The sequence below is a fragment of the Chryseobacterium formosense genome (assembly GCF_900116415.1).
Lineage (GTDB): Bacteria > Bacteroidota > Bacteroidia > Flavobacteriales > Weeksellaceae > Chryseobacterium > Chryseobacterium formosense.
Genome location: NZ_FPAP01000008.1, coordinates 1 through 57671 on the forward strand (window position 1 = coordinate 1; position 57671 = coordinate 57671).

60 protein-coding genes (1 of these 60 running past the window's edge) are annotated in these 57671 nt (G+C 33.6%); 22 read left to right on the forward strand and 38 right to left on the reverse strand.

Features of this window, described 5'->3' with window-relative positions:
- Positions 1-723: 723 nt before the first annotated feature.
- The 3 genes from asnS to BM371_RS19540 all read right to left on the reverse strand — a co-directional run bounded on the left by asnS (position 724) and on the right by BM371_RS19540 (position 3383).
- Positions 724-2172, reverse strand: a complete 1449-nt coding sequence (gene asnS / locus BM371_RS19530) for an asparagine--tRNA ligase (RefSeq protein ID WP_034679638.1) — start codon at positions 2170-2172, stop codon at positions 724-726.
- A gap of 122 nt (positions 2173-2294) precedes the next feature.
- Complete coding sequence (locus BM371_RS19535; protein WP_034679641.1) at positions 2295-2894, reverse strand: CDP-alcohol phosphatidyltransferase family protein; 600 nt, start codon at positions 2892-2894, stop codon at positions 2295-2297.
- Positions 2895-2909: 15 nt separating this feature from the next.
- Positions 2910-3383, reverse strand: coding sequence for a hypothetical protein (locus BM371_RS19540; RefSeq protein WP_131431026.1), 474 nt, complete (start codon positions 3381-3383; stop codon positions 2910-2912).
- 105 nt (positions 3384-3488) lie between these two features.
- On the opposite strand from BM371_RS19540, the gene BM371_RS19545 reads away from it, so the two are divergent.
- Complete coding sequence (locus BM371_RS19545; RefSeq protein ID WP_034679646.1) at positions 3489-4415, forward strand: hypothetical protein; 927 nt, start codon at positions 3489-3491, stop codon at positions 4413-4415.
- 76 nt (positions 4416-4491) lie between these two features.
- Here the strand turns inward: BM371_RS19545 and rimM are convergent, their stop codons facing one another.
- The 5 genes from rimM to BM371_RS19570 form a co-directional block, all read right to left on the reverse strand.
- Entirely contained in the window at positions 4492-5034 is a 543-nt protein-coding gene (gene rimM / locus BM371_RS19550) for a ribosome maturation factor RimM (RefSeq protein WP_034679650.1), read from the reverse strand.
- A gap of 98 nt (positions 5035-5132) precedes the next feature.
- Entirely contained in the window at positions 5133-5696 is a 564-nt protein-coding gene (locus BM371_RS19555; protein WP_034679652.1) for a 30S ribosomal protein S16, read from the reverse strand.
- Positions 5697-5964: 268 nt separating this feature from the next.
- On the reverse strand, positions 5965-6489 hold the full coding sequence (locus BM371_RS19560) for a nitroreductase family protein (RefSeq protein ID WP_034679655.1): 525 nt from the start codon (positions 6487-6489) through the stop codon (positions 5965-5967).
- A 246-nt stretch (positions 6490-6735) separates the two neighbouring features.
- Positions 6736-7188, reverse strand: a complete 453-nt coding sequence (locus BM371_RS19565; protein WP_034679658.1) for a hypothetical protein — start codon at positions 7186-7188, stop codon at positions 6736-6738.
- Between the two features lie 96 nt (positions 7189-7284).
- Entirely contained in the window at positions 7285-7818 is a 534-nt protein-coding gene (locus BM371_RS19570; protein ID WP_034679660.1) for an SRPBCC family protein, read from the reverse strand.
- A gap of 228 nt (positions 7819-8046) precedes the next feature.
- Here BM371_RS19570 and BM371_RS19575 point away from each other — a divergent pair, with 228 nt between their 5' ends.
- The 5 genes from BM371_RS19575 to BM371_RS19595 all read left to right on the forward strand — a co-directional run bounded on the left by BM371_RS19575 (position 8047) and on the right by BM371_RS19595 (position 12323).
- Positions 8047-10104, forward strand: a complete 2058-nt coding sequence (locus BM371_RS19575; RefSeq protein WP_034679663.1) for a M3 family metallopeptidase — start codon at positions 8047-8049, stop codon at positions 10102-10104.
- A gap of 44 nt (positions 10105-10148) precedes the next feature.
- Complete coding sequence (locus BM371_RS19580; protein WP_034679665.1) at positions 10149-10790, forward strand: hypothetical protein; 642 nt, start codon at positions 10149-10151, stop codon at positions 10788-10790.
- A 144-nt stretch (positions 10791-10934) separates the two neighbouring features.
- Complete coding sequence (locus BM371_RS19585) at positions 10935-11285, forward strand: hypothetical protein (protein ID WP_228376816.1); 351 nt, start codon at positions 10935-10937, stop codon at positions 11283-11285.
- Between the two features lies 1 nt (position 11286).
- Positions 11287-11580, forward strand: coding sequence for a hypothetical protein (locus BM371_RS19590; RefSeq protein WP_034679666.1), 294 nt, complete (start codon positions 11287-11289; stop codon positions 11578-11580).
- A gap of 68 nt (positions 11581-11648) precedes the next feature.
- Positions 11649-12323, forward strand: a complete 675-nt coding sequence (locus BM371_RS19595; protein ID WP_034679668.1) for a DUF4919 domain-containing protein — start codon at positions 11649-11651, stop codon at positions 12321-12323.
- Positions 12324-12397: 74 nt separating this feature from the next.
- Here the strand turns inward: BM371_RS19595 and BM371_RS19600 are convergent, their stop codons facing one another.
- From BM371_RS19600 to tssD (BM371_RS19645), 10 genes are all read right to left on the reverse strand, one after another.
- Positions 12398-13765 carry a hypothetical protein gene (locus BM371_RS19600; RefSeq protein WP_034679670.1) on the reverse strand — a complete coding sequence of 456 codons (1368 nt, stop codon included), beginning with the start codon at positions 13763-13765 and terminating at the stop codon, positions 12398-12400.
- Between the two features lie 110 nt (positions 13766-13875).
- The gene (locus BM371_RS20460; RefSeq protein WP_131431027.1) at positions 13876-14301 is read right to left on the reverse strand and encodes a hypothetical protein; all 426 of its coding nucleotides are present in this window, start codon (positions 14299-14301) and stop codon (positions 13876-13878) included.
- 72 nt (positions 14302-14373) lie between these two features.
- Positions 14374-14964, reverse strand: coding sequence for a hypothetical protein (locus tag BM371_RS19610; RefSeq protein ID WP_034679675.1), 591 nt, complete (start codon positions 14962-14964; stop codon positions 14374-14376).
- An 8-nt stretch (positions 14965-14972) separates the two neighbouring features.
- The gene (locus BM371_RS19615; protein WP_034679678.1) at positions 14973-16034 is read right to left on the reverse strand and encodes a LysM peptidoglycan-binding domain-containing protein; all 1062 of its coding nucleotides are present in this window, start codon (positions 16032-16034) and stop codon (positions 14973-14975) included.
- 3 nt (positions 16035-16037) lie between these two features.
- Positions 16038-18206, reverse strand: a complete 2169-nt coding sequence (locus BM371_RS19620; RefSeq protein ID WP_034679681.1) for a type VI secretion system Vgr family protein — start codon at positions 18204-18206, stop codon at positions 16038-16040.
- Between the two features lie 212 nt (positions 18207-18418).
- Entirely contained in the window at positions 18419-19330 is a 912-nt protein-coding gene (locus BM371_RS19625) for an ankyrin repeat domain-containing protein (protein ID WP_228376817.1), read from the reverse strand.
- Between the two features lie 3 nt (positions 19331-19333).
- Entirely contained in the window at positions 19334-20587 is a 1254-nt protein-coding gene (locus BM371_RS19630) for a PAAR-like protein (RefSeq protein WP_034679684.1), read from the reverse strand.
- A 2-nt stretch (positions 20588-20589) separates the two neighbouring features.
- Positions 20590-21441 (reverse strand): hypothetical protein, encoded by an 852-nt coding sequence (locus tag BM371_RS19635; RefSeq protein WP_051883078.1) that lies wholly within the window; start codon positions 21439-21441, stop codon positions 20590-20592.
- Between the two features lie 111 nt (positions 21442-21552).
- Positions 21553-21957 (reverse strand): type VI secretion system tube protein TssD, encoded by a 405-nt coding sequence (gene tssD / locus BM371_RS19640; protein ID WP_034679686.1) that lies wholly within the window; start codon positions 21955-21957, stop codon positions 21553-21555.
- 414 nt (positions 21958-22371) lie between these two features.
- Complete coding sequence (gene tssD / locus BM371_RS19645; protein ID WP_034674687.1) at positions 22372-22776, reverse strand: type VI secretion system tube protein TssD; 405 nt, start codon at positions 22774-22776, stop codon at positions 22372-22374.
- A gap of 255 nt (positions 22777-23031) precedes the next feature.
- Here tssD (BM371_RS19645) and BM371_RS20465 point away from each other — a divergent pair, with 255 nt between their 5' ends.
- From BM371_RS20465 to BM371_RS19660, 3 genes are all read left to right on the forward strand, one after another.
- Positions 23032-23232: a cytochrome C551 gene (locus BM371_RS20465; RefSeq protein ID WP_117601850.1), complete on the forward strand. Its 201-nt coding sequence runs from the start codon at positions 23032-23034 to the stop codon at positions 23230-23232.
- An 84-nt stretch (positions 23233-23316) separates the two neighbouring features.
- Positions 23317-23580, forward strand: coding sequence for a hypothetical protein (locus BM371_RS19655; RefSeq protein WP_034679689.1), 264 nt, complete (start codon positions 23317-23319; stop codon positions 23578-23580).
- A gap of 130 nt (positions 23581-23710) precedes the next feature.
- Entirely contained in the window at positions 23711-24874 is a 1164-nt protein-coding gene (locus tag BM371_RS19660) for a thioredoxin family protein (protein WP_034679690.1), read from the forward strand.
- A 199-nt stretch (positions 24875-25073) separates the two neighbouring features.
- On the opposite strand, the gene BM371_RS19665 is transcribed toward BM371_RS19660, so the two are convergent.
- The gene (locus tag BM371_RS19665; protein ID WP_034679693.1) at positions 25074-26096 is read right to left on the reverse strand and encodes a 3-oxoacyl-ACP synthase III family protein; all 1023 of its coding nucleotides are present in this window, start codon (positions 26094-26096) and stop codon (positions 25074-25076) included.
- A 75-nt stretch (positions 26097-26171) separates the two neighbouring features.
- Here BM371_RS19665 and BM371_RS19670 point away from each other — a divergent pair, with 75 nt between their 5' ends.
- The 6 genes from BM371_RS19670 (at position 26172) to BM371_RS19695 (ending at position 31404) form a co-directional block, all read left to right on the forward strand.
- Positions 26172-27071, forward strand: coding sequence for a magnesium transporter CorA family protein (locus BM371_RS19670; protein ID WP_034679695.1), 900 nt, complete (start codon positions 26172-26174; stop codon positions 27069-27071).
- 273 nt (positions 27072-27344) lie between these two features.
- Entirely contained in the window at positions 27345-28931 is a 1587-nt protein-coding gene (locus BM371_RS19675) for a patatin-like phospholipase family protein (RefSeq protein WP_034679698.1), read from the forward strand.
- Positions 28932-29043: 112 nt separating this feature from the next.
- Positions 29044-29709: a DUF4919 domain-containing protein gene (locus BM371_RS19680; protein ID WP_034679701.1), complete on the forward strand. Its 666-nt coding sequence runs from the start codon at positions 29044-29046 to the stop codon at positions 29707-29709.
- Positions 29710-29802: 93 nt separating this feature from the next.
- Positions 29803-30177 (forward strand): hypothetical protein, encoded by a 375-nt coding sequence (locus tag BM371_RS19685; RefSeq protein ID WP_034679704.1) that lies wholly within the window; start codon positions 29803-29805, stop codon positions 30175-30177.
- Positions 30178-30180: 3 nt separating this feature from the next.
- Positions 30181-30675 (forward strand): DUF2199 domain-containing protein, encoded by a 495-nt coding sequence (locus BM371_RS19690; protein ID WP_034679706.1) that lies wholly within the window; start codon positions 30181-30183, stop codon positions 30673-30675.
- Between the two features lie 219 nt (positions 30676-30894).
- Positions 30895-31404 carry a hypothetical protein gene (locus BM371_RS19695; protein ID WP_034679708.1) on the forward strand — a complete coding sequence of 170 codons (510 nt, stop codon included), beginning with the start codon at positions 30895-30897 and terminating at the stop codon, positions 31402-31404.
- A gap of 104 nt (positions 31405-31508) precedes the next feature.
- Here the strand turns inward: BM371_RS19695 and BM371_RS19700 are convergent, their stop codons facing one another.
- From BM371_RS19700 to BM371_RS19710, 4 genes are all read right to left on the reverse strand, one after another.
- Positions 31509-32063, reverse strand: a complete 555-nt coding sequence (locus BM371_RS19700) for a DNA-3-methyladenine glycosylase I (protein WP_034679710.1) — start codon at positions 32061-32063, stop codon at positions 31509-31511.
- 76 nt (positions 32064-32139) lie between these two features.
- Positions 32140-32745 (reverse strand): EamA family transporter, encoded by a 606-nt coding sequence (locus BM371_RS19705; RefSeq protein ID WP_449384788.1) that lies wholly within the window; start codon positions 32743-32745, stop codon positions 32140-32142.
- 62 nt (positions 32746-32807) lie between these two features.
- Positions 32808-33038: a hypothetical protein gene (locus tag BM371_RS20845; RefSeq protein ID WP_228376818.1), complete on the reverse strand. Its 231-nt coding sequence runs from the start codon at positions 33036-33038 to the stop codon at positions 32808-32810.
- 90 nt (positions 33039-33128) lie between these two features.
- Positions 33129-33659 (reverse strand): NAD(P)H-dependent oxidoreductase, encoded by a 531-nt coding sequence (locus BM371_RS19710; protein ID WP_034679714.1) that lies wholly within the window; start codon positions 33657-33659, stop codon positions 33129-33131.
- Between the two features lie 89 nt (positions 33660-33748).
- On the opposite strand from BM371_RS19710, the gene BM371_RS19715 reads away from it, so the two are divergent.
- Positions 33749-34105 (forward strand): winged helix-turn-helix transcriptional regulator, encoded by a 357-nt coding sequence (locus BM371_RS19715; RefSeq protein WP_034679716.1) that lies wholly within the window; start codon positions 33749-33751, stop codon positions 34103-34105.
- Positions 34106-34157: 52 nt separating this feature from the next.
- On the opposite strand, the gene BM371_RS19720 is transcribed toward BM371_RS19715, so the two are convergent.
- Positions 34158-34601, reverse strand: coding sequence for a hypothetical protein (locus tag BM371_RS19720; protein WP_034679792.1), 444 nt, complete (start codon positions 34599-34601; stop codon positions 34158-34160).
- A 203-nt stretch (positions 34602-34804) separates the two neighbouring features.
- Here BM371_RS19720 and BM371_RS19725 point away from each other — a divergent pair, with 203 nt between their 5' ends.
- The 3 genes from BM371_RS19725 to BM371_RS19735 all read left to right on the forward strand — a co-directional run bounded on the left by BM371_RS19725 (position 34805) and on the right by BM371_RS19735 (position 37384).
- On the forward strand, positions 34805-35443 hold the full coding sequence (locus BM371_RS19725; RefSeq protein ID WP_034679719.1) for an alpha/beta hydrolase: 639 nt from the start codon (positions 34805-34807) through the stop codon (positions 35441-35443).
- A gap of 87 nt (positions 35444-35530) precedes the next feature.
- Positions 35531-36856, forward strand: a complete 1326-nt coding sequence (locus BM371_RS19730; RefSeq protein WP_034679722.1) for a retropepsin-like aspartic protease — start codon at positions 35531-35533, stop codon at positions 36854-36856.
- A gap of 3 nt (positions 36857-36859) precedes the next feature.
- Complete coding sequence (locus tag BM371_RS19735) at positions 36860-37384, forward strand: hypothetical protein (protein ID WP_034679725.1); 525 nt, start codon at positions 36860-36862, stop codon at positions 37382-37384.
- On the opposite strand, the gene BM371_RS19740 is transcribed toward BM371_RS19735, so the two are convergent.
- Positions 37381-38397 (reverse strand): L,D-transpeptidase, encoded by a 1017-nt coding sequence (locus BM371_RS19740; protein WP_228376820.1) that lies wholly within the window; start codon positions 38395-38397, stop codon positions 37381-37383. The two genes, BM371_RS19735 and BM371_RS19740, sit on opposite strands and share 4 nt — an antisense overlap.
- 201 nt (positions 38398-38598) lie before the next feature.
- Here BM371_RS19740 and BM371_RS19745 point away from each other — a divergent pair, with 201 nt between their 5' ends.
- Positions 38599-38982, forward strand: a complete 384-nt coding sequence (locus tag BM371_RS19745) for a hypothetical protein (protein ID WP_034679727.1) — start codon at positions 38599-38601, stop codon at positions 38980-38982.
- Between the two features lie 55 nt (positions 38983-39037).
- Here BM371_RS19745 and BM371_RS19750 read toward each other — a convergent pair whose 3' ends face one another.
- The 8 genes from BM371_RS19750 to BM371_RS19785 all read right to left on the reverse strand — a co-directional run bounded on the left by BM371_RS19750 (position 39038) and on the right by BM371_RS19785 (position 49318).
- Positions 39038-39877 carry an XAC2610-related protein gene (locus tag BM371_RS19750; protein WP_051883082.1) on the reverse strand — a complete coding sequence of 280 codons (840 nt, stop codon included), beginning with the start codon at positions 39875-39877 and terminating at the stop codon, positions 39038-39040.
- On the reverse strand, positions 39864-40286 hold the full coding sequence (locus BM371_RS19755) for a hypothetical protein (RefSeq protein ID WP_034679729.1): 423 nt from the start codon (positions 40284-40286) through the stop codon (positions 39864-39866). Before BM371_RS19755 ends, BM371_RS19750 begins: the two co-directional genes overlap by 14 nt.
- Positions 40287-40418: 132 nt before the next feature.
- Entirely contained in the window at positions 40419-41954 is a 1536-nt protein-coding gene (locus tag BM371_RS19760; RefSeq protein WP_034679731.1) for a RagB/SusD family nutrient uptake outer membrane protein, read from the reverse strand.
- A 10-nt stretch (positions 41955-41964) separates the two neighbouring features.
- Positions 41965-44868 carry a SusC/RagA family TonB-linked outer membrane protein gene (locus BM371_RS19765; protein ID WP_051883084.1) on the reverse strand — a complete coding sequence of 968 codons (2904 nt, stop codon included), beginning with the start codon at positions 44866-44868 and terminating at the stop codon, positions 41965-41967.
- Positions 44869-46295: 1427 nt separating this feature from the next.
- Positions 46296-46946, reverse strand: a complete 651-nt coding sequence (locus BM371_RS19770; RefSeq protein ID WP_034679734.1) for an Nmad2 family putative nucleotide modification protein — start codon at positions 46944-46946, stop codon at positions 46296-46298.
- Between the two features lie 8 nt (positions 46947-46954).
- Complete coding sequence (locus BM371_RS19775; RefSeq protein ID WP_034679737.1) at positions 46955-47449, reverse strand: TIR domain-containing protein; 495 nt, start codon at positions 47447-47449, stop codon at positions 46955-46957.
- A complete protein-coding gene (locus BM371_RS19780; RefSeq protein WP_051883086.1) occupies positions 47413-48423 on the reverse strand; it encodes a nucleotide kinase domain-containing protein in 1011 nt (336 codons plus the stop codon). Before BM371_RS19780 ends, BM371_RS19775 begins: the two co-directional genes overlap by 37 nt.
- Positions 48374-49318: a nucleoside triphosphate pyrophosphohydrolase family protein gene (locus BM371_RS19785; RefSeq protein ID WP_051883088.1), complete on the reverse strand. Its 945-nt coding sequence runs from the start codon at positions 49316-49318 to the stop codon at positions 48374-48376. Before BM371_RS19785 ends, BM371_RS19780 begins: the two co-directional genes overlap by 50 nt.
- Positions 49319-49532: 214 nt before the next feature.
- Here BM371_RS19785 and BM371_RS19790 point away from each other — a divergent pair, with 214 nt between their 5' ends.
- Both BM371_RS19790 and BM371_RS19795 read left to right on the forward strand, forming a co-directional pair.
- Positions 49533-50486 (forward strand): lipase family protein, encoded by a 954-nt coding sequence (locus tag BM371_RS19790; protein WP_034679739.1) that lies wholly within the window; start codon positions 49533-49535, stop codon positions 50484-50486.
- 2 nt (positions 50487-50488) lie between these two features.
- Positions 50489-52201 carry a serine protease gene (locus BM371_RS19795; protein ID WP_034679743.1) on the forward strand — a complete coding sequence of 571 codons (1713 nt, stop codon included), beginning with the start codon at positions 50489-50491 and terminating at the stop codon, positions 52199-52201.
- A gap of 625 nt (positions 52202-52826) precedes the next feature.
- On the opposite strand, the gene BM371_RS19805 is transcribed toward BM371_RS19795, so the two are convergent.
- The 5 genes in view from BM371_RS19805 to BM371_RS19825 are tightly spaced (at most 2 nt apart) and all read right to left on the reverse strand, a layout consistent with a single transcriptional unit that may run on beyond the window.
- Complete coding sequence (locus BM371_RS19805; protein ID WP_034679750.1) at positions 52827-53711, reverse strand: DUF4231 domain-containing protein; 885 nt, start codon at positions 53709-53711, stop codon at positions 52827-52829.
- Positions 53711-54295 (reverse strand): TIR domain-containing protein, encoded by a 585-nt coding sequence (locus BM371_RS19810; protein WP_034679754.1) that lies wholly within the window; start codon positions 54293-54295, stop codon positions 53711-53713. The genes BM371_RS19805 and BM371_RS19810 overlap by 1 nt, the downstream gene beginning before the upstream one ends.
- 2 nt (positions 54296-54297) lie before the next feature.
- The gene (locus tag BM371_RS19815; RefSeq protein WP_034679757.1) at positions 54298-55527 is read right to left on the reverse strand and encodes a TRAFs-binding domain-containing protein; all 1230 of its coding nucleotides are present in this window, start codon (positions 55525-55527) and stop codon (positions 54298-54300) included.
- Positions 55493-57052, reverse strand: coding sequence for a toll/interleukin-1 receptor domain-containing protein (locus tag BM371_RS19820; protein ID WP_034679760.1), 1560 nt, complete (start codon positions 57050-57052; stop codon positions 55493-55495). The genes BM371_RS19815 and BM371_RS19820 overlap by 35 nt, the downstream gene beginning before the upstream one ends.
- Positions 57053-57671 carry the 3' portion of a patatin-like phospholipase family protein gene (locus tag BM371_RS19825; protein WP_051883091.1) on the reverse strand. Its footprint extends 506 nt past the window's final position, so only the last 619 of its 1125 coding nucleotides appear in the window; its start codon lies beyond the right edge, outside the window — the gene reads right to left on this strand; the stop codon is at positions 57053-57055.

Below are 57671 nucleotides of genomic sequence, written 5' to 3' on the forward strand. Positions count from 1 at the left end.
TTTTTTATATATAATAAAAGTAGTTCTTTCTAATTATGCTTACCCAAAAGCTCTTCTGCGCTTACCAAACAACTCTCGTTTTTCAGTGGGGCAAAGATAAGACGACTTTACAATACAAAACAAATAGGAATAGAAATAAATATAGCATTGTGGGGAATTATTAATTATATAATTCTGATTTTCAAATTTTTAAATACCAAATTATAGTTATCCACATCAACAGGAATGATTATTGCAATACGTATTGATTTTAATTATTTTTGCATTATAAGAAGGTTTCGCTCCTACGGAGCTCATTAATGAATTTGTCATTGATGATAATTCTACAAAGCTTTCGCTCTTCCAGAGCTTATTGTACAAGATTAAGTCTATTTGATATATTTCATTATACAATACTCAACTGAAAAATTTAAAATATTTTAAACTGTTTTATTTAAAATATATTAATGACAAAAAATTCTATCAAAGGTCTGATTCCTAGCCCTGATCGAAGCATTTGTCTGAGCTCATTTTTCGGGTTTGGGGTTCGGCGGCAAAGCCGCCGAACCCCAAACCCGAAAAATAGCGAGTGCGGAGAGCAGGAAATAGCTTCTAAAAATTGATTAAAATTAAGCTGGAGGTTTTTGTGTAAATGAGTTTTAGAGGAAAAAAACTGTTTCAATAATAATGCAAAAAAATGTCCTTGAAAAATTTCAAGGACACTATTATATATTATGTTGAGAATTAAAACTCTGCATTCTTCGGAGTTCTTGGGAAAGGAATCACATCTCTGATGTTTGTCATTCCTGTCACGAAAAGCACAAGTCTTTCTAAACCAAGTCCAAAACCTGCGTGAGGAACCGAGCCGAACTTTCTTGTATCAAGATACCACCACAATTCGTGCTCGTCAACATGCATTTCTGCCATTTTAGTTTTCAGAACATCTAATCTTGCTTCTCTTTCTGAACCACCGATGATTTCTCCGATCCCAGGGAAAAGTACATCCATTGCAGCAACGGTTTTATTATCATCGTTTAGCTTCATGTAGAATGCTTTGATTTCTTTCGGATAATCAAATAAAACTACTGGACATTCAAAGTGCTTCTCAACCAAGAATCTTTCGTGCTCAGACTGAAGATCTGCGCCCCATTCTTCGATCGGGTAAGCAAATTTTCCTTTTTTATTTTCTTTTGAGTTTAATAAAATCTCAATAGCTTCGGTATAAGAAACTCTCTTAAAACGTTTAGCAATAACATTTTCCAGCTTTTCAATCAGGCCTTCTTTTGCTCTTTCTTTTTCAGGTTTTGATTTTTGTTCTTCTGCAAAACGCTTGTCTAAGAAATCCAAATCATCTTTACAGTTATCTAAAACATACTGAATCACATATTTTAAGAAATCTTCTGCCAAATCGATGTTGTCTTCAAGGTTGTTGAAGGCCACTTCTGGCTCAATCATCCAAAATTCAGCTAGGTGACGTGTTGTATTTGAATTTTCAGCACGGAAAGTTGGTCCGAAAGTATATATTCTTCCCAATCCCATTGCCGCAGTTTCGCCTTCAAGCTGTCCGGAAACCGTTAAGTTGGTTTTCTTTCCGAAGAAATCATGAGCGAAATCGATTTCTCCCTGCTCATCTCTCGGAATATTATTTAAATCAAAATTGGTTACTCCAAACATTTCGCCCGCTCCTTCTGCATCAGCTCCGGTAATTACTGGCGTGTTGATATAAAAGAACTGGTTTTGGTTAAAGAATGAATGAATCGCAAAACTCACTGCGTGACGTACTCTGAAAACTGCACCAAATAAATTGGTTCTGAATCTTAAATGCGCCTGCTCTCTCAAAACCTCCAATGAGTGTTTTTTAGGCTGAAGAATGGTTTTGTCTCTTTCTTCTGTAAAGTTATCTCCTAAAACAATAATTTTTTTAGCGATAATCTCTACGGTTTGTCCGGCTCCTTGACTTTCCACTACCTCTCCTACTACTTTTAAAGAAGAAGCTGTACTAATTTTAGAAATAATTTCTTCGTCAAAATTTTCAAAATCAACTACAATCTGCAAATTATTAATCGTAGAACCATCATTTAACGCAATAAAGCGATTAGAACGGAAAGCTCTTACCCAACCGTAAACTGTAATGTCATGATGTAATACTTTTTTGTAGTCCTGAAGGACTTCTTTAATCGTCTGCTTTTTCATTTGTTGATGATAAAATTTTGTCTAAAAAATTAATGTCCGCAAAGTTACAAAAAACAGCGTAACTTTTAGATATTACGCTGTTCGATTTAAAAATCACGTTTAATTCTGAAAAAAATCAATTATTAATTAAAAAAGGTCGTCTTTTTTCTTTGTACTCCATTTCTGATTTTCCAAGCATGAAACGCACTCGGAACATCATAATGCCATTTTGGAAGAATCAAAATAATAAGAATAACATCGATGTGGGATATTAACCCTAAAATTACCATCAGGTAAAACGACCAACCCGTTTGCTGAAATCCAATTAAATAAGTAAAGGCAATAATCAGACTTATTCCCCACAGTTTTGAGAGCCATGCATGAGTACAGGTTTCTTTGCCAAATTTTATCCAACTGATGATATAACAAAGAGCTTCCATGATAAAAATTAATGAAATTCCCTTCCATTCAATTTTTATAAGTTCCGGATTGATAAAATAAACAGCAAAGCCAAGAGATAGCCAAAATATAAGATCAGTCTGACTATCCAGTCTTCTGAGTTTTTCTGAAGAAACTCCAACTTTTCTGGCAATTATTCCGTCGAATATGTCTGTAAGCAAGCCGATGTACATTAAAATAAGAATAATCGTTTTTGATTCTGCACCACTTAAGTAAGCCAAAAGAAAAATAATGGGCCCAAAAATGAAGCGTATTGCTATTAATAAATAAGGTATTGTTTTCATAATTATTTTTTAGATTTAATAAACCAGATTTATCCCGAAAGAGAATCTAAATCCTTCTGTAGGAAAATGTTTATACGTTGTATACTCGAAATTATATCCTAATTCTGCGGTAAAAAAATAATAGAAATTAACCCCAAGTTTTGGAGAAATGGCATTAGGTGTGATTCCTGCTCCCGCATACAAATGTTTTATCATGTTTTTATCACCTTCGAATGTTGCTATTTTCCGAAAATAATCCAATTCGGGAATTACAATAAATTTTCTATCCGGAAGATCCCACCAATTGAAATGCCCACGCAAACTCACAAAATTGTTTTCATTGATCGGGATTTTCGGTCCAAAAGAAAAGAAAACTTTGTCATCGATTGAGGTCACCTCAATTCTAGTACTTATTATTACTCCTATAACTTTCCAGTCTTTTTCATTTCCTATCTGCGATTTGAATGAAGAAGAAAAAATCATCACCACAACTACTATCAGATTTTTCATAACCATTGTTTTTAAATTATATATCAAAGCTAATTGTGAAAATCAATTTTCTGAATGCGAAAAAAAATTAAAATAAATTTCTAAATTTGTGAAAATCACAAAAACATGCATCAGGGAGTTTTATTGAAACTTATCAGAAAAAAAATCGGTGATAAATCTCTGAATGACGAGATTGCAAATATTCTCAACATCAGCTACGACGCAGCCCACAGAAGAACTTCTTTAAAAGCGAAATTCAGTTTTGAGGAAGCAATGGAATTGGCAAAAAATTACCAGATTTCACTTAATGAGTTTTTGACTTCGGAGAACCAGCTTATTGTACAGAAAACTTCTTCCGTAACAACTACTGAAGATCTGCAGTCTTTTTTCCAAAACAACCTGAATGTATTTGAAAAACTTCCGCTCTCAGATGAAATGACAGTTTATTATTCGGCAAAAGACATCCCTTTTTTCTATACACTTTCAGATACGATGCTTTCTCGATTTAAAATTTATGTCTGGATGAATTTATTGAATGGGAAACAGGTTTTTATTCCTTTTAAACAGTTTTCACCACCTAATTTCAACTTAAATACGAAAGAACTCCGAAGAAAATATGAAGAGCAGAATGTGATCGAACTTTGGAACGAAACTACAATTACAAGCGTTGTACAACAAATTTCGTTTTACTATGATACAAGACTTTTGCAAAAAGAAGAAGCCCTGATTATACTGAACGAGGTGAAAGAATTGATCAGGTATATTGAGCAAAAGACAGAAAGCAATTCAAAATATCAGATTTATGAAAATGAACTGATGCAGCTTTCGAACGATATATTTTTCAGTCATCCTAAAAATTCACTTTTAGCCATGCCTTTAAATACTTTTGGCTATATTTTGATCAATGACGAAAAAACGTGCAAGGATACTTACAATTATTTTGAGCATCAGATTAAAAATTCAAAATCATTAAATGCATCCGGAAACAGAGACCGAAAAATATTTTTCAATAAAATGTATGAGCAGATTGATGGGTTACAAAAAAAATTATAGCGGTATTTTTTCATAAAAAAACCTCTTTATCTCAAAATAAAGAGGTTATATATATTTAATCTGAAAGATTCAATTTCTACTCATCCTTTTTCGAAGGCACCAAAAACACATCTATCAAACCTTCCGGAAGCTGCATTTTGATGAATCTCTCATCGCGGTTTATTTCAAGAATCCAGTCTTTAATAATAGGAATTACCACTTCTTTCCCGTCTAAATTGGTCACAAAATAATTTTGTGCAGTCTGATCATTCACCGATCTGATGACACCGCAATTGTTTCCTTCCTCATCAAAAATTTCAAATCCGATGATCTCATGGTAATAAAATTGTTTTCCGGTAAGTTTTGGCAAAGAAGTCAAAGGCAAATAAACATTTTTCCCTAAAGACTGATCTACTAAAGCTTCCGAAGAATTTTTAAAAGCAATATTCAGCGCATCCAATTTACTCCATGAAGATTTTTCAATAAAAAAGGGAACTAATAAACCGTTGATTTCTAAAAAAATAGAATCCAATTTCTTGTAAAGTTCGGGCTGATCTGTATCCAGCTTAAGAATAACGTTCCCTGCAAGACCATGTCTGCGGGTAATTTTTCCCAACAAATAGCAATCTTCCTTTTTCATAATAAAAATCTAAAAATATGTGAACTTGAAATTAATTAATTTAAACAACAAAGACACGAAAAATTCCGTGCCTTTGCCTTATATTTTCTTGTAAAGAATTAAGCCTGAGTTTCTTCAGTTCCTTCTGCTTCAGCAGTAGGCTCTTCAGTCGTTTCAGCAACTTCTTCAGCAGGAGCGTTTGCAGCCTCTTCAGCAGCTTTAGCATCAGCTTCAGCCTGTGCAGCAGCAGCGATTCTAGCTTCGTTTACTTTAGTTTCAGCATCGAAAGCAGCTTTCTTAGCATCAGCTTTAGCAGTAGCCAAACCTTCTACTTTACCTTGTACTTTAGAATCTTTAGCTTCTAACCAAGCGTTGAATCTCTTCTCAGCTTCAGCCTCATCAAAAGCACCTTTAGCAACACCACCTTGTAAGTGTTTTTTGTAAAGAGCACCTTTATAAGAAAGAATAGCTCTAGCCGTATCAGTTGGCTGAGCACCGTTGTTTAACCACTTTACAGCAGAATCAACGTTCAAATCAATTGTAGCAGGGTTAGTAATTGGGTTGTAAGTTCCGATTTTTTCGATGAATCTACCATCTCTTCTAGATCTAGAATCTGCAACCACGATATGGAAAAAAGGTCTTCCTTTTGATCCGTGTCTTTGTAATCTGATTTTTACTGACATAATGTTTGAATTTTATGGGAACTCGTCCCGATTAAATATTTAAGTGTGCAAAGATAGTAAAAAAGTTCAATATTCAAGATTTATTATTCAAATTTCTCAAATAAAATATAGAATCTTGAATATGAAATTTTAAATCTTCAGGAGCCGGGAACCTGCTTTCCGCTGTATCTTTTGCTTCGCAAAAGGATGTCGCTGCAATCAGGGCTATGATTTTTGTTTACAAATCACAATTTCTCTTTACTCCAAAAATTGGCAAACTGTTACATTGTTAAATTGCTACATTATCCAAGTTTCCCATATAAAACAGTCCAAGACATTTTTGATTTTCTTCAATCGTCAGAGAATCTTTCAAATGATCTACCAGCTTAGGGGAACTCCAGTAACAGCCGATATTATTGGCAGTACACGAAAGATACATATTCTGAACCGCCATTGAAACCGCTGCAATTTCTTCCCATTCAGGAACCATTCCGCTAAAATTAACAATAAGGGAAACTACAGTATCAGCTTTATTGATTTTAAAGCCAATATCATTATATTTTTTCTCCAAAAAAACTTGTGGAGCAGTAACCAATTTGTAAATCTCCTGCATTTCTGAAGCTAATTGTGCCTTTTCCTCCCCTTTGAAAATTTTGAAACGCCAAGGTTTTGTACGTTTATGATTCGGAGCCAATGTTGCCGAATGAAGAATTTCATTGATAATTTCCTGTGGAATTTGGGTTTCAGAATAATCTTTCGGAAAGATACTTCTTCTCTGCTCTATAATTTCTTTTAAAACTTCTGCTTTATTCATGCAGACAAAATTACGGAAAATGTGGAGATTTGAAATTTGAAATTTGAGATGCGAGATGCGGGATGCGGGATGCGGGATGCATAGCAAAATTAAACGGGAAGGCTTTCTACGAAAAACCTTGATGCGATATTTTTCTTAAATACCACGAATGCACGAATTTTTAAGGCTTTGAGTAAAGCATTCATTGTATTCCACTTGGTTCTTTTACTTTTTACCTTTTACTTGGCTCTTTATTATTTGGCTCTTTTATATAACTTCCACAATTTTCTGATGAATTTTATTGAGTGTAAATTCTTCACCGGATTTCATGCCTATCATTTTTTTTGCCATCGGACTTTCGGGGGAAATGGCGTAAAAACGGTCGCCTTCAAAAAAGAATTCTCCCAAAGAAACAGAAATATAAAACCTTGCCTTATTGGTAATCACCAACGATCCGAGCTGAATTCTTTCGGGAGTAGCTGCTGGTAAAACTTTCAGCAAATTTCTTCTCAAATCGTTCAAAGCGCCGAGTTGTTTCTGCATCTGATAAATTTCTTCCTGCATTTCCTCTCTCATGCTGTCGTATTTCGGTGTTTTTTTTATATCACGGCTTGCTTCCAGGGTAAATTCGATGAAATTCTTCAGCTTTTCGATCTTTTCGGCAATCACGTTTTTTACATAATTTCTTATGTTGCTTTTCTCAAATACTATCTTCTCCATGAATCTATTCTTTAGATAAAGATAATATTTTAATTTAAAAACAAAAAACTGCTTCCAGAATTTGAAAGCAGTTTTTTATGTATTTAGAAATATTTCTTATTTTTCTACCAAAGCTTTTAGATTATTCAAACCTTCTTCATAGGATTTCCCCATCTGATAATCCATCATCGGTCGCATAATTTTCATCCAGGTTTCCTGTTTTGTATCCATACTCCAGGTAACTTTCGTAGAATTTCCTTCTGAAGTCAATACAATATCAGAAATTGCCTGTCCCTCAAAAGGTCTTTTGAAAATCATCTCAGTTTTTTGCCTTTCATTTGTCACCAGTTCTTTAATTTCCTGGCAACCGGCTCCAGCATCATCATTTTTACTGTCCCAACAATATTTATCTCCTACTTCACCGGGATTTCCGGTGTAGGTAACCGTCATGTTTTTGTCTAATTTCATCCATGGATTCCATTCATTGAAAGCTTTCATAGTACTGATCTGTTGCCAGACTTTTTCCTTTGGAGCATTCATCACGACAGATTTTTCATAATGATAATTTTCACCGAAAGCCAGCATTGCAATAATGGCATAGATAAGGAATAGAAGGATGATTCCCCCAATAATTTTTAAAATTGTTTTCATAGTTTAGATACGTTTAAGTTTATAATTTCATTGTGTTTGTTATGCTAAATATAATGTCAAAAACTGTTACCAAAAATAATATTTCTCTTCTTGTTTCATCTTTTCATATGACAAGAATAATTTCCGGATGGTGCATTTTTGTCACAATTGGTAACAGAGGCATTCTTTTTGTGCAATCAGAATCTGTATTATTCAAATAACTAAATTTACATCAATAAAAAATACCACATGAATATTTTAACAGAAAAATTCAGCACTCCATATCATTCTGCACCGTTTAACGAAATTAAAAATGAAGATTATCTTCCTTCTTTTAAGGAATTAATTCAAAAATCTGAAAAGGAAATTGATGCTATTGTCAATAATCCTGAAGAACCAACATTTGAAAATGTGATTGAAGCTTTAGCTTATTCGGGTGAACAACTGGATGTGGTTTCGAATATATTTTTCAATTTAAACTCTGCTGAAACGAGTGATGAATTACAACAAATCGCTCAGGAAGTTTCCCCGATTTTAACGGAATATTCTTCAAAAATTTCTCAAAACGAAGCACTTTTCAACAAAATAAAAAAAGTCTACGACGAAAAAGAGAAATACAACCTCAACGAAGAACAGCAAATGCTTTTGAATGAAACGTATAAAGGTTTTGTGAGAAGTGGTGCACTATTAAATGAAGAAGACAAGGAAAAATTAAAGAAAATCAGCATGGATTTGTCTGTGAAGTCTCTTCAGTTCGGACAAAATGTATTGGCTTCAACGAATAATTATTTTAAACATATCACCAATAAAGAAGATTTAGCAGGAATTCCGGATGCGATTTTGGAGCAATATGCCGAAGAAGCAAAAGAAAGAAATCTGGAAGGCTGGGTCGTGACTTTGCAGTATCCAAGCTATATTCCGTTTATGACGTATGCAGAAAACCGTAATTTGAGAAAAGAATTAGCTTTAGCAAACGGTAAAAAATCTTTCGACGGAGGAGAATTTGATAATCAGAATTTAATTAAAGAGCTTTTACATTTAAAACAGCAAAAAGCAGAATTATTAGGTTACAAAGATTACGCAGACTATGTTCTTGAGGAAAGAATGGCAAAATCTCCCACAAAAGTAATCGACTTTCTGAATGAACTTTTAGTAAAAGCAAAACCTTACGCAGACAAAGAGATCGAAGAATTAAAATCTTTAGCAAAAGCTGACGGAATCGATGAAATGCAAGCTTACGATCATACTTTTTATGCAGAAAAACTCCGTAAAGCAAAATATGATTTGAATGATGAGGAATTAAAACCTTATTTCCCATTAGAACAGGTTCAGGAAGCTGTTTTCGGTCTTGCCAATAAACTTTTTGATTTGACTTTTGAAGAAAGAAATGATATTCCTAAATATCACGAAGATGTAAAAGTATATGAAGTTTTTGAGGCGGAAAGCGGGAAGTCGGAAGATGGAAGTCACAATTCTGAAAAAACTTTCAAAGCCTTACTTTACGTAGATTATTTCCCAAGAAAAGGTAAAAGAGCCGGAGCGTGGATGACGAGCTACAAAAATCAGTATCAAAAAGATGGAGAAAATTCACGTCCACATATTTCGATTGTTTGTAATTTCAGCAAACCGACGAAAGAAACCCCTAGTTTACTGACATTTCAGGAAGTGACGACTTTATTCCATGAATTTGGTCATGCCCTTCACGGAATGTTGGCGAACACACAATATCCTACACTTTCAGGAACTTCTGTAAAATGGGATTTTGTGGAATTACCGTCTCAATTCTTAGAAAATTTCTGCTACGAACCGGAATTCTTAAAAACTTTTGCCAAACATTACAAAACGGGTGAAGTTCTTCCCGACGAAAAAATAGAAAAAATAGAACAGTCGAAAAACTTTATGGAAGGTTATCAGACGTTGAGACAAATCGGTTTTGGATTGCTGGACATGAATTACCACACACAAGTCGGAGAGTTGGAGGGTTTGAGTGTGAAAGAGTGTGAGGATAAGTACACGAAAGCAACTCAGCTTTACCCAGTAAATCCTGAAACAGCGATGAGCCCGAGTTTTTCGCATATTTTCCAGGGTGGATATTCTGCGGGATATTATTCTTATAAATGGGCAGAAGTTTTGGATGCTGATGCGTTCCAGTATTTTAAAGAAAACGGAATTTTCAATCCTGAAATTGCCGCAAAATATAAGGTTCTTCTTTCTTCAGGAGGTACAAAAGATCCGATGGAATTATACAAAAGCTTTAGAGGAAGCGAGCCTAAAGTGGAGAGTTTGCTGAAGAGGGCGTTTGGATAGAATATTATATAAATTTTATATTGACTCATTAGAAAATTTCAAAAATGAAACTTAAATTAAGTTTATTTCTCTTTTTATTTTTATTGAATATATCATTTTTCTATTCTCAAAAAGTAGGAATAATCTCTGATATTAATTCAAAAATGGGATATGTTGTTTTTAAAGGCGAATTATTTACCGAAAAGCCCATTTTTGAAAAAGATATAAATTACGATTTGATTGATTTTCTTCACCAATATTATACAGACAAAAACATTTCGTCAAAAAACATTAATCCGACAGGAGTATCATTTAATGGCGTTTTTTCAAAAGAAATTGAACGTTTTCGTAATGTATGTAAAGAAAATAACCTTGATCAACTCCTAATTATTTCTAAAAATAAGTCTTATACTTCAAATGATCCGATGCTAATATATAGCTCATTAAATCACGAACTTGGTATTGAGGCTTATGTAAAGACAAAAACCCGAGCTATCATGTATGGTAATTTCCGAATATATTTATACAATTTAGCAGATCATACCATCAAAGATGTAGTGAGTAATGTGTACATTCCACACCGGTTTAAAAGTCCTGTATTTGATGACAAGAATTACGATCTTATTAATGATGAAGTTAAAAAACTATTTGCAGATGATTTAGAAAAATTGGTAACAAGAAAAATGGACAAATTTTACAGCAAATAAGATTTCATTTGATAATGAATAAATAATATAGTATCAAGAAAACTCCAAAAGATGAAAGCTTTTGGAGTTTTTGTTTTATAGATGTTCAATGAAGAAAAAATTATTAACATTTAAATAATAATTTATAAATTTATTCATTATTAAATGAATTACTTATCACAGCGTATGCAAAACAACTATCCTGAAAAAATCACTACTGAAAATTCTCAGAATATAAATCCTGAAGTACAGACCATGGTTATCAGACAAGATGAAAACAGATCCAACGGAATCGGGACTGCCGGATTTGTATTGTCATTGATGGCCATTTTTGTAAGCTGGATTCCTATTTTCGGATGGTTCGTCTGGTTTATAGGATTGGTTCTTTCCTTTATCGGCTTGTTTAAAGCTCCGAGAGGTCTCGCTATTGCAGGTCTGGTCATTTCCTTAATTGGAGTAATCATTTTAATTGTTTTTGTGGGTGCCATTCTTGTCGCCGCAGGAATGAGCCAATAAGATGTTGAAATTTAACAAAAACATACTGCTGTTCATTTTTATAATTCTTATTTCCTGTAAGAAAGAAAACAATGATTATTTAAAAGGACATTGGAAAAATTGCGGAGAAAATCCCGGATTTTCTGATATTTTGGTATTTGATGAGAAGTATAATTCTGTTCGAAACGACACGATTTTCTCGCATAAAGATTCAGCAATTGCAATCGTGGAAAAGATCAGTCATGAATACGGTGAGCCAAAGCTGTATCTGAAAAGCATTAAAGATCAAAAAATCTATAGATTCTGTAAAAAATAAGTTTTATAGTAAAAATTAATTCTGATCTGCCTTATTTTTACTTAAGTTAGCCCTACAAGAAACTTTATATGCTTAGACAAATTCTTTTATTTTCGATACTAATAATTTCAAGTATTGCGTATTCCCAGACTAAACAATATGAAGCTCCGGATTACAAAATGATCAGGAAGAATATTGAGAATAAAGATTCTGAATTTTATTATCCGAAATTAATAGCTAAGCTAAAAGCCCGGGATACACTAATTACGGAGGAGCAATACAATCATTTATATTTTGGCTACACTTTTCAGAAAGAATATCAACCGTACAGCAAATCTGATCAGGAACTGAAACTGACAAAGTATTTCCAGAGCGATGAATTAAAAAAATCTGATTTTGCTGAAATCATTAAGATTTCACACGAAGCCCTGAAAGAATTTCCTTTGAATCTGCGGGTGATGAATTTCCTTGCTTATGTTTATCATCTCGACGGTAATGAGGAAATGGCAAAAAAAGTTTCTCAGAATTTTTATGGTTTGTTTGGTGCAATTTTCAGATCTGGAGACGGAAAAAATTGCAGTTCAGGTTTTCATGTAATTTCGGTAAGTCACGAATATGCAGTGATGAATGTTCTCCAATTAGAAACGGTTTCTCAGAGTTTAGAAGACAATTGCGATTATTTAAGTTTAGAAGAAGGCAAATATAAGCTACCCGGAGTTTATTTTAATATTACAAAACTTAAAGAAAAAGGATTTGGATTCTGATTGTAAAAATTCTTTTTAGAAGAACAATCTGGTTATTTTATTTCTAATTTGACCGTAATTTTATTTTATTGAATTTAATCAACAGGAGTTGTAGCAACTAATTTACTTCCACCCGGTTCAGCGGCAAGATCTGCTGCCATTCCCTGGGCAAGATCTACTCTCGCTTCTTCAGAGAAAATAGTTCCTATAAACGGAATTAAAAAAAGAGCGCCCTGAACGGAGTTTGAAGCAAGGCTTTTTAAACTATTCTTAGAATTGGCTGCAGCCACTGCTTGTCCGTCATCTACCATACTCGGATTCATTCTTCCGCTGTTGTAAAATCTTGCTGCATTCCGCCACTCAGGATATTTCCCATTATTTAAATCAGTAAGTAACTGTCTTGCTAACGGATTTGTTCGTAACTGTTGACGAGAAAGACCTTCTAAGTTTGCCAATTGCCGCTGAAGATTTACATTACTGGCATGCACTCTTCTTGATTCTGCAATATTGGTGATTTTACCGGCGACAGTTCCTCTTTTATAGGAGGTAATTTTATACCATGCGCCGCTTTCCTTTTTTATCTCAATAATATCTTCTGAATCCTGTACAAAATCATCCGGTTTTGATGGTGCTCCCCACAAGCTATTTTGATCAATATCCTGTTCTTCGATCTTTCCAGTCTCGCGATTGACAACATTTTCGGAATGATTATTCATACGATCATACGTAGTATTATCACTTACATCACCTACGTTTTCGTGTCCCCATCTTATTCCGCCTCGGAAAGCGTAATTGATTCCGCTAAAAACGGCGAACCCTGCAATAAACCTTCCGCCTGCTAACCAAATCTTTCCTGCAACTGATGCTGCACCGAAGCCGGTAAATGCACCTGGTAGAAAAAAACCTGCTCCAAAAGATGCGACAACATTAATTCCCAGTTCCCATTTGTTCTTAGAAGCAATAGAGCTTGCAGCAGCATTTGCAGACGCTTCATCGAAGAATGGAGTAAGTACACCACTGTTTCCACATTTCAAAATAGAAGAACGGGTAATTGCGGAAGCTCCGTTGATTTTCACACTATTGTGAGCGAGAAACCATTGTCCACCATTTAAAGGATCTGTGCACTTATGATTTACCGCTTTAATTGTTGCTACAGCTCCACCAACAAAAATAGCAGCTCCGACTCCAAAGGCTATCCAACCAACAGGGCCTGAAAGAAAAACAAGTGCACCCACTGCAAGACCAGCACCAAAAGCAAGCAATGTACCTGCCAAATTTGCAGGCGATTTACAGGTAAATTCAACCTTAACATTTCTATCATCTACGGTAAGAATGGGTTGTTTTGTATTCTCATAATAAACATTAAAAGTACTTCTACTATGAGAAAATTTTTGTGGTGCTGAACTTAATTGGTACGTACATACAGCAAACACTTTATTTTCCGGAATATATGAAACTGCCATAGTTTAAAATTTAGGGATAAATAATACAAATATTATACTAAGAAAAAAATATGCAAAACTCATAATTATCGGAAATGCTAATGCTACAAAATCTTTCTTATTTTTCTTTTTTATACAATCCTTAAAAAAAATTCAATTTCAGGTTTTATACTCATATCCGGAGATAACAAAAATTTTGTTAGTTTTTCATCTGAAATTCTTAGCATAAAAGCTTTTCTGGAATAGTAATCATAAATATTATAGACCATTTGATCTGATAATAAAAATGTTTTGCCATTGTGATATTTTATAAAATAATTAGTATCAGTTTTATAAATATCTACTTTTTGCATTGTACTTTTCATTACGACAATTAAAAATCCAAATATTAAGCAAAGACATAATATAATTAGATGAGTTTGATTGCTAGTATATCTAATATTTAGATATTTTATTAATAATATAACTGATGGCAATAAAAAGAGAATAGTAAATATTGTTGCCCAAAAACTATATTTTGTATTAAAAACAGATATGGTAATAGTATCGTTGTTCATTGTATTTTTTAATAATTTTTCATAAAGAAAATTATTTTTCTAATTAAAAAATGATAATTTTTATCTCATTGATTACAAGTTAATTATATAAAAAAATCCACAAATCAATATTACTAATGCTACAAACAGCACGATAAATGGAAATTTATTAGCAAAAAACAAGATCATATTATCCATAGAAGTTTTCACATTCTTACTAGGTAATAGTATTTTGAGTTGATGCTGTAGATTTTCTTTATTGGAAGCATCACTTCTATTTTCCTGATTAAGACTAACGTCTCCTAACCAAAAATACAGGTTTTTATCAGCTAGTTTGATCCTCAATATATCTAACATCCCTTTTCGGGTGATATTTAAGTTGTAATTAATAATACTATTCTTTGATAATATTATATTTGTATTTGCTTTGGTATTGCTAACTACAATCGAATCTTCTTTTACCGAGATTGAAATTATTTTAGAAAAATAAAGATTAATCCCTACAATTATAAATAACGCAATAGATAAAGCAAAAATTAAGATATAGGTTTGCTGTGTTGTACTACTAAAAATCCTATAAATAAAATCTGTGCTTATGAAAGCGATTAGTCCAATAAAAAACACCAGCAAAGTAATAGCCCAGACTAAAATACTAAATTGCCTAAATTCATATTTTTTTTCCATCGTTTTCTTTAAAGTTCAACTTTTTTAATGTTATACTCGGTAATTACTTCAAAATTATTCTTAATTTTTTCTGCAATAGAAACTTTTCCTTCCTGTAAAAGTCCGGTTTCTTTATCAACTGTATATGTAATTCTATAAATAAAATCGAAAGCTGTGTAATTAAATTTTAAACTTGATTTATAAATACTATCATACATATTTTTCAAATTTTCTTCAGAAATATTTTCTCTGTTTAAAGCTCCTACAAGTCGGTAAGTAGCTGTATTTTCATCTTCACGAACAATAGATTTCGTCACATCTGTTTGTAGATCTACATTAGGGAAGATCTGAGAAAACTGCTGAAGTCTGTAGTTCTGAAGCTGATCTCCTAAAAAAGACTTCGTGAAGAGATGGAAAAAAAGATTTTTATCCATCATTTTAATGAAGTTATCCTGATCAAGAAATTCTTTATTTCCAGTATTAATAATATCTTCGGCTTGCTTTGGAGATTGGGAAATTAGCTGTTGATAAATGTCTGTATTCTGTAATTCATAATCACGAAACTTGTTCCATCTGTTTTCTATTTCTTTATGGTTGAAAATCTCCTTTATAAAAGCTTCATCCGAAATATTAAATCTAATCGGTAATTTTAGTTTTTCTAATTTTTGTGCAAACAAAAAACCTGATTCATAGATTGCCGGTTCCACTGAAAAATCAGAATCTGTAAGTTCCACCTCAAAAACATTTGTATTTTCTGCTTTTTTTACTAAAAATTCATAGATCGTGTTTGCCGAAAGTGTAATAATTTCATTATTTATTCTGCTCATATTAAGCTGCTCGCTCCTGTATCTGGCAACACCTTCAAAATTTAAACTTTCCATTTTCCCATTTTTAATAAATGAATCTTCAAACTTTTTCTGTTCAATAAAAATAGTATTAAGGTGAAGAGGTATACTATCAGATAAAATCATGTTTGAAAAACCCGAATGCGTGTTATGAAACTTCTTCAATTCTTCAGTATCTACATTAAATTTATCTGCAATAGACGTTAAATTTTCTCCTTGTTCAATCTTATATTTTATAATTTTCATTTACTAATTAATATCTACCTGATTTGGATTATTGATTGAAATAATTGACGGAGAAACATTAATACCTGATGCGGAACACGATGTATCTGAAGAATTATCTGCAGTAACCGAAGTTGATCCATTAATTTTGATTACTGAGCCTGCAATTGTAATATTAACTCCTTTAATATCAATCGTACCATCTTTTTTCATGACAATAGAACTACTACCTGTCTCTAATTTTATTTCGTTGATACTTTTCACGCTGACATTCCCTAAATTATCCATTGTAAGAATACTTTTTTCTTCCCCAATTGTAACGGTTGATTTAGTCTTAACATTCGTGGTATGATTATTCCCAATATCCTCCTTGTTATCATTGCTTACAAAAGTGGTAACATCTCCTGTTCCGCTCAGTGTCACATGATTACCGTTTCTATCTTTGATTTCAATACCGGCTCCATCATTCAGGCAGATTATGTTTCCACTTTTGCTGCTTAAACTTTTAATATTATTTCCGGCGCCGCCTCCGCCACCAACTCCGCCGTGAAACATTCCGCCCATCACGAACGGTCGGTCAGGATGTTGATGCACAAAACTAACAATCACCTGATCTCCAATTTCAGGAATCGCCATAAATCCGCGATTTTTATTTACTTTATCACTGCTTCCTGCGTCGGGAGTCATTACTCTGATAAATTCTGAAGTATCTTGCCCACTTTGCCAGTCAAACTGCACTTTTACTCTTCCCTGATTCAACGGATCAGCATTTTCGGTTACTTTAGCAAATTGAGCTTCCGCTCTGGGACTTTCAAATTCCGGACGGGGAATATATCCGCTGTCGGCAGCAATGGCTTCAAAATTTCCTGTGTAATAACCTCTTGCATCTACTTCATGAGTAACTTCAATCATCATCAGCTTCGTAAAATATGAAGTCTGATTGGTATCCGGTTTTCTCATTTCCACATCTGCAGTACAACCCGGATATAAAAACGGAACTGTTGTTTCTCCTGAAGTAATAAATACCTGTGAGGCGTTGCTTCCTGCCGTTCCCTTTTGTGAAGCATCGATATCCATAAAAGATGCTGCTTTTATCGGAGCTACTCTGAGAGATGGTGTTGTAAATGTTTTTTCTGAAATTTCGTAAGCACGTTTTGCAATATCTGATGCATGTGTAATTTTTGAACTTCCTGTTGTCAGTTTTTCGTTTTTGCTACTGTTATAGCCGTAGAATGACGGATTCACGTGCTGCGCCTTCATTTTTACCTTAATATCACTCACATTACTTCCATAGGTAAGCTTTACCGGTTGTTCTGCAGGCGGAAGTTTTCCGAAATGCAAAACTTCTCCGTCATAGAAAAACTGCTCACCATAAGCTTCGGCAATTCTCGCTAAATAATTATAGTGCGTTTCTTCATATTGCGAACTGTAAGAAACATTTCCGTATTGAGCATCAACTCTGAAATCAAATTTATTTCCGCCCAAACCTTCTTTTATAACATGATCGGCAATACTGTTTAAGCTGATTGGCTGTGCTCCACCAAAACTCTGAATATGTGGAGCTGCATCTAAAAGTACAGTCGGGCTAAAACCGCTCAGAACAATATTTCCCAAACTACCTTTTTCCTGACTGAAGCCAACTTCAGTAATCACTCCCACGAAATTTCTTTCAGGGCCGTCGATCACATCTTTGTATTTGAAAATAACCGTAAGTCTTTTCCCTAAAAAGTTTTGAGCCTCTTCAAGATTATGATTTTCAGGTGCGCCAAGAGTATCATGAGCAAGGGTAATGCTGAATTCATGATGTTTTGTGGCACTTTGATGAAGTTTAAAATGTTTAAAATGTTTAATTTCTTTTCCCTCGACAATCACATCAAGCTTTACAACTCTGTTGATGCCCAAAATCTGGCTGGTCGCAATCGCCAATGCATTATGAATTTTTGAGGTAGGCTGATTTGACCAGACTTTGTCTTCCACTAAAGAGGGATTGTTTGTTTGAGCAACCTGATTCATAAACATTCCTGAAGAATCTTTTACCGAATTTATAGGCTCTGTAATCTTAGACCCAGCTTCCTTAATTTTCTCAGTCGATTTGCTGACAACATTTGAAGTTGCTTCTTCTTTTAGATTCTGCACGGCATTCGACGTTACGTCTTGCGGCATTTTCGGTGTTGTAGTATTATCCTGAAACATAATAATTTTCTTTATACTTGTGAATTAGGTTCTTTCTTTTTCTGACATGTTTTAGTTCAACAGAATTCGATTTAAAAAAACGAAATCTTGATAACATTCTCATCTTATATATCTTAAATTTAATAATAGTGATGTTTTTATAAAAATTAAATCATCATAAAATTAATTTTTGTAGTAAAACTACGATTATCGTTATTTGATTTTCATAACATTTACTGAGCCGCCATTTCCTTATCTTTTTTATAGCGGTTTTCACCATAACTGTTATTGAAATTTACTGTTTTCTTATCTTTTTCATTAAGATTTTCATATAACTTTACGTTGAGTTCTGCTTCTGCTTTTTCATTTCTTTTTACAGGAAAAACAATATTGTATTTTTCTGTAAGCTGTTTTTTTAATAATGAAATCTTATCAAAATAAGATGCATTTTTAGAATTTTTCACTCTGGCTCCTTTCTTATCCTGAGAATCTAGATAAAGAGCCATCGGAGAAAGTTCAGTATCTTTTATTTTCGGGTTACCTCCTTTTTCCATCAAATATTGTGCAGTTTCGATATTACTTCTTGCTGCGGCTTCCATTATATTATCACCCAAGTAAGAAATATGATTAATATCCGCACCATTATCCAGCAAAAAATCAATCATTTTTTTAACTGTTTGTACATTTCCCAAAAACATTGCGGCACGAAGCGGGCTATTACCTACTGCAGGATTGGGGTTTGCCTTATATTTAAATAAAAGCTTTGCCATTTCATCATTGTTTGTTCCTACAGCGTGTGATAATGGAGTCATAAAACGATGAGGAATAACAATATTTGGGTCAGCTCCATTATCTAAAAGAATTTTCATTGCTTCAAGATTCTCAAGAATAGAGGCGTACATCAGCAGAGTATATCCGTAGCTTTTCACATCACTCAGTTGGTTCACCACACTCGGATTATCTTTTAATTCCTTTCCTAAACCAGAATGATCTTCATTAAAAATTTTCTGAGCAGCATCAAGTTGTGCACCTTCAAATAATTTTTGTGGAGGATATTGTTCTTTATTTTGAGTTTTTCTGGATCTGGTGTCCTGACAGGAAAATAAGGTCATGGTAAAAAAGATTAAAAAAATTATTTTTTTCATGAATTATGAGTTTGTTGCAATTACATTCATATTAATTGTCGCAATCATCGCTTCAACGGCATCTGCATACGCACTGTGACCGCTTCCGAAGGTTTTCAGATTCATTCCTTCATTATCCGGGATGTATCCGAAAATTTCGTTTTGTTCTCCTAATGCACGAGGAACTGCACCTGTTAAACCTCCGAAAAGTGCTAAATTATTCAGTCCGGGAATTCTTGAAATTGCAAGGGTGGATAACAGACCTTCTCTGTTATTCTGAAGAGCATTAAGAATATCGTTACTAGTACTGTAATTTGTAATATTTGAAGTTGATCCCACAGCACCATGTTCGTCTAAATAATTAAGCGTATTATCATGAACGCCTCTTGTGTTGAAAGTGTAAGCCGGCAATCCTGTGTAGTAGGAAGCCATTGCACTGTTTCCTCCGCCCAGAGAGTGTCCTGTGAAGGCAACATTTCCGTTGGTAGCCTCATCCATTTTGTCAGCTAAATCCATTGTTTTTTGAATTTGGGGAGTCTGAAAACCGAATGCCTGTCCGCCATCTTCTATAAACCAGTCGTGATAAAACTGTGCTCCTTTTGGTTCAGAACCACGGAAAGCGACAAAATATTTATTTGTTTTTTCATTATAATACAGAGATGCAAAGAATCCGTCGGTTTCATTGGTATCAAAATCTTCTGTTTTAAGATTTCCGGCACCAAAAATTGCATCCAGTTCATCTTGATTATCTGTATTGATTCTTGTATAATCTCCTATTTGTGCAGCATCATCCGAATTATCATTATAAGAATCCTGGGCCATTGCTGCAGCATTACTCAGCTCCTCAATCTGCGCCGCTGTGGGAAGATGAAATTTCACCGTTCCACCTAAAAAACAATTTAACGTAGAATTCTGAAGGAGCGGTTTTTTGCCTTCTACTCTTACTTTTGGATGAGTATTACTCCAGTCGCTTGCTTTTGTAAGAAATGAGCAAATATTCAGACAGTCGTCAATGAGTGCACTTCCTGCCCATGCTGCTGCTGCAAGAACGAATAAACCACCACCAAATGCAGCGGCAATTCCAATTCCGGCAACAGCTCCTGCAACCATCATTTGCGGACAGATAAAATTATCTTTGAAACGGTCTTCTTCGGTAGCAACCAATTTTGAACCACCTTTCAGGTAAACAGTGGATTGCGAGCTGACCCCAATCCCAATCAACCGTCTTCCGCTTGTGCACATCAGCGGAGTTTCTTGTGCGATATACAGTTGGCTCATATTTATTGTATTAATTGAATATGATATCTGCAGACATACAACATTTTATCATTAAGCTTCTCTTTCACATGAAAAATAACTTCTGATAAAACCGAATCATGATTATAATGATATTCTCCTTCCATCATCAAATCATAATCTAAAGGAATATCTAAAGCTTTCTGATATTTCGAAGCATAAATTTCTTCAAAATCTCCGGTGTGGCTTTTTACTTTTCCTTTTATATTCATCCGGTAATGATCTTTATCGTTCTGAAACTGATAATCTGAACTGTAAACAATTTTCTCACCCGGAAAAAGTGTTGAAAGAAATTCTCTTTCTTTAAATTCACCTTCATTTTTAAAATTAACTCCGGCTTCCGGAAACGGATAAAATATGATCTGGTAAAGAAGATTTGCTTTTATATTATCTTCAATTCTTTCAAATTCTTTATCGTAAATGCCGATAATTTCGTTATAAGAATCTTTCACCAGCTGTAAAAAACGCAGTTCTTTGCGTTTTATCTCCTCCCATTTTTCGGTAATTTCGTTTTCATTTTCTACTTTTTCAATGATTTTATCTTCGTCTAAAAAGACAGAAAGATGACTTGTTGCAGAATTTACCTGATCGATAATTTCATAAAAAGGTTTCATCTGAGAATCAAAATGAATGTACTTTTTATCTGAAATAAAAATTTCGAGGTGTCTGTATTCTCCGGGAACGATTTCCCAGATTTCTTCAGTTTCCGTTTCGTTGGCTTTTCCGTTGCCTAAAGTGAGGTATGACTTCACATTTACAGAATACCTTCCATTTCTGTACCAAGCATATTTAAACGCACCAAAATCGAGAAATTCCTGAACGTCATTCTTATTCATGAATAAAGCTTTGAGTAGTGAAAAATTAACTTTAAGAAAGAAATTGCTGTAGAATACAAATGTGTATGAATAATTTTACCCATACACATTTTGCATTATTGTAGCAGGAAATTATACTCCCGGCCAAATACCTTCGTAAGCAGAATTTCCATAATTGATTTTTTCTGCGCTTACTACAAAGCTGATTAACATTGAATTTTCGTCTACTGCGTCGAAGTCTACTTCGTGCTGGATCACATAACCGTTCTCCCAGTTCAAAGTAATCAATGTTCCTTCTTCGTGAGACTTGTTGAATGTAACTTCACCTGAAGTTGGTTTATACTTACCATTAAGTAAGCTTTCCAGGATGTCAGATTTCTCTGTCGCTTCAATAGTTAATTTGATGATTGCATTGGAAGGATCTGAAGCTACGCGTCCTGAAACGTCTGTAGATCTTGAAACGCTGTAATTAAGCTTTAGTAATTTTTGTCCTTCGCTTCCGTTGAATTTTAAGATTCCTCTTGAGTTCGCTGCCATAATGGTAAATTTTAATTAATTAATATTTTGTGATTTGTTTGATTCAAAGATAGAGCCATTGATTCCGTTATAACGAACAAATTATGGAAATCTCATATTTTGTAGTAATACTACGATTTGTTGTAGTAAAACTACGACTACACAGTAAAACCATAAAAAACCTTTTATTTAAAGTACTTCACAAACACATTCAGCAGAAATTTTCACATTTAAGCGAAAAATTCATTAAGATTATTTAGGAAAAATTAGCATATATTAACAAGTGGAGATTAGCAATTTTTTTCACCATTTTATTTAAAATAAGAATGATCATTTGCATTTCAACATTCTAACAGTTTTAACTATTAAATAGCAAAAAAGCTGTCTTAAAAGACAGCCTCTACTTTGTATAATAAATACTTAAAAGCATTGATTTTAGCTTGATGGCCAAAGTCCTTCGTAAGCTCCACCTCCGTAGTTGATTTTCTCAGCACTCACCACAAAGCTGATCAGCATTGAGTTTTCGTCTACTGCGTCGAAATCTACTTCGTGCTGGATTACATAACCGTTTTCCCAGTTCAAAGTAATCAATGTTCCTTCTTCGTGAGATTTGTTGAAGGTAACTTCACCTGTTGTAGGTTTGTATTTTCCGTTTAACAATGATTCAAGGATGTCAGATTTCTCTGTTGCCTCAACCGTTAATTTGATGATCGCATTGGAAGGATCTGATGCTACACGTCCCGAAACATCCGTAGATCTTGAAACGCTGTAGTTCAGCTTTAATAATTTTTGTCCTTCACCGCCGTTGAATTTTAAGATTCCTCTTGAATTTGCTGCCATGATGCGTAAATTTTAATTCGTTAGTATTTTTTGTTTGATTTTATGGTTCAAAGATAGAACCTCTACAAGTACATTTTATATTTTGAGAACGAAATTTAAAAATTTGTAGTAATTCTACGATTTCATGTAGTAGAACTACGACAAAAAATTACAAAAGCGCATTTTTTAACAAATTTTATTCATTTTTAATAAAAAAATCACAGTTTTTGGAATGATAATTGAGTTTCATTAATTCCACCATAAAAATAAAATATTATGAAAAAATTAATGTTAACAGCCTTCATATTAGGCTTAGTCGCGACAAGCTGTGGTTCAAAAGAACCTTCAATGTCATCAGAAAAAGATTCAATGAATGTAACAACTACAACAGTTGACACAACCGCAACTTCCACACCAATGCAAAGTCCGGATACCATGAAAATGCCTGTTGATACAGCAACAACACCAATGCGATAGGCAATTTGCTTTGAATAACACAAGATCTGCTGAAAATTTCAGCAGATTTTTTATATTTGATACATCAACCATTATATTTTAACTATGAAAAAATTAGGAATAGGAGCAATTATAGCTTTAGTCACTTTAGGAAGCTGTGCCGACAAAAAAGAAAACAGAGAAGAATTTAAAGCAGAACACAACAAAGATTCATTAAGAAATCATCTGGGAGATTCCGCCGTAGCCAATTCTGAACCCACAACTCCGGAAACTGACACCCCGAAAAGTTTAAAAGACACGGCAGCATCACCGACAGATTACAGCAGTAAAGAAACAAAACCCAATACACAAGTGGGAGGTTCAAGGTAACAAACAATCCGTAGCATAAATTACTACGGATTTATTTTTGGATAATTTTTAATGCTTTTATCTTATTTTCATCAAAAAGAGAATAATTATTTAACTTAATTATTACATTTGTATCCAACAAAAAAAATTCATGAAAAAAACAGCGATATTATCACTCCTGTTCTTTGCAGCACTTGCATTTGCACAGGGAATTAAATTTGAAGAAGGCAGCAACTTCAAAACTATTTTAGCAAAAGCAAAGAAAGAAAACAAACTTGTTTTTATTGATGCCTATGCCGTTTGGTGCGGACCATGTAAATTAATGGTGAAAAATATTTTCCCTTTAAAACCTGTTGGTGATTATTACAACGAACATTTCGTAAATGCAAAAATCGACATGGAAAAAGGTGAAGGAATTGATCTGGCCAAAAAATACAATGTAAAAGTATTTCCTACCTATCTTTTCATCAACGGAGACGGTGAAGAAGTTCACAGAACCATCGGATATGTTGAAGAAAAAGATTTCATCCAGTTTGCAATGGATGCAGGAGATCCAAACAAAAGACTGACTGCTTTGAAACAAAAATTCGAAAAAGGCGAAAAAGATCCTGAATTTTTATTAAATCTTGCCAATCTTATTATTTATAATGACACCGATTTTTCTAATAAAGTAATCGAGCGTTATTTTGCTGCTAAACCTGAATTTAATCAGGATAACCTTGGTCTTCTTTTTCAGGCAATGAAGAGCACGGATGGTGCAGCTTACAAGGTTTTTACAGAAAGAAAAGCTGATATTACAAAAATGCTTCCTGAGCAACAATATGCTGCAATGGATAAAAATGTAAAAGTAAATACGGTAATGGCAAAAGCTTACAATACCGATACAAAAAAATGGAATGATACATATTTTCTTGCTGAAAGCCAAAAATTTCTTACAAAAGATGAGTCTGAAAAAATCTTAAAAAGAGCGAAAGCTAGCAGAGCTTTGAAAGATAAGGACATTGCAACTTATGAAAAGCTAACACTTGAGCTTAATCAGGATGTTTCGGCTTTAAATGCAGATCAGTTAAACTCTTTAGCATGGAATTTCTTTGAAAACGTTACGACAAAATCTTCTTTGGAAACTGCCGTAAAATGGGCACAGGAATCTGTAACGAAAAAAGAAAGCTATGCCAACACAGATACTTTGGCGAACCTTTACAATAAAATCGGTGATAAGAAAAACGCTAAAATCTGGGCACAAAAATCAGTGGAGCTTGGGAAAGCTGCTGGTGAAGATACCGCAGATACAGAAAAATTATTAAACAGCCTGTAAGCTTTTAATTTTAAAATATGAAAAAGTCCGCTGAAAATATTTTCAGCGGACTTTTTGTTTTATTATCTTAACTTTACTTTTAGTTAGTTCGAGTAGCGAAGCGTATCGAGAACTTCCGATTACATATCAAATTTCTCGATACAGTTTTTTGTAAAAAATTACTCTAAATGACGTACTTCAATTTTATTCTATAAAAAGATTAATACTCAAACAAAACACTTCCCCAGGTAAACCCGCTTCCAAAAGCAGAAAGAAGAACCAAATCTCCCCTTTTGATTTTGCCCAATTCTATCGCTTCACTCAAAGCAATCGGAATAGAAGCTGCTGTTGTGTTTCCGTACTTCTGAATATTATTGTGGATTTTTTCATCAGGCAATCCAAATTTCTGCTGTACGAACTGAGCAATTCTCAAATTTGCCTGATGCGGAATAAACATATCCAGATCTTCAATTGTTTTTCCGGCTTTATCCAAAGCTTCCTGCATGGTTTCAGGGAATCTGGTTACGGCATGTTTGAAAACAAAATTTCCGTTCATGATCGGGTAAACTTCTTTATTGGTCACATTTTCCGGTTCTTTTCTCATTCTGTCACTCCAACCGAACTTAGATCCCGGAAACTGAGTGCATAATTCATCGGCAAATTTTCCTTCAGAATGCATATTTACGGCCAAAATATCTCCCGCATTTTCATCTTCCGTTGCAGAAAGTACAATCGCTCCTGCTCCATCTCCGAAAATCACAGAAACTCCTCTTCCTTCATCAGAAAAATCAAGTCCGAAAGAATGAATTTCAGCACCTACAACCAGAATATTTTTATAGGTTCCTGATTTAATAAAAGCATTCGCAACACTCATCGCATAGACAAAGCCCGAACATTGGTTTCTTACATCCAATGCTCCGATGGTATCGCAACCCAACATATCCTGCAACAAAACGCCGCATCCAGGGAAATAATAATCCGGTGAAAGTGTTGCAAAAACAATATAATCGATATCTTTTGCTGCTAAACCAGCGTGCTGTAATGCTTTTTCTGAAGCTTTGAAACCTAAGTATGCTGTAGTTTCCTGCGCATCATTTCTATTTTCTCTGTGCCTCCTTTCTTTAATTCCGGTGCGCTCGGTAATCCATTCATCATTGGTGGTCATCAGTTTCGCTAAATCATCATTGGTAACAACATGATCCGGAACGTGAAATCCGATCCCCTTTATTGTACTTTTAATCATATCGATTTTCTAATTTTGGTAAAGATAAAATTTATTTAATACATACAATTTCAATTTTTACAGTAAATTTACTTTATGCCAATAGAAACAATTTACAGAGATTCGGGATGCGAATGGATAGACGTGGAAGCGCCTACTGCAGAAGATATGAAATACCTTCACGAACGCTACGAAATCAACAATCTCCTTCTTGAAGATACTTTAGATCCCAATCATTTACCCAAGTATGAGGAAGATGGAAATGTGAAATTTTTCCTTTTGCGTGAAAGTACCGAACTGGAAAGAAAAAACCTGAACACGATAAGCGATATCAGTACCAAAATTGGAATTTTCCTTTTAGATAATACGATTATTACGGTTCATAGAATGAAGGCATTGAGTATTTCTGAAACCAAGAAAGAACTTTCATTACATCAGGAAGTTTGTTCTCCGGGAAAAATCGCTTTAAAAATCGCTTTGGTCATCATGAAAAGCTTTGACGATGAATCTTTGAGTTTATTTGAAACCATGGATAATATCGAAAACGAGATCTTCCTTAAAAATACCAATCACACCAATCAGATTCGCAGGCTTTATAAATTAAAAAGAAAATCAGGCTTGAATTCGAGGGTTTTGACTGTTTCTACCGATGCTATTGATAAGTTTAAACTGCTCAATCTTCCCGATTCTGAATTTGTAGATTTAAAAGATAAGCACAAAGATGTTGTTGCCGATTTTGATCATTTAAATATTCAGATTACCAACCTTATTTCAATGTTTCTTGCGTTGTCTGATCAAAAAGCGAATCAGGTGATGAAAGTTCTGGCAATTTATTCGGTTTACTTTTTACCCATCACATTTATTGCCGGTTTGTATGGTATGAACTTCGATAATATGCCTGAATTACATACCAAGCAAGGATATTTTTATACTTTAGGTGTAATGGGATTAATTGTGATTATTACTTTTATTTATGCCAGAAGAAAGCAATGGTAAGATATTCCCGCAGATTTAACAGATAACGCAGATTTTTTTCATTCATTTATCTGCAAAATCAGCTCAATCTGCGAGAGAAAAATTATATAGGTTAAACGCAAAGACACAAGGAAATTTATAAAACTTAAAACTATTAAGGCGCAAGGATTTTATCAAGATAAATTGATTGAGAATATTTTGAAAATCTTTGATTTTCTTGCGCCTTATAACAAAATAATTTCACCAAAAACTTTGCGCCTTTGCGCTTAACCAACAAAACACCAAACCAAAATCATGAAACCCGAAATCCTCCAAAAAATCCTTGATGAAAATGTACTTTCTCAGGAATCCAAAGAAAAATTGAAAGCACTGCACGAAAATATTTCGAACAGAGAATTCTCTGACCTTCTGGATGCTGAAGGAAATCAATATATAGAATTTGTACAGGAAGGAGGCGGAGTTTGGGGAAGTGCGTTGGTTGGTTATTTGTACGGCTTGGAAATTTTTGGAATCCGTTTTCTGAAAGTTGCCGGAACCAGCGCAGGAGCCATCAACACCATGCTGATTGCTGCCTGCAAAACCAAAGAAGAAGCCAAAAGCGAAATCATCAAAGAAATATTATTCAACTGGAATTTTGCAGATTTTATGGATGGAAAAAGCTATGTGAAAAGTACCATTCATGCAATGCTCAACAACAAAAATTTCTTTAAAATAAATTTGATCATCGCTATTATTCTCACCATTGGATTGGTCACTTTACCTTTTATTTTATCTTCTGAAACCACAAGTGAAGCCAAACTTTACTTCTTGATTCCGCTTGTTCCTTTGATTATCATTCTTTTAATCCTCAAAAAACTTTATCACAATTTCACAAAAAGCAACAGCGGACTGAATCCCGGAAATGTTTTTGAAGAAACAATGAAAAAAGTGCTGGATGATTTCGGAATTAAAACGGTGGCAGAACTCAACAAAAAATTTATTCAGAAAGACCATAAACTCAATCTTAATTACCGTTACGGCAACGGTATGGAATTTTACACCAACGCTCTTAACGGAATTGAAGAAATCAAGATGAATAATCTCGAGCACATCGATGAAACCCGATATAGAATATACTTTGAAAGCGCCGAAAACAATGATTATTATAAGAACAATCCGTTTTATCAGCTCAAATCTGAATACATTGTCGTTACGACCGACATCAATGCCAAAATAAAAGTTGAGCTTCCTACGATGGCCAATTTATATTGGTCTGAAGAAGAGCTGAAACACATCAGTCCGGCAGAATTTGTCCGTGCCTCGATGTCTGTTCCTTTCTTTTTCGAACCGATGCAAAAGCTCATCAACAAAGACGATGATTCGGTAAAATACGCCTGGAAATTCTGGATGAACACTACGAAAGAAAATATTTTCCCTGTCGGAATTTTTATCGACGGCGGAAGTATTTCCAATTTTCCGATTGATGTCTTTCACATGAACGATATTTTTTATCCGAGACTTCCGCTATTCGGTGTACAGCTCACAAGCGAGTCTGACATACTGAAGGAAAAAGGAAAAACCAGCGAACAAATCATGAGAACTCCCCTTTCCTACACCGGAAATATCATTGATACTTTGCGTGGTTTCAACGATAAATCTTTCCTCACCAAGAACTCATTCTACAATCTCTACAGCATAAAAACCGTCAACTGCGGAACGAGCAACTGGCTGAATTTCTTCATGAAAAGAGAAGAGAAAGAACAGCTTTTCAATGCCGGATTTGTTGCCGCCCTCGATTTCCTCAACCAATTCGACTGGACGAAATATAAATACGAACGCATGATGGTTGCCATGAAAGAGAAAAAGATTTTGAAGGAAGAGGATACGCCGACGGTGGGGTGATTTGGGTTGGAGAGTAAGATTTTTTTTAGTGTTGATGAGTTTTTTTTAGTTTTAATTTAAAAATATTAGAATCAGAAATTTTCTAGTATTTTTGAGAATAATTAATAATAGTATGAAAAAAATTACCTTTTTGTTTTTACTGATTCCTCTTTTAATCTTTAGTCAGAGAAATTTTGAATATAAAAAAGATTTCGAAAATATACTTAAAGAAACAAAGGATAAAAACTCAAATTTAAGCTACGATAAATTACTGGATAGATTTAACAAAATTGATACGACACTTAATGACAAACAAGTCTTAGCATTACTAATTAGTTTTACCGATAATGCTCATTATAAACCTTATAAAGATTTAGAATTTGCCAGAAATTTATACAAACTAAACGATGACCAAAAATTTGATGAGGCAATTAAAGAAGGTAATAAATTCATTACTAATCATCCATTTGATTTAAAAACTTTGTTTGAATTGTCATACGCTCATTATAAAAATGGTAATCAGACATTAGCAGATTCTTATCTTATGAAAACTACTATGATTTTCAAAGCTATGATTTACAGTGGAGATGGAAAATCTATTGATACTCCCATGTTTGCTTTAAATCCTTCAGATGGACAAGACTTTATAAGAAAAGCATTCGGAACAAAAATTGGAAAAATGGCTTCTGGAAGAGATAAAAATGGATATTTTGTTGATATATTGGAAATGAAAGATGGAGAAGACAGTCAGATGCTATATTTCATTATTCCTCATGCTACAAAGAAAATGTTTGAGTAATTACGAGCAAGCTATTGAGATTCCTTCTTCGTCGGAATAACATATTTTGAATCATCACTTTGTCGTTTTAAATCTAACAACATTTATATAATAATGCCTACCAAAATTGACTTACGAGAATCTTTAAACATTCCTATTTCAGAAACTACAACTTTAGAAGAAAAATTTCAAAACCAGACTTTACGTCCTATTTTAAAATTACAGAATGATTTGTATCTTTCGTTTTTTACAAATTATGCAACTCGACAAAATGCCGATTTCAATCTGTTATCTACAGCGAAGAAAAATTTGTTTATTGAACAAAGTCTACAAAACGATTTGGTATTAAAAAACACTCTTATTGGAATGACGATTGGTATGTTTATTTTAGAGGAAATGAAGATCTATAATTCTGACAGTAAGGTTTTTAATAAACGAATTATTACGATGTTAATTGAACGTTTGAAAAGTCAAATTGAGAAATATTAAAATATGAAATACATCTGCTCATGCTGTGGCGAAGAAAAAGAAGAATGGCCCGCAATTGCCTATGATTCACCATCTCTGTATATGGATCTTTCTGATGAAGAAAAGAAAAATTCTGAATTAACTTCTGATTTTTGTATCATCAGATGTGATACTGAAACCTTTTATTTTATACGAGCAGTTCTCATACAGAACGTGATTGATGGTTGCCAAAATCTTGAATACGGAGTCTGGGTTTCTCTAGGCGAAAAAAGCTTTAATGAATATGTTGATAACTATGATAATAAAGAATTTACTGCTGTTTATTTCGGATGGTTAGCTAATTATTTGCCTGATTATGACTATGATTCCGTCCCAACAAATGTAGAAGTAGACAATTCTTTAGGGCGACCATTGGTTCTTCCGCATAGTTCTCATGACGACCGTTTCGTGAGAGATTGTTATGATGGAATTTCTGAAGAAGAGGCGGAAAGGAGAATTAATCTGATTTTGAACAAATAGTATGAATTGGGTTATTCGAAGCATAAAACGGTTAAATTCCACACTAATTTAAAAGAAATTTTAAAGCCAATTGTAATAAATACTTTGAGACTCCGCCTTCGTCGGAAAGACAATGTTTAAAAGTGATTTACTCGTTTTTATCACACTATGGAATTAATATAAAAAAAAATGAAACTATTTCATTATCTTTACACTACCAACCACAAAACTAAAAACCCTATGAAAAGTTCAATCCTTTTATTCTTTGTTCTTACATTCTTAAGTTTCAGTAATTTTTGTCAGGCTCAAAAAATTTCCGATGGTGAGAGTATTGATGTAAACGGAATGAAGGTAAGCTTCAATCTCACCAATAAAGAAAGCATTGATGTTCACGGAAAAGCATTTGACCGATATAAAGTTTCGGCTTCCGTTAAAAATAATTCTGATAAATCTTATAATATCCGTTTAACTTCTTATCCGCAAATCGTTACGAATATCGGAATTGTAGAGCTGGACTGCATCAACGCAACAGGAGCAAAGCTGACTTCAAAAAAAATTCAGCTTAAAATGAAAGCGCAGACCATTAATGTTTCATATTCTGCTTATGATAAATCTGGAAAAATGACGACCAGTATTCTTCCTGTTATCGGAAGTTATTATTTTGATGCGGGAGACACGATTAATGATGATGCAATTTTTATCGTTCCACAGGGTGAAAAACCTGATGTTACAGTAAGAAATCTTAGATAGTTTTAATTTCGGCGGCGGCTTTGCCGCCGCCGAAATTAAAACTACAAATAAAAGAATCTAAAATTTTACAAAATTTTAGATGAAAATTAAACTCAAGCTCAACCCTAATCTAAATTTTTCCACATCGGATTATGCTTCAGAATTTCATCATGTACAGAACATCCTTCTGCATGAGCTCCTTTTAAATAACCAATGCTCATCAGAAATTCATTCACGATTTCTCCGCCTGTAAATTTAAATGTCTTTTTAAAAAGTTTCATCCATTCCGGTAAAGTCTTTGGATGATGATGTTCGAGCCATTTTTCAAACGAGCCGAATTCCTGTTGTAGCTGAATAATGGTTTTTGCGTTTTCGATCGCAGCGTTTACTTTTAATTTATTTCTGATAATCCCGGGATCATTCAGTAATCTTTCTCTGTCTTCTTCTGAATAAGAAGCCACTTTTTTAATATCAAACTGATCGTAAGCTTTTCTGAAACTCTCTTCTTTTTTTAAAATAGTTTCCCAGCTCAAACCAGCCTGATTGATTTCCATAATTAATCTTCCAAAAAGCTCATTGTCATTATGAATCGGAAATCCGTAATGATTATCGTGGTAGTTTTTATGTAGTTCTTTCCTGCTTTCAGGTTGCATTCTTTCAATCGCTGAACAATAACTCATTGTAACAAATTTTACGATAAAGTTAATATAAACTGTTGACAACTGTTTGTCAGTAGGCTATTTTTTATAATTAAATTTAAAAAGCTTCCTCAGTTTTCAACCTGAAAATTTCTTTTGCATTAAACACAATAACTGCAATAAAAATAATTGAATACGATACGATCTGTAAAAGTCCGAGTGATTCATGAAAAACAGCTCCCGCCAAAATAAATGCAATAATCGGATTGATATTTAAAATCATTCCAACTTTAGAAGAAGCTATTCCCGATAAAGCATACAGATTTAGTAATAACGGAACAATTGTATACATTACAGCGATAATTTCGACATACAGATAGAATTGAAAATCTGACGGAATCGGTCCAGAATAGGCTGGGAAAAAAGGCAATAAAATAAATGATGCTAAAATCATATGAAAGTTCAGTATCAAAAATTTATCAAATTTAGAATTGATACTTTGAATGATCAGATAACACGCATAAGTAGCCCCAATAACACTGCTATAAGCCATATCAATCAAATTCGAATATGAAAGCAAAACACAACCAACCGCACTCAGAAAGACTGAGAGCCATTGTAATTTTGTAAGCTTTTCTCGCAGGATAAAAAATGCCAGAATCGTTGTAATAATCGGGCAAACAAGATAGGCAACAGAAGTTGCTCTTACACTGATATGATTCATTACATAAATAAATGAAAACCAGTTTCCGGTGAGCAAAATGCTACTCAGAATATTTAATCCGATTACTTTCTGCTTATTTTTTTGTCAAAACCTTTGAAAATTTTCATATTCTCTTTCAGCTTCGTTCGTCTGAATAGCAATGATACCACCGACATAATAACCGCACAGCTGAAAACCCTGTAAAAAAGAATGTCTAAAGAAGCATAATCATGTAATGGCTTTAAGACCAGACTAAATGTACCCCAAGTGGCAAAAGCAAAAATGGCAGCTAAATAATATTTAAGATTCTTCAAATGAAGTTTAGGTTTTATTGATTTAAAATGAAACAAAGATAAAGCAAACTGTCGACAAAAGATTATCGACAGTTTACTTTAGATGAATGTTTACAGATTATCGATAAAATTCAAATAAAGAGGAACGCTTTTTTCAATCCATTCTTTAGAAACATTATGCTCCAGACCATAATAAACAAAAGGCTTCTGATAATCGGCTTTCACATACTCAAAGCTCAATTCAAACGGTCTCGTAAATTCTATCACCGTATGTCTATACTTTCCATCAGCACTGAAATCTTCGTTATCCACACCTGCAGATATTGCCAAAGCAACCTTTTTTCCACCCACTTTATATCCGCTTTTACTTCCGTAAGCCCAGCCGTGCAAAAGAACTTCATCAAACCATTTCTTAAGCAAAGACGGACTGCTGAACCAGTAAAACGGAAACTGGAAAACAATTTTATCATAGGCTTCAACTAGTTCCTGTTCTTTTTTAATATCAATAATTTCATCAGGATAATTTTCATACAATTGATGAAGCTTGTATTTTTCAGGATATTTATTTAATTCTTCCACCCATCTTTTGTTGATTAAAGATTCCTCCATTTTAGGGTGTGTTACTATAATTAATGTTTTCATATTTTAAAATTTCTTTTACAAAAATAATAGCCGTAACTTACATTTACGATATTAGCAACCCATTGTATGGTACTATAAAAAATGTAAGTATGACTAAAATAAAAGAAACCTCAACCAATTTTGCCAACAAAAAAGCGCTCACAGACGAATGTCCGGAACTCTATGCATCAAAAATGATAGGCGGACAATGGTCTCTCGCTATTTGCAGTTATTTAATCAACGGAAAACTGAGATTTGGCGAATTAAGAAAAAGCCTGGGAAACATAACAGAACGAATGCTCACACTCCAATTGCGAAGATTGGAGGAAGATAAAATTATTACAAGAACGGTTTTCGCAGAAGTTCCGCCCAGAGTTGAGTATGAATTAACAGAAATCGGTTACAAATTAAAACCCGTCATTGAAGAACTGGAAAAATGGGGAATTATGCACAAGGAAAGTATCTAAACAAAAAAACCTCCGAAAAATCCGGAGGTTTTATATATATAATTTTATTCAATTATAATTCAAGAAAGCTGTGTGCAACTGCAACCTCTTTCGTTCCGCTTCCTTCGATGGTATCTGTTTCTGCAATCTCACCATCGATATAGATGGATACGATCAGTTTAGAATCAGCATTCAGAAGGTTTGCATTTGCAGCTAAATTCAACTGCGACTGGCTTGAGTTTACAAAAAACTCACCGCTCGTCCATACCAAACCAGGAGAATCATATAAAGTTTCCTGCTTAATTCCTACCTGACTTACAATGGTTTTGAAAGTGCTCACAGGAGGAGTTGGAGCCGTACCTCCGTTAACTATTTTTGCTTCAAATTGTACCAGGTGATCCTGAAACTGATCTTCTTCATCATCTTTACAAGAATTAAAAACAGAAGCTACTGAAAGTAATATCACTGCTAAAAATGAAAGTCTAAGTAAATTTTTTGATTTGTAAAATTGCTTCATTTCTCCAAATAGATTTTTTAATGTTTCAAATATAGGTTTTTTATCAATATAAAAATAACTTTTATGTAAAATTTCCAATAAAGATTTCTAAATAATATCAAATCAACAAAAGACTTTTACGCAGTTATTTATATAGATTTCAAATATTTTAAGTTCATTAATTATCAATTAAAAAATCATTCATTAATAATTATATTTGCTGTATGAATTTAGATTACATCGTAAGAGAACCCGAAAATATTACACCCGATACTTCCATCCTATTTATGCTTCACGGTTACGGAAGCAATGAGCAGGATCTTTTCAGTTTCAGAGAAAGCCTTCCGGAAGACTGGATCATCGTGAGTTTCAGAGCTCCAAAAACCACTCAGTTTGAAGGATACTCATGGTATGATATCGATTTTAATAACCCTGAAAAATTTATTGACATCGATCAGGCAAAAGAATCATTAGCGGCAGTTACTGAAAACATCATGAAAATTGTAAACAACTATGGTCTTACGACTGGTAAAACACATTTGTGCGGTTTCAGCCAGGGTGGGATTTTATGTTATGCCTTATCTTTGCAATATCCTGATTTATTCAGTAAAGTGGCCTGCCTAAGCTGTTATCCTGAAGAAAAGCTGCTTACTGACATTGTAAAAGACAAAAAGAAACTTCAAAATCTGCGTTTCTTCGTTTCTCACGGAACCGATGATGCCATTATTCCTTTGGAGTGGGGAAGAAAAGCAGCAGACATGCTTTATGATCTGAGCGCATATTTTACGTTCAGAGAATATATGAGCGGTCATGGGGTCAATCAGAAAAACTATATCGATCTGATGGAATTCTTCTCAAAATAACATTTTTTAAGATTTTCAAAATAATAAACATTCTTTCCGAAGAATGTTTTTTTTGTTACATGTGATATATTTTACTAAATTCAGTAAATGAAATCATGGTTTTTAATATCAATTTTGTTTTTGAGCATTTTCATGAATGCCCAGAATAATTTTGAAATAAAAAACGCCAGAAAAGTTGTTATTCCTTTTAAGTTTATCAATAATCTGATCTTTATTCCGATGACTGTAAACGGAGTTGAGCTCACATTTCTTCTGGATACCGGAGTCGCCGAAAACACAATTTTCAGTTTAGAAAATAAAGAAATGACACTTCCCTCAATGGAAAAAATGAAATTTTCAGGATTAGGAGGAAATGCAAGCATTGAAGGTTTTAAATCTGACCGTAATATTGCCAAGATCGGAAACCACATCGTCAATAATTCATTAATGCTTTACATCATTCTGGATGAAGATTTTAATATTTCTCCACATGTTGGAATTCCCGTCAACGGTATTTTAGGTTATCATTTTTTTAAAGATTATCCCATAATCATCGATTACAGCTCAAAGAAAATAACTGTTTTTAAAGATCAACAGTTATTTCTAAAAAAAGTTCAAAAATTTGATGAACTGCCTATTTCTATTGAAAAAAGTAAACCTTACATTGATATCGAGGTAGAAATGACCAATGAAAAGAAAACATCAAAACTTCTGATTGATCTTGGCAATAGTGATGCAATCTGGTTATTTCCGACTCTGATAAAAGATTTTGTTTACAATCGTCCGAATATTGAAGATTTTTTGGGAAGAGGTTTCAACGGTGATATTTATGGAAAACGAAGCCGCATCCATAATTTTTATCTGGGTGGTTTTAAATTTGAAAAACCTTTGACCGCAATGCCCGATGAATATTCTATTCAGCATCTAAACTTAGTGAAAGACAGGAAAGGTTCTCTCGGAGGCGATATTATGAGAAGATTCACCGTCGCTTTCGATTATCAGAACGAAAAATTATATCTTAGAAAAAACAGAAATTATGATGATCCTTTTCATTTTAATATGAGCGGACTCGATTTTAAGCAAGACGGGCTTCAATGGGAAAAAGATTATTTAACGTTCAGAACTTTAAACGAAAAATCCACCGCCGGAAACGGTGAATTATACAATAGTAATCTGCAGTATAAATTTATTTTAAAACCCTTGTTTTCAATCGCCGGAGTTCGAAAAGATTCTCCAGCTTACAAAGCCGGACTCAAAAAAGACGATAAATTAATCGTTATCAACGGAAGAAAAACCGCTGATATGACCTTAAACAAGATTATGGAGATGATGAAATCGGAAGAAGGCAAAACAATTAGCATGACTATTGATAGAAAAGGCGTGGAACTGAAATTCTCCTTCACATTAGAAGACCCAATCCCTTATCAAGAATAAAATATGGAAACCAAAGAAACCACTTTAGATAAAATAAGAAACAGACCGAGATTTAAAATGTACACCCATCTCAGCAAAGAATCTTATGCGGAAAACCTGAAAAATTATCTGGCAGAACACAAAGACGAATTTACAGGAAATGTAAATAAAGAAGTGGCGACAATTTCTGTATTGACCAAAGATGATAACTATTGGAAGCCGTGTTTAGCACTTCGAACAGAGCTTGATGAAGAAATTACCGTCATCCGGGGAGTTTTCGGACCAAGTTCGGCAGTATGGACTTTTTTTATGTTTCTCTATTTCCTTTTTACCATTATGTGGATGACTTTTTTTACGATGTATTATGTAGAAAATCAAATTAATAGCAATGAATATCCATGGGCTTTGAACGCTTCTTTTCTGATGCTTATTTTTATTGCTACAACTTACGCCGCTGCGAGATTCGGGCAAAGTAAAGCAAAAGACGAAATGAAAAAACTCCGCAGGTTTGCGGAGGAATCTACTTTAAAATTTGAAAAAACTATTTAATTTTCTAAAACTTCAGTTTCCTGAACAGCCGCTGCTTCTGAAGCTTTTGCTGTCTTGATCGAATCGGCAACTTTTTCACGATTAGTCTGCTCAAAAATCATTTTCTCAACATTGGGCTGAATCATTTTCGTCATTTCTTCCACAGAAATATTGTTAGCATTAGGATCATTTAGAAGGTTTCTCCAGGGTTTTCTTTTTCCCCAAGGATAATCACCAAAAACCATCACCGGAGTTCCTTTTGCCTTCGTTGTTGCTCCACCCGGATTCAAAATCCAGGTATCGGCGTAATTGTATAGCCAGATTGCATCCTTCATCAATAATCTTAAACACGAATGTGATGCAGGGTAACCTGGTAAATCATACTGATGCCACCCGATTCCGTGGGTGTTGTGAATATTAAAATTATATGGAAGTTTCCATTCGCTTTTGACGGTGGAAATTGCCAGTTTCTTTTTCCAATTCGCAAACATTAATCCTCGATCAGTCTGAGCCGATTTTTTACCCATACTTGTCGGCCCCCATTTTACCAATGCCCCGTTCGAATACACGGCATAAGCCTGAATCGGATACGAAAATATCACAAATTTCTTCACATCACTCAAAATATCAAGCTGTAATGGGAAAGGTGAGTATGCCATTAAAGTCGTATCTATTTTTGCAGGTACAACCAAGGTATCAGAATTCCATTTGCTTTTTGAATCTAAACGGTTTAATGCCAAAATTGCATATCGCTCTCTTTCATTATATTTTTTACTGAAAACTGCATATAGCGAATCTCTCAGCTTTTTATCTTTCGGAATGGCAAAAGCATTGTAGAAGCCATTTTCCTGCATCATTGGCGGTGCAGATTCTTCGACCGGTTTTGCTTTGATAGAATCCGGATCAGAAGTATTTTTTGCAATTTCTTCTGAAGATGGAGTTTGCGGATCACTGCTTGCGACCTCATCCTTTTTACAGGAAGTAAGAAACAATGCGAAAAATAATGTGTAAATGATTGATCTTTTCAAAGTCATGTTTTTCATAAAGTACAATGGTTCATTTGAGTTTGATAAGACTTACAAATATCAGACCTAAATTCTCATGGTTACGTTTTTTTAATTCTATATGTCTTGATTAAATCTACATAAAATATCTTTTATTTCAGCAAAGAAATTATATATTTGCAATAATTCATTAAATATTGAATTAATTTAAATCAAAACATTTACTATATAATGAAAAAGACAACAGTTTACTCTGCTACAGCGGTTTTTGCATTAACTTTAATCCTATCGTCATTCCAGATTTCAAAAGGAAGACATTTATACAGAAATCAGTGGCCAATTCCTGCACAGAAAAACCTTCAGATCAAAAATTCATCAAAAGAAAATTTAAATGTGGTTTTATATAACACCTCCAAAACTGATGATCTGAAGTATGTAACTAATAAGAACCAAACAAAAGTTCTTCCGAAAAACGATTCTGTTGTAACAAAAATCGATTTTAAAAACGAACTTTATGTAGTAAACAGTTCGTCAAAAGAAAGCAATTTTAAAATAAAAATCATAAACAACAGTGGTAAAATTAAAACTGCCATTACCGATAAAATCATGAAATAACGTTTTCAAACGAAAACTGAGAACAGCATTACTTTCGAAAGACGGTAATGCTTTTTTATTCTGCTTCTCCAGACCGAAGCCAAACCAAATTTCCGTTTTTGTACTGATAAACATCTTTCCACCATCTTGCACCACCTCTGCATGCACTGGAAATCTCTTTTTTAACTTTATCTAATTTAAGATCACAAAAACAAGAACATTTTGCTTTACTGAAATCCGGTTCTTTCAGCTTTTTAAATTTTTTTGTCACAGGATCAAAAATAAAAACGGTAAAGGTTCTGTAAACTCCCATTCCTGCATCGGGAATTGAGAAAGAAATATCATCATAGCCATCAAAATTATAATCATCAATGATTGCATGGCGGGAAAAATTAGGACTGTCGATATCCGGTAATTCTGTTTTAAATTGATCGTTTTCAAAATATTTTATTGTCAATAAATTATTATAAAAGGTATTATACGAGATCATTGCATGATGTAAGAAAAAGCGGTTTACCCCGTCATATTCTTCGCTTTTATCTTCATGAAATTTGAGTTTAAAAGCCTTGCTGTCGCTTTTCCTGATATATTTTACATCAAAAACATCCCGAAGTCCTTCTGTTAGATAATAGGTTCCGTTCACTTTTCCGTCTACAATTTCATCCCAAACATAAGAAGTGAAATCCGGCTGACCGTATTCCCGTTGACTGTCATCAATTTTGTAGCTCTTTATTTTTAAAGGAATAATCCCTTTCCGGCCTTTATACTGTACAAAAGCTCCTTTTCCTTTGGTTCCGTAATAAATTTCCAGACTGAATGGTTTTTTCTCACCAACCGATTTTAAAGTAAATGGCTGCGCTTTGATATGAAAGGCAAAAAATAAGACAACAATAAAAAGAGCTTTATACATTTTCATCACTTTTAAATTTTTTATTAAACTGATAATAGTAAAATCCCCAAAGAGAAAACCAGGGAAGAGATGAAATCACTGAAAGAATTATGTTTTCTTTATCGAAACCGCCTTCTGAAAAGGCAATAAAAAAGGCGATGCAAAACAAGATCGGCAACAAAAACCAGTACAAAAATTTTGAGGCAGATTTCTGAAAAGTTTTTCTACAGCTCAATAAAGCAGAAAAAGAAAACAGGCTCAGAAATAAAAGCCATATAATAATTAATCCGTAAGCCAGACCACTCATATCGCACATATGACGATATTGTTCTTCAGGTCTTTTTATAGCATCCAAATATAAATACAGTAAGAGTATAGAAATGACTGATGAAAACAACCACGCTTTAAAAATGGAAATAAGAATAAATTTTCTCATCTGTGCAAAATTATTATCCTTTAAAATTAAAAAAATATCGCGAATTTTTACACCAAGGTGGGAAAAAACAAAAAACCTTCCGTTTCCGGAAGATTTCTTGACTAAAATATAATTTTAAAATAACTGTACGTTCTAAGGATTCTGTTCGTATCCCCCCAACTGAATTTGTGAAAGAGGAATCTGATACAGATAATCGTTCGTTGTGATGGTATAATTGTAATTCAGGTCGGCTGCAGCCTGATTGATTACACTTACTGCGATATTCCAACGTACCAGATCGTGCCAGTAAACGCCTTCTCCTGCAAATTCCACTCTTCTTTCTTTACGAAGAGCTGTTGTAAAATCGGATGCCGAAATTGATGTTGAAAGCGGAGTAAGACCAGCTCTCTGGCGAATTTTGTTCACATACGGAACTGCAGCACTTGTACTTCCCTGCGTATTTAAAACCTCTGCATACATCAAAAGAACATCTTCATATCTGATGATCGGAAAATTAATTGGCCAGTCGTATCTGTTGGTAATCACTTTTCCCGGCTCTCTGAACTTGATAAAATAATTAGCATTATCCGGCTGTCCGTTAGCGGCTATAAATTGGGTTTTAACTGTAACAGCTTTTCTAAGATCTCCCGGTTCATATGCATTAATGAGTGATTGCGAAACACCCAATTCACTTGCACTGTATAAACTGCTCTGAGCATTGTACAACGGATCTGCCGTACCAAAATTCGGAGAAACATAGCTCGGAAGATAAGAGCCTTGTGACAAACCGCCGCTGATATGCTGTATTTCAAAAATATGGTACTTGTTATCGTTTGCACTTTTAAATAAATCAGCATAAGTAGGTGCAAAAGTTACAAACTGACCTTCACCCTGAATTACCGTAAACAAATGATCTTTAGCTTTGGCAACGTAAGAACTGTTATTTAAAGGATAACCCGATCCTGTAAGATAAATTCTTCCCAACATCGCATGAGCAGCAGATTTTGTCACACGGCCTTTATTTGCGTTGTCATAAATATCTTTGAGACCACCTACCGAAGCTTCAATTTCTGAAGTCACGAAATCATAAAGCGTTGCCAGATCTGTTCTCTGGATCTGCGCAGCCTCTTCCGGGCTCACCGGTTTTGTAACCAAAGGAACTTTACCGAAACTGCGCATCAGTTCAAAATAGGCATAAGCACGTAGAAAACGGGTTTCTGAGCGATATTGTTCTTTAGTTGCAGTATTGGCAAAAGGAACTTCATCAATTCTGGATAAGATTTTATTTGCATACGTAATCATCTGATACGCATCTTCCCAAAGTACCTGCATTTCTTCGGTAGAGGAAGTATCCTGAAAACGGTTGATTGCATAATAATCTCTGTTACCGTTTTGTAAAATTGCATTGTAATTATTGGAACGGACTTCTGATGCCAGTAAATAAAAATTAACATCAAAACCGCCTCTTGACGACGCATTGATCATTGCAGAATATACCCCGGAAACCGCCTGCTGAATCTGAAGTTCAGTTGTATAGAAAGAAGTTTGGGTAATATTGTTTTCAGGTTCCAGCATCAGATCATCTTCGCAGCTTACTGTACCTAAAGTTAATGCTCCAAAGATTAACATTTTACCAATGTTTTTCATATTAAATTGTAATCGGTATTTATTTATTTTAGTTGTTTTCATTTTTAAAAATTTAGAAATTAAAGTTTAAACCCATCATATATACTTTCGCATTAGGATATGCTCCGTAATCGGTACCGTCTGACTGCACAGATTCAGGGTTGTAACCTCCGTAATAATGATCTTTTCGCCATACATTTTCTAAACTTACATAGAGTCTCAGGTTTGATATTTTCAGTTTTTCAACCAATTCCTGTGGGAAGTTGTAACCCAACGTCACATTTTTCAGCTGAATGTAAGTGGCATCATACAACCATCTTGTATCTAAAAGGCTTCCTGTAGTTCCGTCCAATCTTGGGGTTTTTCCGTCTCCCGGATTTTCATCGGAACGCCAACGGTTTGCCCAGTTGCCCATCACATTGTTTGTAGTTCCCATACTGGTGCGATCGATTGCACGACCTAATAAAGCATAGCTATAGCCTCCTTTTTGTCCCTGGAAGAATAATGAAAGATCAAATCCTTTAAAAGAAAATGTATTGGTGAATCCCCAATAATAATCAGGAGTCGGACTACCAATGATATGACGGTCATTTTCGTCAATTTTACCATCTCCGTTAAAATCTCTGTACTTCACATCTCCGGCAATTGCACCGTTGGTTTTTGCAACAGCTGAATTATTGATGTCTGCTGTAGACAATACTCCTATTGCTTCATAAAGGTAAAAAGAGTTCAGCTCTTCACCTACCTGGATAATGTTGGTAAGGTCGCTAAAGCCTGTAGGAATTGGTTTGTTATTACTTCCCAACTGCAGTACTTTATTGCTGTTGAATGAGATATTTGCAGAAGTATTCCACTTGAATGCTCCTGTTAAGTTTTTTGTATTTAATTCTAATTCCAGACCTTTATTCTGAACAGAGCCTACGTTTCTCCACATCGTTGTATAGCCTGTTGTTGCAAGTATCGGTTCCTGCAGAAGAAGATCTTTGGTTTTTTTAATATAATAATCTGCCGTTAAATTAATTCTGTTGAATAATCCCAGTTCAAGACCAAAATCTGATGATTGTGTTTTTTCCCAGGTTAGATCAGGATTTTCAATCGTATTAGGTATTAAACCGTTTGATAAATTTCCTCCAAAAGAGTAATTTCCTCCTGCCAATGTTCCGAAAGCACGGTAATCTCCAATGGAATTGTTTCCGTTTTCTCCCCAACTGTATCTCAATTTTAGGTTGCTCAGCCAGCTTATATCTTTCAAAAATTCTTCTTCATCGATCTTCCAGGCTCCACCAAATGCGGCGAAAGTTCCCCAAAGATTATTCCAGCCAAATCTTGAAGATCCATCTCTACGAACACTTGCTGATAACATATATTTCTTTTTGTAGTCGTAGTTCACACGACCAAACATTGAAACCAACATCCATTCTGAAGCGGTATATTCTGAATTTAACACCGATGCAGACTGCGTAAAGTTGAATGTTTTAAGATCATCATTCGCAAAGCCTTTGTTACGGTTGTACTGTGATGTTGTTCTGTAATTTTCTGCACTGTAACCCGCAAGAGCAGCAATGCTGTGATTTCCGAAGGTCTTTTTATAGTTTAATAAAGCTTCTCCTAAATATCTGTTGTAATTTATTGTTCTTCGGCTCGCAATACTTACCTGTCCCGGAATATTTGTTACCAAATTAAATGTTGGGATATAACCTGTATTGGTATTGAAATTATTCGTTGCTCCTCCTGAGATTTTAAAATTTAAATCCGGAGTAATGTCGTAAGACATATATAAGCTGGATAATAAACGAAATTCATCCGTATCATTTGTTGTATTTTCTAAAATACCTATCGGGCTTTGTGTAGAACCCGCCCATCTGTATTGAAGGTTTTTCCAGAAGTTGGTGTAAAGTCCTGCAGATAATTCTGCTACAGGAACCATTGAAAGCATTTTGTGCGCTGCATTATCTTTTCCGTCTACTGCAGCTCCGTAGCTTTGGGAATAACTTGGTCGTAAGGTAACTCCGGCCTTCCATTTATCTGAAATATTAACATCGATGGCTGCACTTAGATTAAATCTGTTGAAACCTGTATTCAAAGCCAATCCTTCCTGATCAAAATAAGCTGCCGAAATAGCATATTTCATATTTTTATTTCCGCCTCTTACTGCTAATTGATAGTTCTGAATGGCTGCCGGACGATAAAACTCATCCTGCCAATCGATATATGCCACCTGATTGGTTCCCCATCTAGGATCAATCATATAGGTGATATTGGCTAAATTATAATCGTAGGTATTTGCTAAGTTGAAATAACTTGCTCTTTTTTCATAGCTGTCGGATGCAGAATTCCCCGGAGCTAAAGCTTCCCATCTTTTATTGATGGCTTCTGTCGCATAATCAATCCACTCTGCACTGTTCATTATATCGAGCTTTTTTTCGATGGTCTGAACACCATAATACTGAGAGAATGAGAATGACGGTTTTCCTGAAGCTCCTTTTTTAGTAGTCACAATAACAACTCCATTTGAACCTCTCGATCCGTACATTGCTGTAGATGCGGCATCTTTTAATACTTCAATCGATTGCACATCATCAGGAGAAACATTTGCCATATCATCGGCAACCATCCCGTCGATTACATAAAGAGGTGAATTACTTGCCGATATTGAAGCTGAACCACGAACTCTGATCTCTAAAGGTTCACCGGGTTTTCCTGTCGTAGAACGGGTTTTTACCCCTGCAATCTGTCCGGTTAGAGCCTGATCAACTCTGGCAATCGGGCGGTCTTTGAAACTTTCGGCATTTACCCTTCCTACAGATCCGGTAACTTCTCCTTTTTTCTGAGTTCCGTAAGCAATAATGACTACTTCCTCAATATCTTTAGTCTTTTTCGTTGTATCCTTAGCCACACCGTTCGTCTGGTTTTCCTGTGCGAATACTAAGTTAACAGTACCGATTAAAAGACCGAGCGTAATTATCGTCTTTTTCATGTATACGTTGTGATTGGTTTAAAAATTTTTTACTTGTTTTATATGTTCCATTAAAGAATCGGATCAAAAATTAGAAAAGAATGACAACAATCATCCTTTTTAATTTTCATAAAAGTATAGTTAATGAGTAGTCTGGCTATCCTGTGGTTACCTGCCAATGTTTCCTTATGAATAAATATTTGTTAAATTAATTATAACAAACTCTCAAAATTCTAACATCAGTGAATAAAAAATATGTAGAAACAATAGAATATCAAATTAGAATATTTATGAATTTAAACAGCAATATACTGATGACTCTTAATACCGTTATGCTATATAAATGAAAACAGAATCTTCGGGAAGATTCTGTTTTTCTATTAATAAAACGTAAATGTTGGTGTCTATCTTGATTTTATATTCATTTAATAGTATTTTCATTAATTGTAGAGAACAGGGCTCATTCCCTAGATAATATGAACCCTGATGTTCTACATGAAAACTGAATGATGAAAATTATTATGTAATGATTTGGTGTTTCATTTATTTATGGCAAATATATTATCACAAAATTTTATTGGCAAGTACATGTCGGAATCATTTATAAATAATGACGTAAAAATTTGTAAAAATTGCAATAAAATAAAATTTCAAACAATTCATTTTCAAACAATTAAATAAATACTAAATATTTTACTAATCATCCTACAAACGAAGCACGCAAAAATTATAAAATCATAAAAAATTCTGATTGTACCTTTGAAAAACAATTTTAAACGTAAAAAAAATTTGGTTTAATAAGAAGATTAATAATCAATACGGATCAGAAATCCAAAGGATCAAATACAAAACTTAGGAAGAAAATAAAAATGTATTTGCAAAAAAAATCCTGTTTCTTAATGAAACAGGATTGCGATCCGGACGGGACTTGTTCTTTTAAAAAAAACTCCCTATCCATAAGCTTTATGCCGAACTCTCGTTTTTAGGTCACTGAATAGGTCACTATTCTAAACAAGATTGAGACTGTTTGTTTTTTCTGGTGCAAATATAAGTCTTTTTTTAGTTTTTCCAAAAAAAAGACAATTTTTAATAGCTAAATTTCACTAAAACTCACACAGTCAAAGACAAAATTACTCTTCCTATTTTTTATTTCTAAAAAATAAACATCTCTATATTAACAATCACCATGATATATTTAGGCAATTATATATTTGAATTTATCAAATAAACATAATATTACTTAGTCTATAAACTCGTTTATTTATCAACAAATATCAAAATTATTTTTATTATACAAAATTACAATTTGACACATTCGAGTATATTGTTACCTTAATTAGAATTCCATATCTGAAACATAGCCAAAAAAATAAAAACCATAAGAAATTCACATTTTTATTGGAGGTATTCTTTAGATTAAAAAATTAAGGATTGCAAATCCGAATAGACTATAACAAAACTTTATTTGTTTCTACTGTATAATGCGCACTGCTTTGCTCAAAATTAAAAGGATCAGCCATAACCAAATTCAGATTATTGAAGTATTCACTTTCTATCCATAAAATAAGGGGATTTGCATCGGAAATGTTATATTTTTTATGTCCAACACCATTCTTATAATTCAGGGAATTTAATATTGGATGTGGTAGCAACGGTGCAGCACTTCCAAAATAATAAAAATGTTTAGATAACAAAACATTGGATGACTTAGTATCTCTATCACGATTATATTCATTCAAACTACCATCGGAATGGCTATGGTGTGAAAACGCTTGAGACCATATTCCCGTTACCTTGTCACGATGATAAATGTTATCTCCAACTACCATTCTTTTGCTACCATTTCTAACGGGTTTTTTATCTTTATAAATAGGATTCTCCCAATATTCATTAAAAGTAATTTTCGATGTTACTTTCATTGCAAAAACACATTTTCCAGTGGAATTCAAGTTTCTTCCTCCCATTCCAATAACCCAGTCACCGATTGAAGCAGAATTTCTGATGCGCGGTTTACAAGTTGCCAGTGAACAAATACCATGAAATGGGTTCGGTGCAAAACCAAAATCACGATCAACAACATATAGAAAAACTTTAGCCATAATTTAATTTAACAGTTAGTTGCAGTTGTAGAATTAGTAGCCGGACGATTAGCTCCACCCGGATTTTGAAACGAATTACTCCCATCAATAGCTGATATTATACTATCTGTATTCCAGGCCACAATTGCTGAACCATACTTTTCTAAACTTGGAGGTATATCTGCTTCTGTGCCACCTCTAACGTAGACACCAACTATTCGTTTACCTTGTTCATTTGCCTTATCAATTTCCCAATTCACCCACGGTCTAGAATGTGTATTTTTACCAATCAAAACAACAACGGTGCTTGACCAGGAAATTTTCATTCTGAGCACACGACGGATTGCCTCTTCGCTTACACGTTTCTGCTCCATTCTTATTTGATTATCTTTATTTAATCGAATGGAGCTATTACGGACATCATAACCTTTTGAACTCAAAAGCTTTGTTAATTTACTTATTTCCGCATCATCTTTTGAATGATGACTTATGAAAAGATGTCTTCTGTTTGATTGTGTTGCCATTTTAAATCTATTTTTTCATTTATGTTCCATTTTGGTGGGAAGAATAATTTGTATTGTGGTTTAGCCATAGAAAATTTTTGTTTTATTCGTTTACGATCAGTTACTCCTATTACTTCAGGATTAGTCACTCTCAAATATTTATCTACTTCACAAAAAAGATTTTGGCAGTCTATCAATTGTAATTCTCTACCCCATAAATTTGGATGTTCTATTTGTAAACGGTCAAATTCTTCACTCTGATTTTCAGCCATCATTTTTATAACATCCTCAAATGAGTAGTCACCGAGTGAGCTAAAACATTTTTTAATACCATTTTTGGCACCTGGGCCTGCTACTACAAAATCCATTTCAGAAAAATTTATCAGAGTGCTATAATTCAAATCTATTGTGTACTGGAATGCAAGAAAATTTCCAATTGATGGATATCTTAACAACAATTCGTAAACTTGGCTTAAACTGTTACAACCCATTACTTTTTGAAATAGATTATCATCAATCATTTTTTGAATAAGTGCCAAATGATTAGTGTGCTTAAGTGTATGTCCAAACGCACTTCCTGCGGAAGGCATAATATATGCAGCTGAATATATAGCTGTTTTTCTTTGTAATTCTTCTTTTAAGATTAAGTCATAATCTTTAAATTTGAAGGAGTTTATATCAATTGATCCAATTTTTTCTTCCAAACATTGGTATGTCTCAATTTTGTTGAAAATTTTGAATAAAATTGTTTTAAAAAAAATTTCTTGATAATCTCCACCATCATATTGTAATCCTATAAGATATTGGCTTACCCGATCCGATGCCCGGAATACATTTGTAAATCTGTGGTTACAAATAACATTATCAGAAGTCCACGGACCTCTTGGGTTATTTAAACGATTAATAAAAACTTCAAATCGCTTTGCTGCGAAAATCCAATATTTATCATAAACAATTGACTTTTTTGGTTTGTTCAGGGCAGTATAGTGTATCATTCTTTGTCTTTTTTTCTAAGAATTCTAATTTACGTTCTTTTGGGGATACGCAAATTCTCCCACCTTTATTTTCTACAATTTGATGAAATACTTTATAAGACTGTATAATAGCTTGTTCCCATTGATAAGAACTGACAGAAGAAACTTCAAGATTGACGACCAGTTGTTTAATCGTGTTTAAAAGTTCGGTATCGATCCTATCGCTTTCTTTCAACATTTTATTTTTTGTTGCATAATTGTAAACGATTAGCGTTATTGCTTCTTCTGCAACTTGTGGTCGACCTCTATCTTGTGCATCTAAAACTAGTGGATGCCTTTTTCTCTTAAGCTTCATTAAGTGTCGCATTACCGGAGACCAACCTAAGAACGCAATATGTCCTAGATGAAAAATGTCGTGAAAACGATAATCATTCGGAACACTGGAATTATCAGTTAACGGGTCTCCAAGCTGAACAAAATTTCCATCACTTTTCTCCCAAATCATTTTCACTTCCAAAATGCCATTCTCATTTATATTTTCAATAAATTCTACAACAAATTCATCAGGGAACTGTTCGATATATTTTTCATCAAAACGAGGAATGCTTTTTAAATCTATTATATCAAAACGATCTTTAACTTTGTCTAGATTTCGTACAGCTATTTCCTCAAGTTCTATATTGTGATGTGAAGCTATTGCAGATATATACCACAAAACATCTCCTAATTCATCAGTAAGTTTATCCCTATAACTGTCAAACCCTTTTCCATCTCTAATTAATTTTTTCAATGTGGTTAGTACAGATCCTGCTTCTCCGGCAAGCCCCAAAAAACCCAAGAAAAAGTTTTCCTGATCTTTAGAATTATAAGATTGTAATGTGGAACTAGCTGTTTTTTGATATTCATTCAGTGTCATAAGTTAAAGTTAAGAATTAATTTCTATACAACTTTACTAGTATGGGAAATAAACCCAAATATATCTACCAGTTCGAAATTGCAAAATATATTCAAATAGAAATATATAGCACATCTAACTAAAAAAAATTAAATTACCAACGATACTTTAATGTTGTGAATATTATAAGATATATTTATATTTATTTTTACTAAAACTAATACTTTAAGGTATCATGAAAACTAAAAAGAAAATCCATATAACTTTCATTCATGGAATTGCTAATAAACCAACAGCAGAAAAACTGCTTCTAGAGTGGAAAAATGCATTAGCATCAGATTTTAAGGGTAATGGTGATGACATAGATTTAGATACGATAGGTATTACTACCGCTATGATTTATTGGGCAGATGTATTATACGATACTCCCCTCCAAAAACTAGTTTCTAAAGCACTTGAGGCTATGGAACAAGGGGGCTATGAAGATGAAACTATATTAAGTGATTTAAAAGACAATTGGAGAGATGAATTGAGTGAAGATGAGAAAAAATTTGTTGAAAGTATTGCGGTAAAAACTTTAGCTGATGTTCCCGATCCAACTCTCGATGAATTGTCTAAAATTTCTAATAAAATGGAACGATTTCCTATACCATGGGTTTTGAAAAAAACCTTGATGGCTTATTTCCTTCGAGACGTTCATCATTATCTTTTTAATAAAGAATTTAGTCCTAGAAATGGCATTACTTATCAAGTACGGGATGAAATTCGTGATAGGGTAATAAAAATGTTACAAGAAGTTAAAGCAGATAAGCACATTGTAATAAGTCATAGCATGGGAACTGTGATTATTTATGATTGCCTTAAGAGAGTGAACGAATGCTCTTATATTGACGACTTGATTACTATTGGTAGTCCACTTGGTTTGGATGAAATTCAGGATAAGCTGTCACCAGAATGGACCCGATTCGATGGTTTTCCTAACAAAGTTAAAGGGTCATGGATAAATGTATACGATGGAATGGATCCTGTAGCAATGATGGATGGTAATATTGATAATGATTATAAAAAAAATGGAGAAAAAGTAATTAAGGTTATTAAAGAGAATAATTGGGGATCTTGGAGACATGATATTTCCAAGTATCTGCAAATGCCACTTCTTCGTTCTGCTCTTCAAAAATTATTTGATTAATTATGGAAACCACATCTAAAAAGTATCTTGATCAAATTCGCAAAGAATTAAACGAGTTTGATTGGGCTGCAGCAACTATTACTTGTACCAATCTTATTGAAGAGATTTTTTCAACTGAGATTACTTACGAAATTGATGATTTTTTTCAAATAATGAAGCAATTGCGAAGAAAACGTAGGTTTGCATTGATGGTTCGACTAGGAGATGCATTAAGTATTACTTCAAGAACAAACTTTTCCATAAGAAATCTATATGCACAATCACTAATCGAACAAGGTTATTTTACCTCTGGAATTTCTGTATTAGAAAAATTAGAATTGGAAATGAACAGTAATGGAAAAAATTCAACACAAGAATACTTTGAAACACAAGGCATTTTGGGCAGGGCATATAAGCAACTTTTTATAAGAACAGGATATAGTAAATCTGAAACAGCGGTAAAGTTTTTAGAGAAAAGTATTGAATATTATATCCAAGTTTATAAGAATGATAGTAAAATTCATACATGGCATGGAATAAATGCGGTTGCACTTTTAGCAATGGCAGAGAGGCACAAAATATTATCCATTAGTTCTCTTGGAGATTATGAAGTATTGGCAAAGGAAATACTTTCAAATATAGAAGAAAAAGAAAATAAAAGCACTGCTGATGCTTGGCATTTTGCTACAGCTTCCGAATGCTGTCTAGCATTAAAAGATTATGATGAAGCATTAAAATGGCTTGCGGGTTATTCTTCTCAGGAAGATTGTGATGCATTTGAGCTAGCAAGTACATTAAGACAATTTGAAGAAGTTTGGGAATTGAGTATGGATGAAAAATCAGGACAGATACTTATGCCCCTTTTAAGAGCAGAATTGCTTAGGAGAAGTGGTGGAGAATTTGAAATGGATCCGGAAGACATTCGTAAAGAATTATCTTTAGCAAAGAAAGTGACTAGCCAATATGAAAATTTGGTTGAGGAAGATACTGGATACTCCCATTCAAAGTCAAAGTTAGAAAAGGTATTTGGGGAGGACTCCTTTAGAACCTACAAATGGTATATGCAGGGAGCGGCAAGATGTCTTGCCGTAGCAAGAATTGGTCTTGATAGCAGCCGTGGAGAAGGAACGGGTTTTTTGGTGAAGGGAAATAGCCTACATGAATCATTGGGTGAAGAACTGTTTCTTCTTACCAACTCACATGTTATTAGTGATGATCCTTTAGAAAAAGCTCTGAGCCCCAAAGAAGCAATTGTTATTTTTGAAGTATTAAATCCTAACTTAGAGTTTAAGCTTAGTGAAATTGTATGGTCTTCGCCTAGTACAGAGCTAGATGCCTCCCTAGTTCGTTTTTCGGTACAGGATAATCAAAAACTTGTAGAACTTACTAAAAATATTGAGTGGTATCCTCTTACAGATACACTTCCATTAGGTGAAGACCAGAAAGTATACATCATTGGTCATCCTAGAGGCGGAACGCTACAGCTTTCTTTTCAAGATAATCATTTATTAGACCATCAAGATCCATTGATTCATTATCGCACTCCTACTGATAACGGAAGTTCCGGAAGTCCCATATTTAATAGAACTTGGATGCTTTTAGGATTACACCATGCCGGAAGCGATGAAATGCAATGTTTAAATGGTAAAGAAGGAAATTATTCAGCTAATGAAGGTATTTACATTCAAGCAATTATCGCTGCATTATCGAAAAAATTAGATCCGAAAACTGATTAGCTTTTAGGAAAAATCACAACTTCCAATTAAGAACATCATCTAATGGATGATATGATTTAGTATTAGAAAAAATTCTTGTTTCACTAATCATCTTGCTTTCGGTCTTATCAGAAATTTCAGATATATATTTATTGAGAGATTTTGTTCCTCTAATTTGATATCCGACTTGCAGATAATCGGGTAATGCTTTTTCAGAAATATCTTGTGTAATGTCAGAATTCCCAGCCTAATCTTATTTTCTTTATTTTGGGTATGATTCTTGTCTAAAATTGCTGCATGACCGTAACCAACTTCAAAGGGCACCCATTGTGATTGGTATGTTTTTGCAGAGATTACCACAAACATGTGGGTGCTCTTTTTGATACCATTTTTAATAGATTACGTAATTTTTTCTGCATTGTTTGAAGCCGCAGCGATTTGTAATTCTTTATCGTCTTCATCCAAATAGTAATCAATTCCTGCATCTTTTAAATATTCAGCAATCTTTCTGCAGTCAGGCTTATCTTTTCTTTTATGGCTTAGAAAAATGCAAGGTCTTTTTTTAATGAATCATCTTTAAGAGCATCTAGTACCCAATGCGCCCCTTCGAATAAATCTGCTTTGTTGAAACCTTTTTTTATCATCTTTAAAATCTTTTTTGTGCTAACCAAAGAGTATGCTCTCGAGACATTGCATTTTCAGAGTCCAAGACAAAAATTTTGAATTTTTCTTCATTATCTATAAATTCAGCTTCTTGCTTAATCAGATTAAGTTCAGAAGTTGCTGTTGTATATGCTTCTTTATTTTCCTGATATTTTTTTAATTGCAGCCAACCAAAAAAACTTGCTGACAATGTAGTAAATAAACCTACAAAATTGAAGTTAGATTCCGGACTTAATATTAAATACGCTATTGAAATTAAAGCTAATAATTGCATGGCTATAACTCCCAAAAACCAACTTTCATATTTCGTCTTATTACTATCAGCTTTATCAGAATACCATTTAATCTGATTGTCAATTCTGTTTTTTAAATAAAATTCTCTCCTAACACTTAAATTTAAATTTCTAATTTTTTCCATTTCATAAGTTATTATTGGCAGAGACAAATATTTTGCTTGCAAAGAAGAATGTAAATCTTTAAACTCTTCATTCAATTCTTTCATTCTATTTGTGAATCTTAATTTAGCTTCTTCATTTGTTATTGAATTTTCAAAATATTCTGATTTTGTCATGAAGCGCCAAGTCAAAGTCTTTACAGACTCAGCTAAAGCTCTACCTCGATACCAAATATCTTCATACTTTTTATTTTTAATAATCAAAGAAAAAAGAATAGCGATAAGCATTACAATTCCAGAAATAATATAAATTATTTTCTTGCTCTCTTCTGGCTGAAAATTATAGATTGTTAATGTGGCACTCAAGACCATTAAAAATAAATCTAGTCTAACATATCTGGTATATAGTTTTTGCGCCAGCAAAGATGCTTGGTCTCCTGCAATATAATAGTTAGGAAAATCTTTTTCTTTCATTACGGTTTTACTTTAGTTTTATTAGAAATCGGTTGAGTTCTTTTATCGAAAGCTAAATCTATATAATAATTTGGAGCAGCACAAAAATCTTCCCAAGTTGTTAAAACGCAGTATCTATCGATCTCACTCCAAGCACATTTGTCATTTGGAATATAGTAATTATAAGAAAATTCTTTGATAACAGTATTATCATTTATACTTACACAATTATGATTTCCTCCACACGTACTACAATAATATGAACCTTTGTAGATTTTCTCTTTCATTGATGGCAAAACAACTCCTAAAATACCATTTTTAGTATTTCCTAATCCGTGGTATAAAGATGATTGCAGTTCTCTTTTAATAAATGTTTGGTTTTCAAACCACGAATTCTCTGCTGATTTATCTCCAATCAGAAATATGGTAACAGTAGAGTCTGATAAATAATTTTCTCTGATTTTCCTCATAATATAGTCTTCATCATAAGAATTTATAGGGTCATGTAATGATTTATCAATCATATCTACATCAAGATGATCATGTATGTAGGTTTTGTAGACTCTATCTTCTGTTTTGAAAGAAATGAAACATTTGTGTGCCATAATTATTTTTCTAATTTTTCTAAATGTTTAATTCCATCCTCAAATGTTTCTATTTGCCACGGTTCTGGATTTAATCCATAAAATTTATCCTTATAAATCTGAAAATTTTCTAAATCATCCATAGCAAAATAACAGTTAGCCAGAGTTGCATAAATCCAGATTAAATCTGAACGTTTTTCGAAATCCTCATCATTCTTTAATTTTTCTACAATTTTAATGATTTCTTTACGGACTACATTAGCCACATACCTAAGTGAAATTTTCTCTGTAGGATCCGTTGATATTTCTGATTTAAAATCTAAACAAAGAGCATAATTTTCTCCATTATAATAATCCTGCTTTATTGTGAAACCTCTCCTGTAATATTCAATAGCTTTATCAAGGTAGTCGGTTGCTATTTTATTATTTTCCCACATTCTCTTGTAAATAGCTCCAGTAATTCCTAAGGTTTCGGGATCTGTAGTATTCCAATTTTCAGGATCTAATTTACTTATAATGGTTAAAGCATTATTTAAAGCTATATTGGGACTCTCTGTTTTGTCTTTATAAGTACATAATGCCCATTGCTGAATGTAATAAGCATCATTTTCTACTCTGTCACTTGCTCTCTGCCAAAGACCTGCTGCTGCATGGAAATTACTTGCAGACATCTCTCTTTTTGCATTTTCTACCAATGCAAATACACTACTATTTTTTTCAGCTAAATCCTTAATAATTTGACTATACTCAATTTCAGGTAATATATAAGGGGTCATTCCTCTTATGTGATGAAAAAGCGGACTGTCGGTTTCCTTAGTTCTGTTAACTTCCAATATCAAATCGGTTAAGTCTTTTATACACCGTTCAGATTCTGTCACACCAATATCTTCGCCCATGTGCGAATACATGAAGATAGAGTTATGATTAATATCAAAGGGGATATTACCTTCCCTTTCTTTCATTACAATAGTTGAAAACGGTTTTGCTGCGTGGCGAATTCCCAATTCATATATTGCATTAGGATTGAACGTTGTAATATCTGCAATACACAAATCGGCATGGATAAGTAATGCATACATATTTTTATCAATAATTCCTGAGTTCAGAATTTCATCACTACGAACACATGTAAAACCTGCATTTTCTACAGCGGGTTTTATAATATTGTGATAGGTTTTATCCAGATCATACGTTTTTCCTAAAGCAGGGTCGGTTTTTTTACCGTAGCCCATGATGACGAAGCAGAGTGGCATGGTGGTTAGTTTTTTTAGTTAATAATTTTTGAATTTTATTGAAAAATGGATTATCTTTTTTTGTGATTTTTAAACTATCTTTCTCAGCTTTAGAGAAATCATTTATTCCTAAGTTCAAAATGTTTTTTACAATTGAATTAGGATCTTCATCTAATAATTTTGGTGGTTTGAAATCAAATTTTTGAATAAAGCATCCTTCTTCATTCTTCCCACAAACTAATACAAAAAGTTGATTTGTAGGCTCGCTCCAAAATAAACCTTTAACCATTTGAATGTAGTTATCACCATACATTATAGAGTAAAAGTCTTTAACGGATGTATCAGTTTCATAAAACAATGTGACTTCTTCAAGTGGATGCCTTTCGAAGGCATCCGTATGTTCTCCGGCAGAATCCCCATCATAACAATTAGCAAAAATTAACAATTTATTATCTGTAGTAACAAAATTAAACATAGAACTTGTGGTAAAGAATGATATAGGATAATTACTACATTCATTCGTAAAATTAATTTGTGATAAACTATCCGCCGAATATTGATACTTTGAATACTTATAAATATTTTCTTTATTTTCTAAAAGAAGACCTTCATCAACTAAAATTTTCCCAAAGTCTATTTGATCTTCAACAATACTAAACCGTAATTTTTGTTTTAAACTAATTTTAGAAAAAAATAAACTCCGCCCAATACTGTCTACTGTGCAAAGATCGTGTACGACTGTTTTTTTATAAAAATCATTTAGCAATGAAAAAGTCGCACTATCCTTATTAGTTTCATAAGCTTTTGCATAGAAAAGTAATGTCTTATTTATATCTGACTCTCTATGTTTATTCCCTTCCGCTATTAAATTATTTGCAATTGCATTTTGCTCATTAGTTTCTTTCTGTCTGTAAAACATATATCCCAATAGAGATATAGAAACAAGAGAAATAATTCCAAGAGTTAAAGCAAAAATAGTTGTTGTTTTTCTTTTCTTTTCATCACTCTCAATCTCTCTTGGCTCAATTCCTGTAATTGCAGAAATAATCTTTACAATTTTGTATGTAAAACCGCTAGATTTATTATCAATTGGACGATTTTTTTTATTTACATAATCTGTCAAGTCTATATATAAAGGTTCTGATGAAAATTTACCTTTAAGACTTTTCGGTAAACAATTGGTTTTCTCCCAATCAAAATCATTCTTTATATTATTCCAATGTATTTCTCCTGAAGTAATAACTATATTAAATTTGTGAAATTGAGAGTCTTTTTCTGCCCACTTTTCAATTTCATCTATAATCCACTTTGATTCAGAAGCTTTAGGAGAAGCTAAAAGAATAAAATTTTCAGAATTCTCAAGTGCCTTTTCGATATTTTCCCAAAGATGTGGATTGGCTCCTAAGTTAGTTTCGTCCCTAAAAACATTCAAATTCCTACTTAACTTATACCAAGGCTTACCAATGTTCTCAATGGCTTTTTGGATAGCAGGAGCAATAGTTCCGCAATCGGAATGTGAATATGATATAAAAGCATCATACTTCATTTATTTGAAATATATTGATAACACTTCTTTCTCCGCACTTTCTTTTCCAATATCGTACAAAAGATATCTATTGCCTGCATTACTCATTTCAGCGATATCTTTAATATCTCTGAAAGTAAACTCTCTATTCAAGCCTAAACCATTTAAAGAATTTTCTGACAAACAAATATTAAATCTCAAATAATTTAATGTTGGCTTTTCATACAAACAATCATCTTTTAAATCTTTCATTTCAGAGTCAATCTCTTTTGCGGTAGGTGATTTTGATAACCATTGCAACATAATTTGATTTTGCCAACTTGCATCCTGCATTAACATATCTGGAACACTTTTAGCCCAAGATAACAACCAAGACTCATCAATTTGTTTTGCATGCTTATGATATTCCGTATATCCCGTGCCAATAGATACTAGCTTAAGATTTTCTTCTCCTACTTTCCACTTAAAAGGAAATCTTTTCATAGTGGCTATCATTAAAAGATTCAATGATGGATTATTAGCCATACTTACTCCACCATCTACAAATGCAGCTATTTCGCCATTACCAATATCAATAGATTGAGGAATAAAATAAGAAGGAGCTGCAGAACTAGCTCTTAGTAATTGCCATAGAGGAATA

Bases quoted from the DNA above. Each gene is read 5' to 3' on its own strand.
- BM371_RS19745 (WP_034679727.1), top strand. From the start codon at position 38,599: ATGAAAAAGACAACAGTTTACTCTGCTACAGCGGTTTTTGCATTAACT.
- BM371_RS19720 (WP_034679792.1), bottom strand. From the start codon at position 34,601: ATGAAGCAATTTTACAAATCAAAAAATTTACTTAGACTTTCATTTTTA.
- BM371_RS19760 (WP_034679731.1), bottom strand. From the start codon at position 41,954: ATGAAAACAACTAAAATAAATAAATACCGATTACAATTTAATATGAAA.
- BM371_RS19610 (WP_034679675.1), bottom strand. From the start codon at position 14,964: ATGGAAAAAAAATATGAATTTAGGCAATTTAGTATTTTAGTCTGGGCT.
- BM371_RS19615 (WP_034679678.1), bottom strand. From the start codon at position 16,034: ATGAAAATTATAAAATATAAGATTGAACAAGGAGAAAATTTAACGTCT.
- BM371_RS19635 (WP_051883078.1), bottom strand. From the start codon at position 21,441: ATGAATAAGAATGACGTTCAGGAATTTCTCGATTTTGGTGCGTTTAAA.
- BM371_RS19680 (WP_034679701.1), top strand. From the start codon at position 29,044: ATGAAAAAAATTACCTTTTTGTTTTTACTGATTCCTCTTTTAATCTTT.
- BM371_RS19710 (WP_034679714.1), bottom strand. From the start codon at position 33,659: ATGAAAACATTAATTATAGTAACACACCCTAAAATGGAGGAATCTTTA.
- BM371_RS19600 (WP_034679670.1), bottom strand. From the start codon at position 13,765: ATGGCAGTTTCATATATTCCGGAAAATAAAGTGTTTGCTGTATGTACG.
- BM371_RS19695 (WP_034679708.1), top strand. From the start codon at position 30,895: ATGAAAAGTTCAATCCTTTTATTCTTTGTTCTTACATTCTTAAGTTTC.
- BM371_RS19580 (WP_034679665.1), top strand. From the start codon at position 10,149: ATGAAACTTAAATTAAGTTTATTTCTCTTTTTATTTTTATTGAATATA.
- BM371_RS19625 (WP_228376817.1), bottom strand. From the start codon at position 19,330: ATGAAAAAAATAATTTTTTTAATCTTTTTTACCATGACCTTATTTTCC.
- BM371_RS19585 (WP_228376816.1), top strand. From the start codon at position 10,935: ATGAATTACTTATCACAGCGTATGCAAAACAACTATCCTGAAAAAATC.
- BM371_RS19620 (WP_034679681.1), bottom strand. From the start codon at position 18,206: ATGTTTCAGGATAATACTACAACACCGAAAATGCCGCAAGACGTAACG.
- BM371_RS19590 (WP_034679666.1), top strand. From the start codon at position 11,287: ATGTTGAAATTTAACAAAAACATACTGCTGTTCATTTTTATAATTCTT.
- tssD (WP_034674687.1), bottom strand. From the start codon at position 22,776: ATGGCAGCAAATTCAAGAGGAATCTTAAAATTCAACGGCGGTGAAGGA.
- BM371_RS19565 (WP_034679658.1), bottom strand. From the start codon at position 7,188: ATGGAGAAGATAGTATTTGAGAAAAGCAACATAAGAAATTATGTAAAA.
- BM371_RS19685 (WP_034679704.1), top strand. From the start codon at position 29,803: ATGCCTACCAAAATTGACTTACGAGAATCTTTAAACATTCCTATTTCA.
- BM371_RS19560 (WP_034679655.1), bottom strand. From the start codon at position 6,489: ATGAATAAAGCAGAAGTTTTAAAAGAAATTATAGAGCAGAGAAGAAGT.
- BM371_RS19740 (WP_228376820.1), bottom strand. From the start codon at position 38,397: ATGACTTTGAAAAGATCAATCATTTACACATTATTTTTCGCATTGTTT.
- BM371_RS19770 (WP_034679734.1), bottom strand. From the start codon at position 46,946: ATGGCTAAAGTTTTTCTATATGTTGTTGATCGTGATTTTGGTTTTGCA.
- BM371_RS19780 (WP_051883086.1), bottom strand. From the start codon at position 48,423: ATGATACACTATACTGCCCTGAACAAACCAAAAAAGTCAATTGTTTAT.
- BM371_RS19700 (WP_034679710.1), bottom strand. From the start codon at position 32,063: ATGAGTTATTGTTCAGCGATTGAAAGAATGCAACCTGAAAGCAGGAAA.
- BM371_RS19810 (WP_034679754.1), bottom strand. From the start codon at position 54,295: ATGGCACACAAATGTTTCATTTCTTTCAAAACAGAAGATAGAGTCTAC.
- BM371_RS20460 (WP_131431027.1), bottom strand. From the start codon at position 14,301: ATGAACAACGATACTATTACCATATCTGTTTTTAATACAAAATATAGT.
- BM371_RS19705 (WP_449384788.1), bottom strand. From the start codon at position 32,745: ATGAATCATATCAGTGTAAGAGCAACTTCTGTTGCCTATCTTGTTTGC.
- BM371_RS19730 (WP_034679722.1), top strand. From the start codon at position 35,531: ATGAAATCATGGTTTTTAATATCAATTTTGTTTTTGAGCATTTTCATG.
- asnS (WP_034679638.1), bottom strand. From the start codon at position 2,172: ATGAAAAAGCAGACGATTAAAGAAGTCCTTCAGGACTACAAAAAAGTA.
- BM371_RS19795 (WP_034679743.1), top strand. From the start codon at position 50,489: ATGGAAACCACATCTAAAAAGTATCTTGATCAAATTCGCAAAGAATTA.
- tssD (WP_034679686.1), bottom strand. From the start codon at position 21,957: ATGGCAGCGAACTCAAGAGGAATCTTAAAATTCAACGGAAGCGAAGGA.
- BM371_RS19815 (WP_034679757.1), bottom strand. From the start codon at position 55,527: ATGCCACTCTGCTTCGTCATCATGGGCTACGGTAAAAAAACCGACCCT.
- BM371_RS19820 (WP_034679760.1), bottom strand. From the start codon at position 57,052: ATGAAGTATGATGCTTTTATATCATATTCACATTCCGATTGCGGAACT.
- BM371_RS19785 (WP_051883088.1), bottom strand. From the start codon at position 49,318: ATGACACTGAATGAATATCAAAAAACAGCTAGTTCCACATTACAATCT.
- BM371_RS19655 (WP_034679689.1), top strand. From the start codon at position 23,317: ATGAAAAAATTAGGAATAGGAGCAATTATAGCTTTAGTCACTTTAGGA.
- BM371_RS19535 (WP_034679641.1), bottom strand. From the start codon at position 2,894: ATGAAAACAATACCTTATTTATTAATAGCAATACGCTTCATTTTTGGG.
- BM371_RS19670 (WP_034679695.1), top strand. From the start codon at position 26,172: ATGCCAATAGAAACAATTTACAGAGATTCGGGATGCGAATGGATAGAC.
- BM371_RS19540 (WP_131431026.1), bottom strand. From the start codon at position 3,383: ATGAAAAATCTGATAGTAGTTGTGGTGATGATTTTTTCTTCTTCATTC.
- BM371_RS19575 (WP_034679663.1), top strand. From the start codon at position 8,047: ATGAATATTTTAACAGAAAAATTCAGCACTCCATATCATTCTGCACCG.
- BM371_RS19660 (WP_034679690.1), top strand. From the start codon at position 23,711: ATGAAAAAAACAGCGATATTATCACTCCTGTTCTTTGCAGCACTTGCA.
- BM371_RS19665 (WP_034679693.1), bottom strand. From the start codon at position 26,096: ATGATTAAAAGTACAATAAAGGGGATCGGATTTCACGTTCCGGATCAT.
- BM371_RS19805 (WP_034679750.1), bottom strand. From the start codon at position 53,711: ATGAAAGAAAAAGATTTTCCTAACTATTATATTGCAGGAGACCAAGCA.
- BM371_RS19755 (WP_034679729.1), bottom strand. From the start codon at position 40,286: ATGAGAAAATTTATTCTTATTTCCATTTTTAAAGCGTGGTTGTTTTCA.
- BM371_RS19690 (WP_034679706.1), top strand. From the start codon at position 30,181: ATGAAATACATCTGCTCATGCTGTGGCGAAGAAAAAGAAGAATGGCCC.
- BM371_RS19595 (WP_034679668.1), top strand. From the start codon at position 11,649: ATGCTTAGACAAATTCTTTTATTTTCGATACTAATAATTTCAAGTATT.
- rimM (WP_034679650.1), bottom strand. From the start codon at position 5,034: ATGAAAAAGGAAGATTGCTATTTGTTGGGAAAAATTACCCGCAGACAT.
- BM371_RS19765 (WP_051883084.1), bottom strand. From the start codon at position 44,868: ATGAAAAAGACGATAATTACGCTCGGTCTTTTAATCGGTACTGTTAAC.
- BM371_RS19775 (WP_034679737.1), bottom strand. From the start codon at position 47,449: ATGGCAACACAATCAAACAGAAGACATCTTTTCATAAGTCATCATTCA.
- BM371_RS19555 (WP_034679652.1), bottom strand. From the start codon at position 5,696: ATGTCAGTAAAAATCAGATTACAAAGACACGGATCAAAAGGAAGACCT.
- BM371_RS19790 (WP_034679739.1), top strand. From the start codon at position 49,533: ATGAAAACTAAAAAGAAAATCCATATAACTTTCATTCATGGAATTGCT.
- BM371_RS20465 (WP_117601850.1), top strand. From the start codon at position 23,032: ATGAAAAAATTAATGTTAACAGCCTTCATATTAGGCTTAGTCGCGACA.
- BM371_RS19735 (WP_034679725.1), top strand. From the start codon at position 36,860: ATGGAAACCAAAGAAACCACTTTAGATAAAATAAGAAACAGACCGAGA.
- BM371_RS19570 (WP_034679660.1), bottom strand. From the start codon at position 7,818: ATGAAAACAATTTTAAAAATTATTGGGGGAATCATCCTTCTATTCCTT.
- BM371_RS19715 (WP_034679716.1), top strand. From the start codon at position 33,749: ATGACTAAAATAAAAGAAACCTCAACCAATTTTGCCAACAAAAAAGCG.
- BM371_RS19630 (WP_034679684.1), bottom strand. From the start codon at position 20,587: ATGAGCCAACTGTATATCGCACAAGAAACTCCGCTGATGTGCACAAGC.
- BM371_RS19725 (WP_034679719.1), top strand. From the start codon at position 34,805: ATGAATTTAGATTACATCGTAAGAGAACCCGAAAATATTACACCCGAT.
- BM371_RS19675 (WP_034679698.1), top strand. From the start codon at position 27,345: ATGAAACCCGAAATCCTCCAAAAAATCCTTGATGAAAATGTACTTTCT.
- BM371_RS19750 (WP_051883082.1), bottom strand. From the start codon at position 39,877: ATGAAAATGTATAAAGCTCTTTTTATTGTTGTCTTATTTTTTGCCTTT.
- BM371_RS19545 (WP_034679646.1), top strand. From the start codon at position 3,489: ATGCATCAGGGAGTTTTATTGAAACTTATCAGAAAAAAAATCGGTGAT.